Source organism: Anderseniella sp. Alg231-50 (assembly GCF_900149695.1).
Lineage (GTDB): Bacteria > Pseudomonadota > Alphaproteobacteria > Rhizobiales > Aestuariivirgaceae > Anderseniella.
Map to the genome: position 1 here is coordinate 344362 of NZ_LT703006.1, position 54819 is coordinate 399180.

The window sequence follows — 54819 nt, forward strand, 5'->3', positions numbered from 1 at the left end:
CTGGACCGGGCCGAAGTCGCGCTGCAGTTTCCAGCCCTTGGGTTTGATGCATCAGCGGTTGAAACGTTGCAGCGCCTGACTGCGCAGCCACACGGGATTTTCCTGGTAACCGGACCCACCGGCAGCGGCAAGACCACGACGCTTTATGCCGCCCTGACCGGCTTGAACTCGGAGGAACGCAAGATATTCACCGTGGAAGACCCGGTGGAATACAACCTGCCGGGGATCAGCCAGATCCAGGTCAAACCGCAAATCGGTCTAACCTTTGCCTCGGCATTGCGGTCCATTCTCAGGCAGGACCCGGACATCGTCATGCTCGGTGAAATCCGTGATGGCGAGACCGCGCAGATATCCATTCAGGCCTCGCTGACCGGGCATCTGGTGCTGGCCACTGTGCACACCAATGACGCGGTCAGTTCGATCTCCCGACTGCTCGACATGGGCGTTGAGCGTTTTCTGCTGGCCTCGACGCTGCGCGGTGTCCTCGCCCAACGCTTGGTGCGTAAGCTGTGCGCCAAATGCAGCGAGCCGGCAGACCTTTCCGCCGGCATTTTGGCGCAAGCCGGTATGGCTGCGGGCAAAGGCCGTCATGCAGCGCGGCGCCCGGTCGGATGTGCCATGTGCAACAAGACCGGCTATGCCGGGCGCACCACCATTTATGAAATCGTCGAGTTTGATGGCGAACTGCAACGCCTTGTTGCCGAGGACGCGCCCGTCTCAGAAATACTGGCGGCGGCAAGACAGCGCGGCGCGACAACCTTGCGGCGCTGCGGTTTGCAAAAAGTTCTGGCTGGCGACACCAGCCTTGAAGAAGTGTTGCGTGTGACGGGCGATCAACAGGCAATTGAACCAACTTGATACCAAAGGTGAAACCATGACTCGATTGAAGCAAACGTCCCTTTTGCTGGCAGCCCTTGTCCTGTCAGGCACCGCGCTGACTTTACCCGCAACCGCACAAGGTGCAAAACCGGCCGGAACCATCAAGTGCACTTTGACCGTCAGCGTGGAACTGGCAGTGGGTGCCCGTCGCCCGGTGCCGTGTGTGTTTCAGCCGACCGCCGCCAACAAGCCGGCAGTGCCGCTGGAAGTCACCATTGATAATTATGGTGCGCCGGTTAAATTGATGACCCAGGTCGATTTGTCATGGACAGTCAGCGGCTCGGGGAAAGCACCGGCGAAACAACTGGCCGGCACCTATACCGGTAATCCCGTCATGGCGAAGAAGACTGATCCGGCCAATGCACTCAGCGCCGGGGGAGAATTTGAACTGCTGCCAATGACGAGTGACAATCCAGACATGTTCAACCTGGCCAGCGGCATTGCAGCTGCAACAGTGAGGCTAAAGTAAGCGGGTATGTCCGCACTCACCAGTATGTCCCATTGCGAGGCCGGATGGAGGCGTCCATCCCATTACCGTAATTCGATCGGTCGGTTCCGAGGACTGGATCAAGATACTGGAAGCACTGACCGGGCACACCCTACTCCCGCAAAAACGCGAACCCAAGATTAAGGATGATACAATCTAACTAGCGCATTTAGTAAACTGTCGCCGTAGTTAACCGCAATTACACATTATAATATCTCTTCAAACGACCCGTTAACAGATTAATTGATGAATTTGATTTTCCTGAACGAAAAACCTGGTCACCTAGTATTGCAATCAATTGCCAGAACTTTTTTGAATCTTCATTTTCACCATATATAAATATCTGATCTACTACTGATCCTGATCCGCCCCATATTTCTGGTGCCAGCAATCGTTTCCAAAACAAATCTGGATCAAAACTGGACTCAGCGACTCTTCTGAATATCCCTGCATATCTTCTTTCTTTGGACTGGCTTAAGAGTACATCTATCTCTTTCACCGTCTCAACAATTTCGCTAATCATATGCTCATTCATAGAGGCGGATCCAGTTTAATTCCTTGGTGAAGGATTCGAATTCTTTGCGTTACAGACGACGGCGGCAACACAACAAATTCCGGCAACCCCCCATGATTCCCATGTAAAGGTTGAGCTGGGCGAACCATGATATCTTTAAACGATACTACTTGTCCAACGCTAAGGAACCTACCAGTATTCAACGCGGGCAAACCAGCCGCTTCTCGATAGTTTGGAATTGACCTTGGGTCGATTGGTGACCATGAGCGCCCTAGAGGCCCAGAAATACCGCCGTAGACTCGATAAACCGTGATGAGATCGTCTTGCCACAAACCTGATAGCGCCGTGTATCCCAAATAGAGTCCGGCCAGAAAGTCACCGAACGGAGCTGGACCATCGATACCTACCAATACTCCAGCAGTAGCCGCTGCGGCAGCCATACGACCTCCGGCCACTGCAGCAGCACGTGCACCACTACTAGCAGCAGTGAGTTCCTGATTGTACAAATGTGCAAATGCCGCTGTAAGAGCGCCGCTGGCAAATTTACCACCTGCGACTATTGCAGCTGCGCCGCCAGCAACTGCTGCCGATGCTGTGCGAGCAATTTTGCCAGCCAACCCACCTGTACCTGCTTTTCCAAATACTCCCTGGGAAAATACACCGACAGCCGCACCTATAGCATTGGCGGCAAACCCTTCCTGAAAGTTGCCCCCTTGTGCGACTGATATGGCTCCACCCACAACACCATGGATGGCCCCCTTGACGGCGGCGAACCCAACAGTTCCCAATTCTTTGAACTGCTCGACATATGTGCCGACATGAGACCAGATACCCCAGTCGCCGACCTGAGCGAATGAGAACGCCATTGCAGTGACTGCTTCCAGTATCGACCCTCCAGACAGCAGTGTTAGCGCTCCTGCAGCCAGGGTACAGGTTATCGGCCCTACCCCGCACGCCACGATCTGTATCGCACTTCGTATCAACGGTATCTTCAGCAGCGCTTTGAACACCGAGCCTATGGCCTTGAACACCGACTTGAAGAAGTTGCCGATGGCCTTGAATATCTTCGAGAAGAAGAAGCCCGACGGGTCGGTGTAACTCAACGGGTTGTTGAGCACATAGGTGTAGCGGTTCCAGTTCTGGAAGTTTTCTACATCCTGGATGTTCGGATCAGCCGACAGGAAACGCCCGATCTCGGCGTCATAGACACGCCCGTTCATGTGCACCAGGCCGACCGGGTCCAGCATCTCATGGCCGGTATAGCCGCGCGTGGTGATCGAGGTGTCGAACGCCAGCAGGGCTGTGCCTGACAAAGCCGTCCAGTCAACCTCGCGGCGTTTGCCCCAGGCATCGAAGCTCATCTTCTGGACAATGGCGCCGACCTCATCGGTGATGGTGTCGAGTGAACCGAGATTGTCTTTCAGCAGATAGCGCGTGGCGGCGATCTGTGAGTTGGAATAGGTCGAGACCACGGCAACGCCGGCGATATAGTGTTTTTCCTCCACAACCAGCGACGGCTGTTGAATGGATTCATAAGACCCGCCCATCGCATATACGGTTGTGGTGGTGCCCGATGTGGTCTGGTCTTCGCGTTTGAAGCGTGATCGGTCCGGGCCATACCAGACATTGACGATATTGGCGCCTTTCAGAATCTGGGTCGGCTTGTCGAAGGCTGAATAGGTAATGGTGCGGCCATCGCCTGCCGTCTGGTTGCCGTTGGCATCATAGCAATAGGTCGCGTTCTTGGTGCCTGCCACCTGGGTGACGGCGTTTGGGCCTGCATACTGCTGGCTGGCGGCACACGAGCCATGCACCTGGCCATAAGTATAGGTGCCGACACCGGTCTTCGATGTGATATTGCCGATGGCATCATAGGTCATGGTCACGGTTGCATTGGTGGCCTGGCCGTTGCCGTAGGTGGTGGCAATGCTGGTGACGCGGTTGAGATTGTCGTACAGAAAATCTTCGGTGAGATTCTGTACCGTGTCGCGGCGCTGGGTCAGGTTGCCCAGATCATCCAGCGTGTAGGACAAATCCTGAACCGTGGTCAGGTCCTTGACCGAGAATATGGCATTGAGTTGGCCGGTTTCGGACTCATAGGTGCGGGTGGTTTCAACACCATTGCCAAGGCGTTCCTTGGAGACATTGCCACGCGCGTCCATTTCCAGAAGCTGCCAGTAGGACGCTTGCGAGGTATAGTTCTTCACCTCAGTCAGCAGGCCATTGGCGTCGTAGACATTCTGCGTGCGCAGGCCCGACGGGTAGATGACGCTGTCGGCGCGGGAGAAACTGTCATAGGTGGTGGTGGTGGTATAGGCCGTGCCGTCTATGGTTTCCGTCGCCTGTGACGGGCGGCCGAAGCTGTCATAATCAGCAGTGCTGGCATAGCCGTTCCCACTCGTTGACGCGACCAACTTGCCGATGGCTTTGTTGCCGGTGTCGTAGGTCCACGTGGCAGTGCGTGCGGCAGCACCTGCCGAATCTGCATCGTCGATGCGCGTCAGCATGCGGCCCAGCACATCATAGGTCATGCGGGTTACCTGGCCCTTGGCATCGGTCTGCTCCACCAGCATGCCCAGCGCATTGTAGCGATAGGTCCAGGTGCCCTTGTCCGGGTCGGTATCGGAGACCTTGTTGCCCCGGTCGTCGTAGACGTAAGTGGAGGTATTGCCGAGCGGCCCCGACATGGAGGTCATCTGGCCAATAGCGTCATAGACGTGGGTAGTGACATTACTGGCGTTGTCGGTCACGGACACAGTCTGTCCGATGGCATCCTTGGTCACCGTCTTGGTCTGGCCGATCTCGTTGGTGGCGACCTGGGTGAGCCCGTTATAGGTGACCAGCTGCGTGGAATTGTCCGGCCTTGTGGTGATTATGGGGCGGCCCAGCAAATCGTACTGGATCGTGGTCCAGTGGACCGTGTTGCCGGAAAAGTAAGGTTCCGACTTCTGGATCATGCGGCCTTGCGCATCATACTCTTCATTGATGTAAGACAGCTGCCCGTTGACTAGCGCGTAGCTGAGCCTTGTGCGCAGCAGGCGGTCGGCGACCACCGTGCTTTCCGCACCACCCTGGGGCCGTGTGATGGTTCTCAAAGCCAGATCGGTGCCGCAGGCAAAGGTTGTGGGGCCGCAGGCCTCACGGATGGTGTCGGTATAAGTGCCGTCAGCCCGGGTCTCCCGGGTCACGCGGCCGAACGCATCATGGATCCAGCTTGTGGTCAGATTGTTGGGGCCGGTCAAACTGGCAATCAGCCCGGTGTCGGGATCAAAAGTACGGGTCTCGGAATGCCCAAGCGGATTGGTTTCGGTCAGTTGGTGGCGCACCTTGGCGTCATAGGTGTAGCTGGTCGTGCGGCTGGTAGCGACAATACCGTCACCGACCGGCTCGCCCCAGGTCTCGGTGACCGACGTCACTGCCCCGAATGCGTTATAGGCATTGGTTTTGGTCACCGTCAGGCCACTGGTCGACGCAACCGTCTCGGTGGCAATCTCACCGGTTGCTTCATAGGTGAAGCTGGAGGTGCGGGTAATATTCGTCTGCCCGGTAGCGGCATGGATTACACTGGCCGAGCTCAGCCGGCCCAGTATCCAGGTGGCCGCATTGTGGGTGTAGACATTGTTCGTGGTCTTGGTGAACGTCTTGCCGCTACCGGCGGTCGAAGCCACAAGCGTTGTCGGATACCCGTAATCATCATAGGTTGTGGTTTCCGTCACGGTGGACATCAGAACACCGTTCAGGTCACGGCTGGTGGTGGTAGACGTATCGGCATAACGGAAGCACTGGGCTACACCGTCGGTGCCGCCGCCGGGCCGGAAACTCACGGCCCATGTGACCTGCTGGTCTTTCAGCACAATGTCACCCGGCGCAATGGTGCGGCTGCGCTCCAGCATGCCCTGATGATGGGTCTGCCAAGCCTGCAGATAGGTGCTCTCCGTAACTATGCCTGTACTGTCATCGGTGACCTCCATGGCCCTGAAACCAAGGCCGCCGACACCAGCGATGTGAACCTTGAAGCCCTCATACTTGTAGGTCTGGGTATTTGACCCGCCAATGCCGTTGTCGGCCACAACCTTGTGTACCAACTGGCCAGCGGTCAGAATGTCGTTTACTGGATAGGTCGCATCCGTGGCAGCGGTATACACAGCCGTATCGGTCATCGTCTTGTACTGGAACTCGCTCCATAGGCCGAGGCCATTGGTGACCTTGGTCAAGTAGTCAGTCGGATTCCAGGCCGAAAACACGACATGATCGTAGTATGAACCCGATTTAGACCTCTGGTTATCATCGCCTTTCCAATAATATAAATCAGCTAGGCCATCACCGTTAAAATCTCCGGTTGCAGCGACAACATAATCATCCCAGCCAGAAGTAACCGCACCGCCGGCACCGGCAGGCAGTAATTCCTTGGTAAACCCGCCCTTGCCGTCACTGAGGAATATGCTGTCATTGTTATGGCTGTTGCTGTTTAGCCGACCTTTGCCATCCGTCTCTGTGACGTAAAAATCCGTCAACCCATCTCCGTTGAAATCACCACCTGACACAACTTTGTAGTTGTCCGGGATTCTGTTGGCGCCCGGTACATTAATATTCTCGAATGTGCCGTCACCCCGGCCGATAAGTACCTTGTCCGCCCCGCCCGACACACCTCGACCGTAATTGTCCGTCTTGGTCAGATACAGATCTGTCAGGCTGTCGCCATTAAAGTCGCCCGTGGACATGACTGAAAAGTCATCCGGCACACGTTCAACATCAGATACAGCCTGCCTTACAAATCCGCCGGCACCATCTGACAGGTGCACACTGTCAGCACCCGTTTGCTTGCCGCGCTTATGATCATCAGTCAGAACCGTATAGAGGTCGATCAGGCCATCGCCATTGAAATCTCCGGTTGCAACAACAGAATGCCCGTCCTGCACGCTGTTCGCAGAATCGACTTCCTGTTTGGTGAAGGTGATGTTGTTATTGCCAATTCTATTGGCCAGCCACACCTGATTTGGCGCTACAACTTCAATTTCTTCTCCAAATTCATCCTCTATTTCAACTTTGTATGCGCGGCCTTTATTGTCTTGCTGGTACAGATACAGGTCTGTCAAACCGTCGCCATTGAAGTCTCCAACTGCGCCAATACCCCAATAATCCACAGTTGAATCAATGACTCCGATCAGGACCTTGTTGAAGTTGCCGGCACCATCTCCGAACAGCATGCTGTCGTTCTGCGTATTGTCCAATCGGCCACCACCGTGTATATCGGAGATGTACAGATCGACATTTCCGTCACCGTCAAAGTCACCTGTGGCAATTATGCCGTCATCGTTGCGCAAGCCATCTGCATATTCACGCCATATCTTGGTGAACGTACCATCCCCATCTGACAGCCAGATCTGGTCCTTGTTTGAGCCATGTTTCTTGCGTTGAGCGTTTGAATTGACTCTCGTTATGTAGAAATCCGTCAATCCGTCATTGTTGAAATCACCAGATCCAATGACGCGTTTTTCATCGTAAGACGAACTGGTCAGCCCTTCATTGGCGCCTAGAGAAAACAAACTGAATTTGCCCGCACCATCGGGAGACCATTCAAACACAGTCGGTGCAAAGCAGTCCGTGCTGCCGACGCCGCACTCGGTGACACTTATCGGCCTGGACCGTCCGGTGCCTGAAATCTCGTAGGCCACGGTATAGTCACGCACCTGCGTTGTGCCAGCCAGCACGCGGACCTTTTGCAGACGCTCATGCTGTTCAATAACAGAGCCGGCCAGATAGGCCTTGGATGTATCCGGCCTAGCCTCATAGTCAAAGACAACAGAGTTGTACGGAGCAAGTCCTTGCGCGGTGTTTCCGGTGTAATTGACCTGCGCCAGAGACAACCGGCCAAGCACAATGTCTTCCGTATAGACAAACTCAATATAATTGCCACGCTGATCCGTTATCTTGTGCAGCATCCAGGCCCGGGCTTCACTGCGCCCAGATGCTTCTACTGTTGTTCCCCCACCGGCGCCATACTGATATACTTGTCCATTCTTCTTCCATACCTTGAACCACAATGGTCCGGTTCCAGCATTGCCGTAGGAGACGATCTTGGAAAACTCTTCCTGCTGGGTGCGATATTCGGTACCGTCAGCTCCGTTGGTTCCGACGATTGGTACGAGACGTTCTCCGTTCATGCAGAACTTGTCATCAGTCTCGAAATCAACTGGATCGATAGTCTGGTCATTGTGGATATCGGTTCCACAACGGGTAATGGAAGACAGCCCGCCTATGGACCAGCCAACCCCCATGATGCCATTGCCGGCCTGACTGGAATATTGCAGCGTCAAAGATGGTTGCATGCCCGTCGTACCGGGCGGCACTGAAATAGGGATTGAATAACTGGCGGCACCCGCAGGTGACACACCAAGCTCACCCGACGTGGCTCCAGTCAACTCCGCTGCTCGTGCTGCGCCACTCAAGCCCACGATGAAAGCCAGCAGAATGGCGATGTATGAACTGAATTGGAGGTGTCGCAAATTCAAGAAAGTTGAAAAATTACTAGTATGCACAGAATACGAACGATTAAGCATCGAACAACTCCCCAAATTAGCAAACAGACAATACTTGTCCGGATCGAGAATCATCTTCTCGATACACATGTTTTGTCGCCAATATTGAGAGGTACTTGTTCCTCTCCCCAGTTCACGGAAAGTTGACGTAACTGCAGCAAAGAAGTCAATCATATTTTTTCTTTATGCAGAGAAAAACTGCTTGCGTGCGGATGTCTCACCAATAGGTTGCAATATCCGTTGTTATCACTACCATTATCCGTGCAAGTTAAAGAGCGCATCAATACCTCAATTGGAGATTGCAACTGATTCGCTTCGATGAGTGTTAGGGAATTTGCCTGCAGCCAACTGATACTAGCTAAAGGACAATGCCATCTGGGTTCCGTAGGAACGGCAACACGGAAATCTCGAACAATCGCCTTGCTGTGGAGCACCTTCGAACTGAAGCCGAATGGTGACCAGGTAACAGAACGAATTAGATGGTGAGTAGATTACCCTTTACAGGTTGACGGCAAGCATCGGGATAACTGTGCTCAGTCCAGCTCGTACTTGGACTTGTAGTCCTGTGACAGGGAAGGGTCCTGATCTTCCTTGCGCAACAGCACATTGCCGACAACCAGCCATTCAATGTCGGTTCCCATGAAGCAGTGAAAGGCATCTTGTGGCGTGCACACGATCGGTTCGCCGCGCACATTGAAAGACGTATTGACCAGCATGGGGCACCCGGTCAGGTCCCGGAATGCGCTGATCAGCGCGTGATAGCGCGGGTTGGTTTGCGCATGCACGGTCTGCAGCCTGGCTGAGTAATCAACATGCGTTATGGCGGGAACGACGGAACGAGGCACATTGAGTTTGTCGATACCGAACAGTTCGTCCTGTTCCGCGGTCATCTGTTTTCGGTGTTTTTCCAGCACGTCTGCAACCATCAGCATGTAGGGGCTCACACCGTCGAATTCGAACCACTGCGAGACGTGTTCGGCAAGAACCGATGGTGCAAACGGACGAAAACTCTCACGGTACTTGACCTTCAGGTTGAGCATCTTCTGCATGGTTTCAGAGCGCGGGTCTCCAAGAATGGACCGGCCGCCCAGCGCACGCGGGCCAAATTCCATCCGGCCCTGAAACCAGCCGGCGGCCTTTCCGTCTGCCAGTGCCCGGGCGGTTTGCGAGATCATCTCCTTGTCCGTCAGCACTTCATATCTGGCACCGGCAGCGTCCAGCGCGGTTTCCGTTTCGCTGGCAGAATAGCTGGGACCGAGATAAGATCCGCGCATGCTGTCCGTGACGTCGGCAACCGTCCTGTCATGCTGCAGTTCTCCGTGCCATGCGGCCAGCGCTGCGCCGACGGCACCGCCGGCATCGCCTGCCGCAGGCTGTACCCAGATATTCTGAAACGCACCGTCGCGCTTGAGCTTGCCGTTGGCTACGCAATTGAGGGCTACGCCGCCTGCCAGACACAGATTGGGAATGTCATGTTCTTCAGCCAGTGCACGCACCATGCGAAGCACGATTTCTTCTGTGACAGCCTGCACCGAAGCCGCGATATCCATGTGAAACTGGGTCAGGCGATCGGTTTCGGCATTGCGCACCGGTTTGCCGAACAGTTCGGCAAACCGGTCTTTGGTCATGGTCAGGCCGGTGCAGTAATTGAAATAGCTCTGATCCAGTTGAAACGATCCGTCTTCCTTGAGATCGACAATGTGCTCCAGTATGAGATCCTTGAAGCGCGGCACTCCATAAGGAGCAAGTCCCATGACCTTGTATTCTCCGCTGTTCACCTTGAAACCGGTGTAATAGGTGAATGCCGAGTACAGCAATCCGAGCGAATGGGGAAAGCGCATCTCCTTGACCATCTGCAGGTCTCGCCCACGCCCGATTGCAACTGACCCGGTTGCCCATTCGCCAACCCCGTCAAGTGTCAGCACCACCGCTTCTTCAAACGGCGACGGGTAGAAGGCACTGGCAGCGTGGCTGATGTGATGTTCGCAAAACAATAGTTTTTCGGCGTTGGCAAAGCCGCCGTCATGTTGTTTCAAATTCTTCAGCAGCATCGTCTTCTGGAACAGTTTTTCCTTGAGCCATACCGGCATTGCCAGACGAAAGGATGAAAACCCGCGCGGTGCAAAGGCCACATAGGTTTCCAGCAACCGTTCGAACTTGAGGAACGGCTTGTCGTAAAAAACCACATGATCGATATCGGCGATCTTGAGGCCTGCTTCGGACAGGACATAGTCGATTGCGTTACGGGGATAGGACGCATCATGCTTTTTTCGGGTAAAGCGTTCCTCTTGCGCGGCGGCCAAAATTTCTCCGTCCCGCACCAGTGCTGCAGCACTGTCGTGGTAAAAGGCAGAGATACCGAGTATCGCTGTCATCAGAAGATTGTATAGATAAACGGCGCGATGGCGGATCCCTGGGTGAGAACCAGCAGGCCGCCGAGCAGCACCATCATCGTCAGGATGGGCAACAGCCAGAATTTTTTGCGTACACGCAAAAATTTCCACAGTTCAGCGACAAATGACATTTCACGAAAACCTTTCTAGAACTGGTCGCGCATCGAACCGGAGGTCGTTTCGTCCCGGGCAATCCAGTAGGAACTGGCACCAGGATCCCGGTTCAGATGCAGCAGGTCTTTCCTGCGCAGCTTGAAGATCAGGGCGGTTGGTGTCACTGCAATGAAGAAAATCAGGCCCATGACAACAGGTCCGATGATCCGGCCGAGCAACATGCCGAACTTGAACCACAAAATGTTCAGCGGTTTCAGAACCGCGGGAAACAGAAAACCTGCTGTTATAAATGCGGCTGCCACAGTGAGCGCCCACCAGCGGGGGGACCCGCTGTAAACCAGCGGCCAAAGGCCGATCAGGACAAATACGACGGAAAAAACAATGCCGAAACTGCGTTCTGACCCGACAGTCACAGCATCATGCTCATCGATGTCTATCACTGCAATGTACCCGCTTTGGATCCAATAACAACTCTCTACGGGACCAATAGGTCACCAAAACTGTTTTAACCAGCCCAAAAATGGTTTTGCTGTTGCGACCTTTTCACCTTTCTAGTTTCCATTAGAAAACAATCTGATCGATTGAGTTGATTCAATTGAAGGCACCACAACCTTAGGTATGTATTTTATTGACGGCATTTCGAATAATTCTGATGCGGGTTTAAAGTGGGAGTGTTGGTAATAGCATGTCGAGCTGGGTCAAAAATGTTTTTCTATTGCTCTGTAGTTTCGCTGTATCTGTCGTGTTTTTCGAATTAGCACTGATATTCTATAAAAATTTGCAGGAAGCAAACGTTCCGCGAAGCTTGCACACATCTCGTTCATTGACGAATTTGGAGCTACATGACTATCAGAATCATTATTGCAGCCCTCCGTTTTCGCGAAACAGACTACACTCGACGGTCAAATCCAGAGAACGCCCGCTTTCGGCGTTCTTCCAATTTGAAAATGACCAGGTCAATTTCTACGTTCACAATGAGTTGGGGTTTCGGGGCACAGCCAGACCTATCGCGGGCAAGTCCGGTGTGTTTGTAGTAGGAGACTCCTTCACCCGAGGTGTACTTGCCGATGAAACAGAAACCATTCCCGCATTTCTGAATCGGTGGATCAGTGACTACCAATTTCTGAACTTTGGAACCGGCGGTCACGGCACATTGCAGCACCTTGAGACCTACAAGGAGTTTGCAAATAAGATCCCGCATGAAGCCATTATGGTTCTGATCTATACTCCCAATGACCTGCAGGACAACATCGGTTTCAAGCGTTTCTTGCTTAAAGAGAATTCAGCGCAAAAAGCGTATTGGAAGTCGTTGAAATCTAAAATAAGGCCCCAAATCGAAAGTCTTGGTGAAACACAAACCGGGCAGTTGATCGCAAAATCATACTGGACGTTGAGGAGGCAGTTTTCGCCTAGCCCATCCTCACCGACAGAGAAAGAACTCGTACTTCTGCGCCAATCTCTCACCGACTTGAAATTGGAAGCTGGGGCAAGGCCATTTCACTTAGTTACCATTCCTGGACGAGAGGAATTTGATCATCAAGATAGATGGCAACGTAACAATCCGGTCGTTTATGCTAACCTGGTTCGAAGGGAAGTCGATAAACTAGGAATGGCACTTGACATCAATGTGCTTCACCTGAAGGAGAGTATTTCAAAGCGTATCCATGAATATGGGGTAGACGCCGTTTATGGTTGGCCGAACTATCATTTCACGGAGCAAGGGTATTATTTTGCAGCTCGGGAAATTGCAACCTGGTTGAGCGCAAAAACCCCAGGCTTCAAAGCTGAGATCGAAGACAAGTTCGTAAACAGAACGCAGTTCAATCCAGCGCGGCTGGCTTGCCCTTGAGGCAACCTAGTTTAGAAAAAGACATTACTGCCTCACAAGCTCGCCACACACCTCATAGGAATATTCGGACGACAATCTACAGACAATTTGCGGGAGTTTGCCCCTCCATCACCATGTTCTTGAGTGTTGCAGGCAATCTTCTGACGGATGTTGAAAGGTTCAGCTTCGGATGTAAACATGGTCAGACAGGACTTTAGAGCTGAAGTTGGCTCTGCCGATCTATATCCCGTCTCAGCTTTACAACACTATCCGATCGTCCATTGTCTAACGCAATCTGAGTGCCATAGAAACGGCAACACGGAAGGCTTGGTCAGCAGCGCAGCTTCAATCCAAAAACAATTTGTTAGAATTCTCAAAATGCCAATGTTGTTTCAACTGTTCAAACTCAAAAACATGTCAACAGAATTGGATTTCACCTTACAATTTACGGGATCGACGTTTGTAGCGAGGGTCAGCAAGATTGTTTGCTAGTTCGTCTACCGTTCTAGTTACTGTATCGCGGGAAAGTTTCTTACGCCCAAGCTGGCCTTCCAGGAGACGTAACAATTTTGCAACCGACTTTGCACCACTCCACTGACCCGTTTCAACCAAACCAACAATTGGCTCATACAGTTCGCCACGTCTGCTTGGACGGCCCCTTTTAGGTGCAGGTGAAGCGATTGTTCGCCATTGTCCCTGTTGGCTTGGCCATTCTCCTTTCAACCTGTCGTTTTCGACCCATCTGCTTGCTTGTTTCAAATCCATCACAACGAAGGCATCTGGTGCTAGTAACCTCTCTTGCCCCCCTGCCAGCCTGGAAATCGAAGCCGGTTTCAACCCAAGATGGACGTTTGGCAATCTCCGATGCAAGGGCCAGACAATGTTAAGAATTTCACCTGTAATCCGCACCGGTTTTTGCGGAGGATCCTCTATTACATAAATGCCGGCATCGTCGAAACCTGCAGGCCAGCCAAACAATTGCAGCTCGCCCTTCTTCACTGCATCTGCCAACATTTTGTCCACTCGTCCAAACCACTTTTCAGGAGACAGACGAAACTCTCTCAAATACTCCGAACTCTGCTTCTTGAGTAACTTCAGATCTGGTGAATGGCGTTGGGTTGACCAGAGCTTGCAGTGCAGCGCTTCCCTCAACGCTCCCAATGAACAATAGCCATACTTCAATACTGCCTCAGCCGTAGCAGTCGCAATTGGATCCCTCAATGCATAGTCAGGTTTTCTGATGGTCAGTTGGGGATGGGACATAAAGCGTCTCCAACAAAGAAACATCGAAGCCATCCATACCACATTGTGGAAAATTACGGGCTCAAAACTGGAGACTAAAACGAACAATATGGCAACAAAGTTGCTTCCAAATTGCTTCCAGTTGATCTTTCAGGAGAATGTGTTCAGCGCTAAGCCATTGAAATGATTGGTGGGCGCACAGGGATTCGAACCCGGGACCGTCTGATTAAGAGTCAGATGCTCTACCAACTGAGCTATACGCCCTCACCAATTCATACAGCTGTCAGATGTTGTTAAACGCACCCGCGGCTGGCGTGCAAGGGGCGCGCATGTCCGAGCGCGCCCCTGCATCAAGTTCGGATGCCATATCAAAGGAGTAAATGAAAGTCTACCGGCAAATGTTGCAATGTGCCAGTTCTCTTCACATTGATAGTTAAGACCGGAGCCCGGAATTCGTTAAGGGCCGCGGCGTTCTGCGCCTGCCAGCGCCTTAACAGGCGCCGTGGCATCACCGCGCATGCGCTTGACCTCCAGCTTCGACAGAGCCGCAATATAGGCCTTGGCAGATGCAACCAGCGTATCGGGATCAGCCGACCTGCCCGTCACCTGGCGCCCGGTTTCGACATCTTCCAGCCGCACCGATACCTCCGCCTGCGCATCGGTGCCTTCGGTCACCGCATGAACATCATACAACGCCAGCTTGGCTTCGTGCGGATGCAATGCGTTGATTGCGTTGAACGTGGCATCCACCGGGCCATTGCCCACCGACTGCACCGTTGACTGCTGGCCGTCGATATCCAGCGTCAGCGTCGCGGTCTGCGGGCCCATGGTACCGGCGATCACCGTCAACGCCACGACCTTCATTCGGTCTGCCGCCGACGCAATCCCCTCATCCACCAGAGCCTCGATATCCTCGTCGTAAATGTGTTTCTTGCGGTCAGCCAGGGCCTTGAAGCGCACAAACGCATCCTGGAACGCATTGTCGGACAACTCATAGCCCAGATCTTCCAGCTTCGACTTGAAGGCGTTGCGGCCCGAGTGCTTGCCCATCACCAATGAAGTCTTGGTCACGCCAACCGATTCAGGCGTCATGATCTCGTAGGTTTCCTGGTTCTTCAGCATGCCGTCCTGGTGGATACCGCTTTCATGGGCAAACGCATTGCGCCCGACAATGGCCTTGTTGTACTGCACCGGGAACGAAGATACCGCAGCCACCAGCTTCGACGCGCGGGTCAGCAGTTCCGGTTTCACATTGCAGGCATAGGGCAATACGTCATTGCGGGTTTTCAGCGCCATGACGATTTCTTCCAGCGCCGCATTGCCGGCCCTCTCCCCCAGCCCGTTGATGGTGCACTCGATCTGGCGCACCCCGCCGTCGATGGCAGCCAGCGAGTTGGCCACCGCCATGCCCAGGTCATTGTGGCAATGGGCGGAGAAAATCGCCTTGTCGGAGTTGGCCACGTTTTCCCGCATGGTCACAAACAGGTGCCGCATTTCGTCCGGAACCGTATAGCCCACCGTATCCGGCAGGTTGATGGTGGTGGCGCCTGCCTTGATGGCGGCATCGACGCATCGTGCCAGATAATCCAGCGGCGTACGCGTGGCATCCATGGCCGACCATTCAACGTCGTCGCACAAGGACCGCGCCAGCGTCACCGTCTCGTGGATGATGTCGAGCACTTCTTCCTGCGTCTTGCGCATCTGGAATTCCAGATGGATCGGCGACGTGGAGACAAAGGTGTGAATGCGTGGCCGTTTTGCATGCTTCACGGCTTCGCCGCAGCGCTTGATATCGCCGGGAATGGCCCGTGCCAGGCCTGCGATAACCGAATGCTCTGTCCGCCGTGCAATCTCTGATACGGCTTCGAAATCTCCTTCCGATGCAATCGGGAAGCCTGCCTCGATCACGTCCACACGCATTTCGTCCAGCAGTGCCGCCACCTGCAGCTTTTCGTCGAACGTCATGGTGGCGCCGGGCGACTGCTCGCCATCGCGCAAAGTAGTGTCGAAAATAATTACCTGGTCTTTTGACTTGCTCATGGGCCTGATGCTCCATCCTCTTTTGCCTGGTTGTGCGGGCGGGCCTGAAACTGTTCAGGTGAAATCGCACTCATCACGTGCCGGCATATTACGGTTGTTTGCTTGAAATTCCGAGTTCCCCTGAGCATCCGTCTCTTTGGTGATTGAACACCGGACAGCCAATGGTCAGGGGCAAATAAGGAGGAGGCCGGCGCGTAGCAGAGCGCGGCCCTTGCGGTCGATTGCATTGTCTATGACAGACTTCATGTGCTCTTCGCCGGTTCCTTCGGATTTCCCCAACCGCACTCACAATGCCGTGGGAAAGTTAAGGGAGTTTTACGGCAAGCCGCCGACCCGCGCAAGCGGTAACACCCTTCATTTTTGCGCTGGCCGGCATTTCCTCCATTAAACCCCGCTTGCCGGAGGTCATCTACACGCTCGCCTGCCTGGCGAGGTAGCGCCCGAGAAACAGCGGCAAGGTGAACAGAACCGCACTTTCGTCGGCAATTTCGCCGCGCGCGGCGCAGCGATTGACTTCGTGAACCCGCTTTTCCGGATCCGGAAGATCGTCAATGGCCTGTTCGATGCGGTCCAGGTCAAATGGCAGGTCATCCACCTTGCGCAGCCGGTTCAGCGTCTCGCGAAATGCCGGTTTGGCTTCCGCGGCTTCCAGCACCTTGCACGGGCTGAGCGGAAGCCGCTGGGTGTTGGTGCGCACCGATTCCGGCAGAACGCCAACCATCGCCTGCCTGAATATCCAGCGCCCTACCCCGTCGACGCGAAACACCTCGGTCGGCAGGCGCAGCGCATAGTCCATCAGGTTCCGGTCAAGGAACGGGAACGCGTAGCTGGTGCCGTGGCGCGCGGCCTGGCGTGCCAGCAGTTCCAGCCCCACCGGAATACTGCCATTGTTGAGCAGGGCAAGGCGGTTTTGCCGGGTTGTCGGACCGGCACTGTTCGTGCTGACGGTCGCGTCATTCATGAAGTCGGCCAGCGAATGGACAGGCGGTTCAACGGAACCGAATTTGTTCCGCAGGCCGTCGGACAGGGTTTGCGGCAGCACGTGGGTGCCGATATCCGCGGCCAGGGTTTTCCAGGCCGGCCTGCCGGTCTTCTCCCTGTGGGCGTCAAGTTCGCGGGCCAGCCGTCGCCATTTGAGTTTCAGGAGGTACTCGGACAGGTCCCCGCGTCCGTTGAAGCTTACCAGGTGATCACCACCAAAGCCGGACAGGATCGGTCCGTGGCCTGCCGCACCGGCCAGGCCGGCAATGCGTTCGTAGGGATCGTCTTCATGGCTCAGCACCGGCTCACCCAGTGCGACATTGCCGGTTGCAAGTGCGCCAAACGGTAAAGCATCGACTGCGACGGCACGCAGATTTTCTTCCGCCTGCGCGGTTACACTGGCATAGGGCGCACCATCGACGATGTCGACGTCACACCGCCGCCGCGCCTGGATGGAATAACCGTGTACGGTGTCGCCACGTGCACGCAGTGCCCGGGCCGCAAGGACGGAAATCGCGCTGCTGTCCAGCCCGCCGCTCAAATGGGTTGCGGCCGGGCCCTCCTCCGGCAGCCTGCGGCGCACCGCGTCTTGCAGCCGGACCCGAAGCTCGTCAGCCATCCACGTTGCCGGAATCGAGGCCGAAATGGCTTTGCCGGGTTTGAGTTTCCAGAAGGTTTGCGACCGCACCTGATCATTCTCGAACACCAGCATTGTTCCGGGCATCACGCGCCGCACATCACGCAGGAAGGTTTGTTCACCGGTATTATGATCTCCGACCGCCAGCCGCACGACGGCATCCCGGTCAGGAGCATCGCTGGCGAAACCGGCTGCACAGAGCACTGACTGCAATGAGGCAAACGCCAGGTACTCGCCGGGCCGATAGCTGTAAAACAAGGGTCGCACGCCAACACCGTCCCGGCCCAGCAGCAGACTGCGTGTGTCCGGGTTCCACAAAGCCAGGGCGAAATCCCCGTCAATCAGCGCAAGTCCGGCGGCATGGTCGCCGTGCGTGGCCAGTGTGCCGGCCAGAACCCCGGACATTCCGACATCCCGCCCGAGGCCCATGTCATCGGCAAGCTCAAGATGATTGTACAATCTGTGGTCGCAGGCCAGGACCCCTATTTTCGGGTCCGCTGTTATGGGCCGACCGGCGCGCGAAGCTTCGCCCGGCGCACGCAGGTCGCATTGCAGCAATACGGCATGATCGTCGCAATATGCTTCAGGCTCGGTGCACGAGGCACTATCCTTCAGCGCAGCCGCCAGCTTTTCCGCGACGTTGCTGGAATTGCGACCGGTGAGTGAAATCAGTCCGGCAATTAATCCTGTCATATCTTACGACGGTCCGAGTTCTTGCGGGAATATCGGATTGTCGTTGGTGTTGTGCGGCAGCGATCCCCGCGTAATCGCGAGGATGGGTACCAACCTCAATTGCGGTTTCGTCCAGGTTTTCCGGGATTTTATTTGATGTTCAGGCACATCAAGAGCCATTGGCGACGGTCCGCCGTCCTTCGGATTACGCACGTTGATACTCCACGCTACTCAATTACAAACTTTCAGATCAACGATTAATAAACATACAGTGTTTAATAAAAATTTACCCCGCGATAGATATCGTACCAGCGAAAATCAGATAACGCGGTGTAGATGAATTATATAATTTTTAACGATTTAAATTAAATTGGATAAAAATCGTTAAAAATCAAAACATTCGAAATATTGATTTGTGTCAAAACGACAATACTGGGCACAGGTGAGTGATTTCTGCGTACAAGAGGTGCGAAATAATGGTGACGATTAACGGGACGGCAGGTGCGGACACTATTGAGCCGGGCAATAACTCAGCCGGCAACAACAACCTCAACGGCAATGACACCATTAACGGCCTCGACGGGGAAGACTTCATTTCCGGCGGTCGTGGCAGTGACAGCCTGTTCGGCGGTCTGGGCAACGACATCCTGAATGGCGTCGACGGCGGACAGGCAGATATCCTCGACGGCGGAGTTGGTGACGATATAGTCGATTACAGCAACGCAGCCAGCCGACAACGGATTTTCTTCGACCCTGCGGGAAATTCCAGGGGCGAGCGAGCAAGCGATACATGGATATCCATTGAAGGCGTCATGGGCGCCACCAACCACAGGAACACCATAATCGGTGCAGGCACCGACGACCGCATTATCGGCGGCAATATGAATGACCGGCTTTTCGGGCGTGACGGTATGGATGCACTGGAAGGACGCCAGGGCAATGACAGGCTGGACGGTGGTGCCGGATTTGACATTTTGAACGGCGGTCGCGGTTCGGACCGGCTGACCGGAGGTGCGGACACCGATATTTTCTATTTTGAAGCCGGCGAAATCGACGGCAATGACAGAATCCAGGATTTCGAACTCGGAACCGACCTTGTGTTCCTTGAAAAAACCGGCGTTACCCTGGCGCAGGTCAGCCAGATCATAGCCAGCAATGCCATAAGCGATCCAAATGGTGACATTGTTTATACGGACCCGACCGAAGGCGGCACAATTACGTTCAGCGGCGTGTCCTACAATGCGCTTACCGCTTTTCTCGGAACTGGGGGTGATCTGTCTTCAGTATTCTATGTTGGCACACCTTCACCGGCACCGCAGTCAGGGCCTCCCGGTATTCCAGCCCTGCCTGAAATTACCCGCGGCACCCGGCGCGCCGACACGCTCGAGGGCGGCGATGACAGTGACTTCCAGTATGGTCGTGGTGGCCGTGACACGCTTGACGGCGGTGCCGGATCCGACTTTCTCAATGGCGGTCGCGGACGCGATACCATGACCGGTGGTGATGGCGCCGACTGGTTCGTCTTCGGACGCCGGGATACCATTATCGATTTCAATATTGCAGAGGGTGACACCATCCTGTTCAGGGCATCCAGGGGTTTGACCTTTGATGACCTCAACATCCGCCAGGTCGGTTCCGACACCCTGGTCTCGATCGGTCGCGCGAGAATGCGGCTCGAGGATTTCACCGACACGCTGACCGAAGACAGCTTCAATTTCGCCTATGTACCCGGCGAAACTGAATTTGACCTGTTGTAAGCAAGTATCTTTCTAGTCTGCGCTCAGGAGGTCGAGAACCTCCGGCATGAACTCGTGTCCCCATGGCCGGGTCAGGCGCAGCACCCGTGTGCCGGCCACCAGAGTGCTGATCTGGCTGAACTGGCCTTCCCACAGACCGAGCGCGCCGACAAACTGCGGCCGGTAGACATGCTCGGTGACCGCCTGCATGGCGTCCAGCATATCAAGCCGTTCAAGCACAGGCCGGCCGTTTTCCGCGCGGTTCTTTTCCAACACGATAATACGCCTGACAGCGTGTGGCCGGTCATCACCCGCGTGGGCATTGGCGACAAAGTACTTGTCCAGCCGCTGACCGACCGGTTGATGGCCGTCGGGGTCAATCCCGCTCGCATCAAGCGCATTGCGCCATAGCTTGAAGGCCGTGCCGGAGGGATAGACTACGGGCACTGAACTGTCCGTCGCGCTCCACAGCGCACACGTGTCATCCCCGAGCGCGCTGTACCCGTTCATGGACAGTTGCTGGGCCAAGGTTGATTTACCGGCCCCGGACTCGCCCAGCAGCAGCGTCGCACTGCTCCCGAAAGCCAGCGACGCACAATGCAGCACGAGGCTTTCGCGCAACAGCAGGGCAAGCCCAAGAGCGCTTCCCATCGTGTAGAGGGCCACGGTCGGAACATCGGCAGCGCTGTGGGGCGTTATGTAGATTGTGTGCCCGTCCGGTATCCAGAAATCACAAACATCGGACGCACAAAAACACAGGCCGCCGTCGGGACTTCTCCACACTGCCCAATGACCGGTATCTGATTTCGCGCGCGCCTGCGTGACCACGCGTGCAGCGTCGGGACCGGTTTCTATGCGGATATCAGGTGCGCCGGGGCGCGCTGCGCCAAGCATTTGCGGAATGGCGAATGCCGACCAGATCAGCAGGCCGTGGCATCGATACCAGTGTCCGTTCTCGCTGTCAGGCAATGGTTCTTCGCCAGTTCCTTCAGGGTTCCCACCGACAACCGAAGATGACCGGGGAAAGTTAAAAGAGCTTTACGGGCAGGTCTCGCATCACAGGCTCTCTATGCCAGGTCAAGCTTACCGGAACTGACGTTGACCGCATATCCGCCAACCCGGACACCCGTCAGGCCGCCCTTGGCCGCATCTGCTTCCAGTTCGATACGGCTGGCGCGTCCCATGTCTTCACCCTGCATGATGACCCATTCCCGCGTGCCTTCCCAAGGGCCCTCATAGCTGAGCAACGGGCCGGGAAACCCAGCTGCTGCCGAACCGGTTGCCGGATCTTCCGCTATGCCGGACAACGGCGCAAAGGCGCGGGCGTGGTAATCGACGCCTGTGCCGGATTCGCCTTCACAGTAAAGATAAGCCAGAAACGCCCCCGCAGCGCCGAGAGCGGGCCAGTCAGCCATGGAGGTCTTCGCTTCAGCCAGCGTGGTGCGATCTTTCAGGGGCACATACAGGACCGGGTGATTGCCCGGGTCAAACACGCTGGAACGATGCGTGCCGCAGCCGATCTGGTGCTCTTTCAGCGACAGGGCGGCGGCTATTTTCTTATCCGACGGCACATTGGTCCACGGCTCCGGCATGACGGCTGCGGAGAACCGGGCGAACATGCCCGCTTCCCGGGCATCGAGCGCAACCGTCACCAGGCCGACGCCCTCTTCCAGCCTGACCTCGTCCTTGATGCCGAACAGATCCGCCAGCAGAACGGCAGTGCCCACGGTTGGATGCCCGGCGAACGCGAGTTCGCGACCGGGTGTGAAAATGCGCAGTTTGGCGGTGTTCGCCTCATCTTCCGGCGGCAGCACGAACACCGTCTCGGACAGGTTGAACTCAGCCGCGATTTTCTGCATCTGCTCGTCGTCCAGCGACTGGGCCTCGAGCACGACGGCCAGCGGGTTTCCCGTAAAAGCTTCGTTGGTGAATACATCAAGCGTGTGAAACGAATACTGCATTGGCCAATGTCTCCCGTGACGATGAGGATAGGTCAGCATTGCTGACATATAATGCGGTTCCAATCAATGCGAGTTTTGTCAGGGTGACAAATCGCGGTTTTACCTGTCACACACTGATGAACAGCGCTGTGACGAGTTCCCGGCAGATCATCACCTGACCCGGAAGTATGGTCTTGTAATGCATGATGCGTGACAAAATGATGCCGCCATCGGCAGTTGCACCAGGCAGGTCAGCCACGTCTGCAAGATCAACCTCAATGCGCAGCGGACAGATCCCGGTAAACTTTTCCAGCCACCGTTGCCTCGCGCAAACAACGGTCCAGCCGGAATCATTTCACAGGAAATCCGCGTAAGCATCTGATTTGCGGATGTTTAGCAAATTCGAATAGTCCGTATCAAGAGTTATTTGGCACCAATGTGAGTTTACTCACATCTTCGTGAACACCCGCCTGACATGTTCCGGCGCAGTTAAAACCGACCACTATATGGAGACTACACCATGGCAAAATACCGCCACGACCTGCCGATCGGGAAAGGCAAGCAATTCCTTCTCGACGGCGGACTGGAAACCACTTTGGTGTTTCTGGATGGCATTGATCTGCCCTGCTTTGCATCTTACCCGCTGATCGCGGAAACATCAGGACGCACCCGTCTGCGCGACTACTATAGGCAGTATGCCAACATCGCCATCAAGGCCGATGCCGGCTTCATCCTGGAAAGCGTCGGCTGGCGCGCCAATGCGGACTGGGGTGCGGAACTCGGCCACAATGCCGAGGACCTGGCTGCGGTAAACCGCGAATCCATCCGGCTGATGGAGGAAGTGCGGGCGCAAATCGAAACCGACAACACTCCGATGGTTCTGTCGGGATGCATCGGCCCGCGTGGTGACGGCTATCAGGCAGACACCGCCATGACGATCGAGGAAGCCCGCGACTATCATGCCACGCAGATCAACACCTACGCGGAAACCGCAGCGGACATTGTCACGGCCATGACCATGACCAACATGGAAGAAGGTGCAGGTATTGCCATCGCGGCAAAGCAGGCCGGCATCCCGTCCGTGATTTCCTTCACGGTGGAAACCGACGGCAAGCTGCCGACCGGCCAAAGCCTGAAGGAGGCCATCATGGCCGTGGACGAGGCATCCGGTTCAGCACCTGCATATTTCATGATCAACTGTGCCCATCCCGAGCATTTTGCCGATATCCTTGAGCCGGGCGCACCATGGATGGATCGCCTGAAGGGAATTCGGGCCAATGCATCGCGCATGTCGCATGAAGAACTGGATGCCTGCACCGAGTTGGACGACGGTGATCCGGAAGAGTTCGGCACCCTGCATGCATCGCTGACCAGCCAGTATCCCAACTTCACGGTACTGGGCGGTTGCTGCGGCACCGACCACCGCCATGTCGGCGAGGTGTTCGCCAAGTGCGCCCACACCGCCAGCAAGGCTGCATAAGACAAAGCACTCTGACTTGCCCGGCCAGCCGCGAAGGCTGGCCGGGTATTTCCGGCTTGAGTCCGGCTCAACCCGGCGTCCGTATCGCGGTATAGCGGTAGACAGATCGAGCCCAGTCTTTCATTCTGGTTTGCCAAGGCACCAAGGCGTGGAGGACTAAAGATGAAGCTGACCGACGAGCAACTCGCGGAATTTGACGAGCTTGGATACCTGTTCACACCATCGTGCTTCTCGGAAGCTGAAATCCAGGTGCTGCGCGACGAGGCCGAGGAGATTTACAAGTCCGACCGCAAGGAGGTCTGGCGCGAAGATACCGGCGCGCCGCGCACCGCCTTTGCCGCCCACACCTACAATGAAGCCTTTCGCCTTTTAGGCTCGCATCCGCGCCTGATCGATCCGGTCAGCCAGCTGTTTGGCGAACAGGTCTACATGCATCAGTACAAGATCAACGCCAAGGCGCCTTTCGACGGCGCGGTGTGGCAGTGGCACCAGGACTACGGCACCTGGGCGCGTGATGACGGCATGCCGGAACCCCGGGCCATGAACATCGCCGTGTTCCTGGACGAGGTCATGCCGATCAACGGACCGTTGATGTTCATCCCGAAAAGCCACAAGGGCGGTACGCTGGATGCCTCGCATGACACCACCACCACGTCCTACCCCCTGTGGACGCTCGACAATGAAACGGTGACCGAACTTGCAGACGCCGGCGGCATTATCGCACCCACCGGTCCTGCCGGCTCGGTCATGATGTTCCACGGCAACCTGGTGCACGCCAGTCCGCCGAACATCACGCCCTACCCGCGCAAGATCGTCTACCTGACCCTGAACGCGGTCTCAAATCACATCACGCAGTTCAAGCGCGAAGACTGGATCGCCCATCGCGACTTCACCCCGATAGACCCGGTCAGCGACGACGCCCTGCTGGAATACGCCCGCTCGCACAGCAAGGCTGCGTGAAGCAACACCCTCACTGCGGGGTCGATGGCGAAGCCCACCGGTGCTATTGATGCATGGCTTGCGCTGCCGCCGGCGCCTTGTAGCGGTCTTTGGGAATTTCCGCGACTGCGGTAATTTCAATGACCAGGTCAGAGTTGTAGAGCGCAGCGACTTCAACAGTGGTGGTCACCGGATAAGGATCGGCAAAGAACTCCTGCCTTATGTCACCTGTCTGCATGAAAGCCGCAATGTCGGTGGTGTAGTGGACCAGTGAAATTACATCACCCATCTTGCCGCCGACAGCCGCCAGCACGGTCTTGATGTTGGTCAGCACCTGGCGCACCTGTGCCCGCATGTCACCGGGACCGATGATTGTACCCGATCTATCGAGAGACACCTGACCCTTGAGGTGAACGACCTGTCCGGACCCTTGCAGGACCATCATGGAAAAGGCACCGAACGGTTGCCAGACATTATCGGGATTACAGCTCTCGGCCATTTGCATCACCTTTCACATTGGTTATTTTCATCCGGCCTGTGGTCACGCAATACGAGTTGCACCCGCCTGGCTGGCCGACGCCGGCAACCTTCAATCCAGCAGGTGCTGCACCAGTGTGCGGGCAAAGCCCGGCATGCGGTGGTGTACGTGGAAACCGGCGCGCCGGAAGATGACGATTTCATCGAGTTCCGGTTGGTCCTGCAGGTCGATGTAACTCATCATGCGGGCTTTCAGCTCGCGCGACGGGACATCGAAATCAAACACCGCGCACACAGCACTCATGCCGGCGTCTTCGATCAGCATGTAACCCGGTTGCCTTGTGGCATCCGATGTGGACAATCCTGCCTCCTCGAGCAGTTCGCGCTGCATGGAACCTTCGATGTCGAGCTTGCCGTCCTTGATGTCTTCCGGGTCCGGCGTGCCGGCCATCGGATAGACCCGGCCGCTGGTCGCGGTATAGGGCGCCATGCGCCCGAACAACAGGTGGCCTTCACTTGAGCGGACCACGGCACATCCGAACACGTTGCGTATGCCGGCCTCTGCCGGCAGGCCCTTGTCCTTGCAGTACAGGAACGACGCATAGTCTGTTTTATGGATTTCGCCGCTCAGACAACCGCCGTTCAGGCTGTGCTTACCCATAACCATCACCTGGCCATTGAACAGTGCCGGTTTGTCGACGAGAGCCTTGTTCCAGAACCGCTTGACCGCAGCCGCATTGTCTTCAGCCCACGCCCACGGGGTGTCGGTGACAGCGAGGTCACACGATTGCAGAGGTACAATCTCGGTCTGCGCCTCCGCGGCTTTGCGCGCTACAGCCATTTGCGCATGCGCGGCAACATCCGCCCCGGTATGGAACCCGACGGCGCCTGCCCGATAACGCTGCATCCCATCGCGGTGTAAAACTTCACAGCGGCAGGATCAGCGTCCAGTTTTATCGCCTTGGCCGCCATGGCAACCGCCCTTTCCTCCAGCGCCGCCCACAGTATCCGCCCGACACCGGACCGTTTGACATCAGGGTCGACGTACAAGGAATAAACCTCAAGCACGTCATTTTCCAGTCGGATGTCAAAGAAACCAACAGGCTTGCTGTTCGCTTCCGATATCCAGATCCCACCTTCAGCAATGATTGCAGGCGTAACCGCCAGCTCATCCCGGCACGCCTCCATGAAGTCTGCCTCATAACCATTGGATGCCTTGGAGCGAAACGCCAGGTCGCTGAGTGCGCCAGCATCGATTGCGACCGCTCTTCGTAAAACGGCACTCATGTGACTTTGGGCATGGCGGCGCGCAATAGGCGGCCGAGACGCATCATGCCTTCCTCGATCTGGTCACTGGACATGCAGGAGTAACTCAGGCGAAGCGTGTTCTCATTGCTGCCGTCAGCAAAGAACGGCCTGCCCGGCACGAAGGCCACCTTCTCGGTTTCCAACGAACGGGCCAGCAGATCGGCAGCATCGATACCTTCTGGCAGTCTGACCCAGATGAACATGCCGCCTTCCGGCCTGGTCCATGACACGCCGTCGGGCATGTGTTTCGCAAGCGCTGCCAGCATGCTGTCACGGCGTTCACGGTAGACCGCATTGGCCTTGGCCACCTGGGCATCGAAACACGCCCGGGCAACCTGGTTGGTCGCCATCTGGTTGATGGTTGCCGAGTGCAGGTCTGCTGCCTGTTTCATCATCACCAGCCGGTCGATGATATCGCGCCGCGCACATACCCATCCAACCCGCAATCCGGGCGACAGCGTCTTGGAAAATGTGCCGCAATAGATGGTGCGAGCTTCGTTGATACTGCCGCAGCGCTCAATGTCCAGCGCCTGGATGGGCGGGATCGCCTCTCCGTCATAGCGCAGTTCCTGATAGGCCCCGTCCTCGATGATGGCGATATCCAGCTCGTCGGCGAGATCCAGTGCCCGGTTGCGCTGCGCCAGGGTCAGAGTCTCCCCGGTCGGATTGAGAAAATCAGACGACATGTAGGCAAACTTGACTTCACCTCCCGCAGCTTCTGCGTTTGCCGCAAAATCGCTGGCCGACCGGTTGCCCATCATGGCAAGGCGATCATAGTTCGGTTCATACGGGTTGAAGGCCAGCAGCGCGCCCATATAGGCCGGCCATGTCACCAGGGCGGTGTCGCCCGGATTCAGGAACAGCTTGCCGAGATAGTCCAACGCCTGCTGCGAGCCTGACATCATGACGATGTTTTCAAGCTCGCACTTGACACCGATCCGGCCCATGTACTGAACCAGCCACTCCCGCAACGGCGCATAGCCTTCACTGGGAGCGTATTGCAGCGCGGCCTGGTGTTCGGGACCGGACATGATGGTGTCAAAGGCGGCCCTGAACTGTTCCGCCGGAAACAGCTTCGGATCAGGAATACCGCCGGCAAAGGAAATGATATCCGGACGACCGAGCAGTTTCAGCAGTTCACGGATTTCCGACGCGTGCATGCGTGAAGTACGTGACGCCAGTTTCAGCGTGTCGGTCATGGCTGCCTCCGGTTGGACATTGGGTGGAGGATGCTGCGCTTAACGGAAATTTATGTCAATATTGCTGACCTATTAATTGAACATGACAGCGATGCAGAAACTGAAAAGGGCTGCGGAACATCCGCAGCCCATAAGGAATGTAGTTAGCTCATTCGAGACAGGTCTAGTTCTTGTCCTTGTCGACCAGCTTATTGGATGCAATCCACGGCATCATGCCGCGCAGCTTCTCACCGATTTCCTCGATCTGGTGGGCATCGTGCATGCGCCGTGTTGCCTTGAAGCGCGCCTGGCCGCCTTTGCATTCCTGCATCCATTCTGAGGTGAACCGGCCTGACTGGATGTCATGCAGCACGCGCTTCATCTCTGCCTTGCTCTCTTCATTGATGATGCGCGGACCGGACACATACTCTCCCCACTCAGCCGTGTTGGAGATCGAGTAGTTCATGTTGGCAATGCCGCCCTCATAGATCAGGTCAACGATCAGCTTCACTTCGTGCAGGCACTCGAAATAGGCCATTTCAGGTGCATAGCCTGCTTCAACCAGTGTTTCGAACCCGGCGCGGATAAGCTCAACCAGGCCACCGCACAGAACAACCTGCTCGCCGAACAGATCGGTTTCGCACTCTTCCTTGAAGGTGGTTTCGATAACGCCGGAGCGGCCGCCGCCAACGCCGCAGGCATAGGACAGCGCCAGGTCATGGGCATTGGCGGATGCATCATGATCGATGGCGATCAGGCACGGCACACCACCGCCCTTAAGGAACTCGCCACGTACGGTGTGACCCGGGCCCTTGGGCGCGATCATCACTACGTCGATGGTGTCCTTGGGTTCGATCAGCTTGAAGTGAACGTTCAGGCCGTGGGCAAATGCGATTGCCGCGCCATCCTTGATGTTGGCTTCGATATCGTCTTTCCAGATGTCGGCCTGAAGTTCATCAGGAGCCGCCATCATGATCAGGTCGGCCCAGGCCGAACCTTCAGCAACGGTCATCACCTTAACGCCGTCGGCTTCTGCCTTCTTGGCCGTGGCCGAGCCTGCGCGCAGGCCGGTTGCGATGTCGGTGACACCGGAGTCCTTCAGGTTGAGCGCATGCGCCCGGCCCTGGCTGCCATAGCCGACGATCAGGACCTTCTTGCCCTTGATCAGGTTTACGTCTGCATCACGATCGTAATAAACGCGCATCGGAATTTTCCTTTCAAAGATTGCGGTTCAATGCGGGCTGTCTGCCCTTGTTTTCCGGCACGCCGTAAAGCGTGAGAAACTGTTGCGCGGCACGGCTCGTGCCTTGTCTGATTGCGGCGCGGTCAGGTAGTGGCCTGTCGCCGAGCAGCGCGCGGATCTGGACATCGCGCACCACTAGCCCAAAGAAGGTACAGAACGCCTCCTCGGTATCGTCGAAGGCCAGCAACCCGGCATCACGGGCCATTTCCAGCACCGGCTTCACCCGCTGCCCGATGGCAAACCGGCCATTGTCCAGCACGATGCCGCCGAGCCCGCTCTTGGCAGAGCCGGAATGGGCGATTGCCGTTGCGTTCAGCGCAATCGATATCTGGCCGGTCAGCACCGACAGCCAACTGTCGGCAAAATCAGCCAGCCCCTGCTTCAAGGACCGGTAATCAAGGTTCTCACGGTCAAGCGATGGCAACCGCACCTTGGACGCCTGCCACTGGACCGTTGCGGTCAGCAGCCCGTCACGATCGCCAAACCATTTGTAGAGGGTTTCCTTGGAGCAGCTTGCCCGGCGCGCCACCGACGCCATGGTCAGGCCGTCGCCTGCCTGCATGATCAGTTCAAGCGCAGCATCAAGCACTTCGCGCTGCCGCGACGAAAATGCCTCGTCATCGCCGTGCTGTTCCGCCTGTGCTGCTGCAATCGCCACTGAACTGACCCTTCATTACCGTACCGTACGGTACAGTACGGCGTATTTAGAGGTATACTCGCCGACTTGCAACAGGTTTTTTCAAATGACTTATCCCCCCATGGGCCAGGTCAGCATGATCGCCGGCACTGCCAGCAGCACAACCAGTATTTCCATGATCAGCCCCATGCGGGCGTAGTCGGTGAAGTGGTATCCGCCGGGGCCCATCACCAGCGTATTGGACTGATGCCCGATCGGCGTCAGGAACGGCGCAGCAGCACCCACCGCCACGGCCATCAGGAATGCATCAGGGTTGGCATCAAGGCCAATGGCGACACGAACACCGATGGGAGCCATCAGGATCGCCGTGGTTGCGTTCGGCACCATGTCCGACATCCACATCGACACCGTCATCAGCAGCGCCAGCACCGCCCATACCGGCATGGAACCGGCATTCTCCACAATGGAGCTGGCGATCAGATCGGTACCGCCGGTGGCGTCCAGCGCCTGGCCGATCGGGATCATCGCCCCGAGCAACACCAGCACCGGCCATTCCACCCCGTCATATATTTCGTTGATGGAAATACAGGCAAACAGGATCATCGCCACACACGCTGTCACAAAGGCCACCGGCACCGACACCATCCCGCTTGACGCCGCCAGGATGGCAACGGCGAAAATGCCTGCCGGCAGTACTGCCCGCGTGCCGCCGTGCAAGGGCTGCAGGCCGCGTTTTTCAAGCACCATGCAGCCCAGTGACTCCAGGGCCACTTCCATCTGTTCGGCTTCTCCCTGCAGCAACAGCACATCGCCGGTGCGGAACTTGATGTTGCGCAGTCTTGCAATGGGACGGTCGCCGGCCCGCGACAGGGCCAGCAGGTTGATGCCATACCGCGCGTGCAGCCTGACACCGCGCATGGACTTGCCCTCAAGCATGGAATTGGGCATCACCACGGCCTCGACGACCTGCACAGCTTCGGTCCTGAAACCGGCTGGTGCGGCTTCCGGTGTACCCAGCTTGGACAGCTTTTTGCCGTCAGCCAGCGGGTTGATGACAACCGGATCGCCTTCCAGGATCAGCGTGTCCCGCGCCCTGAATTTTTCGCGGGCGGCCGGTGCCTGGCGGCGTACGCCATTGCGCACGATCGCCATCACCGTCACTTCATTCTCGCATTCGGCTTCCAGCTGGCTGATCCGTTTCCCGACCAGAGGCGAGCCTTCCGGCAGCGAAGTCTCGAACGTGTAACTTTCCACCTGGGTCAGGGCGCTGGTCAACTTGGGTGCGATGCGGGTCGGCAGGAACCGCCATCCGATCAGCGATACATAGATCACACCGCCAATGCACACGACCAGTCCGACAGGCGCAAAGTCGAACATGGCGAACGGCTGCCCGGTCAGATCCTGCCGGAAGCTCGAAATAACAATATTGGGTGGTGTGCCGATCAGCGTCACCATGCCACCCAGCAACGTGGCAAACGACAGCGGCATCAGCACCAGCGATGGCGACCGGCGGGCTTTCAGGGCATTGCGCAACGTTACCGGCAGCATAAGCGCAAGCGCACCGACATTGTTCATGAAACACGACAGGAATGCGCCAAGCGCACTGCCGGCAGCCACCTGTAAAGTTGTTGTCCGGCGGGTCGGCGACAAAAACCGCACCAGATAGTCCACCAGGCCGGAATTCTGCAGGGTGCGGGAAATGATCAGCACAGCAGCAACTGTAATGACAGCCGGATGGGCAAACCCCTGAAACGCCCTGTCCGGCGGCACGACACCGCCATAAACACCGGCCAGCAGCGCCATGACAGCAATAATGTCATAGCGCACCTTCCCCCACAGGAAACACGCCATCGCTATCGCGATAATCCCGAAAACCGTCAGTTGTTCCAACGTCATAAAAGCCAAACCGCATCCAGCGCGCCGCCCGCACTGAGCAAAGGCTAGCAGTCATGCAAGCTCATTGCCAGTAGCGTAACGGCACCCGATGGGCACAAGAATAGCCGCTCGTTTGACTGCAGAATCGGGGTGCGTTCGCCGCATGTATGGCGTTGGTCATGCCTTGGCGGGCGCGCAAACCTGACAGGTTTTGTCACATTGCGAGCACCTGTATTCTCCCAGAAAATTCCGCAGCAGGAGCTCTACACTGGGGGTTTCAGCCTGCTCGGCCAGGCTGATCAGCCTGGCTATGACCGGCTTTGTTTGCTCATCGAGGTCATCATATGGCTTCACCATGCCATCAGCGCGCTTTGCCTCGCCTTCCTGCCAGTCGAGCATGGCGCGGTCAGCTTCCCGGGTGTGGGCCGGTCCACCCTCACTGTTGTCGAAATACAGCGCCATCAGATCACCGAACAGGATATAGTCGATGCTGGTGCCACATGCAGCGCACCTGAACGAGCCATCCTCTCCACTGTTGAGCAGTTGCGCAAGCTCGGGCAGTTTCCCGACTGCCGCGATGCCACTTAACAGATAACGCGGAATGTACTCATCGTCTGAATGTTCGTGAAAGGTCCGTTCGCACAACGATCCGATGTCCGGCAGTAACGCCATGAAGCTGTCACGAATGTCTTCGAACTTTCGAAGTTCATCGTCGCCGGGCGGTTCCAGATCCATGATGTCACGGTGATCTGTGGACATCTGCTGTCCCACCCCCTTCCCCGGTTTTGCTCGGTAAGGATCGCGCGTTTGCTCCCAGCATTCCAGGTTGAGGGCAAGACCGTTCAGACTGTCGTTTGCACGGGCATCTTTTCCCGGTCTGCTGAACGCACATAAGGCGAGGTGACCAAGAAAGACTGCGATGTCCATGCGCTGCACCACATTGTCGTCGGGCTGTGCCAGCTTGAGCAGGTAAGGTGCCGCGGCGTATGTTGCGCCATAGCATGTTTCCTGATGGATCAGTTCACCATGCATGAGGTCGCCTGCGGCCTCTTCGTCCCAATGCTCTGCGAGTGCCACAAGTCCAAGCGGGATGTCCCCGGCGAAACCGTATGCGGTGTTGAGTTTGCACCACAGTGGGTCTGACAACGCAAGCATCAGGAAGACGTCTCTTCACCACACGCGGCCCGGAACCGCTCTACGGCAACCGCCATGCCGTACTCGAGCGCCTCAGCCGTGAGCCCGTGCCCAATGGAGACTTCGTCAATCCACGGCGCGCGCGCCAATAGCGGCGGCAGGTTGGCGACCGTCAGGTCATGACCGGCATTCAGGCCAAGGCCTGCATCGCGGGCGATCTCAGCCGCGGCCTGCAGCTTGTCCAGTTCCTTACTCGCTGCATCGTCGTCATCGAAGGTCGCACCATAAGGCCCGGTATACAGCTCAGCCCGGTCGGCGCCGGTTTCCGCTGCGATTGCGATGGTTTCGGCATCAGCATCGGCGAACAATGAAACCCGCATCCCCTCGCCCTTGAGCCGGGCAACAACAGGTTTGAGGAAATTGTGCTGCGACCTGAAATCCCAGCCGTGATCGGACGTGGCCTGTGCCGGATCATCGGGTACCAGGGTGACCTGGTGAGGGTGTACTTCAAGCGCTATTTCCATAAGCCGGTCATCAGGGTAGCCCTCGATGTTAAACTCCGCATCCGGGTATTGGGCCACAAGGTCAGCCAGCGGCTGCACGTCGGAGCGCCGGACATGGCGCTCGTCGGGTCGCGGATGCACGGTAATCCCCCAGGCGCCCGCCTCCAGCGCGGTCCGTGACAGGCCCACAACCGACGGCCACGGCAGATCGCGCCGGTTGCGCAACTGGGCAATGGCATTGACGTTTACAGACAGCTTAGTCGTCATTGTACTCATCCATGTTCACCGCTTCAGCGCAGCATCGGCCACAAGCTGACAACAAGCAAGATCGCCATAGAGATATTGAATATTTTCAACCTTGTGGGATGGCTCAGCCATTCCCTCAGCATGGACCCAAACATTGTCCAGATTGACGCAGACGGCAAATTAACAAGGAAAAACGCCACAGCAACCACGATAATCGAGACGGTTGCGTTGGCTGCATTGGTATACGTTGCCATGGCCACGACAGCTATTGCCCACGCCTTCGGGTTGACCCACTGAAACGCTGCCGCTTCCAGGAAACTCAACGGTCTGGCGCTTTCGCTGCTGCCTTCGGATATTGACCGTGACATGGCAATACGCCAGGCGAGATAAATCAGGTAGGCGCCCCCGGCCACTTTCAACGCCAGATACAGGGCTGGCACGCGCTGCAGCATTTCACCCAGCCCGAAACCGACACTGAGTAACAAGGCAAGGAAACCAAACCCGATGCCCAGCATATGCGGGATAGTTTTGCGGAACCCGTAGTTCACGCCGGACGCAAGCAGCATCAGGGTGTTTGGACCCGGTGTCGCGGAAGTCGCGAAGGCAAACCCAACCAGGGACACCAATATTCCCAGTTCCACTGCGACCTCAGACTTTCAGGGCTTCAGGCCCGCGCGAGATTGCCGTTACGCCCGTGCGCACGACTTCCGTCAGGCCGATCGGCTGCATCAGCGAGATGAACTGCTCAACCTTGCGGGACTTGCCGGTTATCTCGAACACGAAGGAATTCTGGGTAACATCGACAACCCGTGCCCGGAAAGCATCCGCCAGACGCAGGGCTTCCATGCGGTGCTCACCTTCGCCGGCCACCTTGATCAGCGCCAGCTCGCGCTCGATGGCCTCTCCGGTCACCGTAAGGTCGGCAACCGAATGGACAGGCACCATGCGCTCAAGCTGAGCCTTGATCTGTACCAGCACTTCGGCGGTGCCCGACGTGACAATGGTAATGCGCGAGACATGCGCCTCATGTTCGGTTTCAGAAACGGTGAGGCTTTCGATGTTATAGCCGCGGCCAGAGAACAGCCCGATGACCCTTGCCAGGACACCCGGTTCATTATCCACCACGATGGACAATGTGTGCTTTTCGATCGGATCCTTGTTGTCTTCCAGGAAGTACGCCGAAGCGGGTTGTTGCGTGCTCATGGTTTTAAAACTCCCTTTTCAGCTAGCGGGGCAGGACTGCCAAGCACCAGCCCGCCTCTCGCTATCAATATACCCAATGTGATGAGGCCAAGCGCGACCAGCGCGTTCGGTCCCGGAATTTCTGAAAACAGCAGCGCAGCCCACAAGACACCGGCAATCGGCACCAGCAGATTGAGTTGGCTGAAAAAGCTTGCCCCGGCGCGACCAATGATCGCGAACATGATCAAAGTTGCAATCGCTGCGTGCAACACCCCCAGGGTTACGACGGCGGACCAGGCCGTCGCGCCTGCCTGGACCGTCAGCGGGTCTTCCAGCAGGAAGGCGAACGGCACCACCATGACAGCAGACAACGCAATGATCATGGTCACGGCCGCGATCTTGTCCGGTGCCTGCATGCGCCGGATCAAAACCGCATTGAAACCGTAACTCGCCGCAGCAGTCAGCAATGCAAGCATGGCGACAAGATCAGCGGTCAGGCCGTGCAATGCGGCCTGTCCGACCAGCACACACAACCCCACGAGGCCAACGATCATGCCGGTTACCTTTCGCGAGTTCAGCTTGTCATCTACAGTAAAGACATGTGCCAAAACCATAGTGAGCAGCGGCATCACGCCCATCAATATCGCGGCAGTGCCGGGCGAGATCGTCTGTTGCCCCCACGCTATCAGACAAAACGGCAATGCATTTCCGGTCACGGCACTGGCCAGTAGCATCCACCACACACTCTTGCCTTTCGGAAATGACCGCTTTGTCACGGCCATGACCAGCAACAGGAACACCGCTGCCAAAAACAGCCTGATCGCCGTCATGGTAATTGGCGGCACTTCGTCGACACCGACCTTGATGAAGACAAACGACGACCCCCAGATGGCTGACAACAAGAGCAGCAATCCGTAATCACCCGCATTTGGAAGTCGATGCGCCATAAGGTGTGTCCGTGCCGGCCGCTAGACCAGCATCTTGCCTTCCTTGTCGATGGCCGAGCCAACTTCTTCATCCGACACATCTTCGCCCAGCAGCATTTCATTATGCGCCTTGCCGGACGGGATCATCGGGAAGCAATTGGCCAAGTTTGCCACCACGCAATCAAAAATCACCGGACCGGGCGTGTCGATCATTTTCTGGATCGCGTCATCCAGCTGATCCGGCTTGGTGCAGCGAATACCGGTGGCCCCGTAAGCTTCAGCCAGCTTGACAAAGTCCGGCATGGCCTCGGTGTAGGAATGTGACAGCCGGTTGCCGTGCAGCAATTGCTGCCACTGGCGCACCATGCCCATATGCGAATTGTTCAGGATGAATATCTTGAACGGCAGCTCATACTGAACCGCGCTCGACATTTCCTGGATCACCATCTGAACCGACGCGTCACCGGCAATGTCGATCACCAGCGCATCGCGATGCGCAACCTGCACACCCAGTGCGGACGGCAAGCCGTAGCCCATGGTGCCCAGCCCACCCGACGTCATCCAGCGGTTCGGCTCCTCAAACCTGTAGAACTGCGCCGCCCACATCTGGTGCTGTCCGACCTCGGTGGTGATGTACGTGTCACGGTCCTTGGTCAGCTCATACAACCGCTCGATGGCGTATTGCGGCATGATCACGTGTTTGTTCGGCTTGTATTTCAGGCATTCGACATTGCGCCAGGTGTTGATCGAATTCCACCAGCTTTGCATGGCATGTTCGTCAGGCTGGCCATTGCGTGCTTTCCACGCCCGGATCATCTGCGCCATGACGGTACCGACATCCCCGACAATGGGAATGTTCACCTTGATCGTCTTGTTGATGGATGACGGATCGATATCAACGTGGATTTTTATCGAGTCCGGCGAGAAGGCATCCGTCCTGCCGGTTATGCGGTCGTCGAACCGCGCACCCAGGCAGATCATCACGTCGCAGTCGTGCATCGCCATGTTGGCTTCGTAGGTGCCGTGCATGCCCAGCATACCCAGCCACTGCCGGTCAGACGCTGGATAGGCGCCCAGCCCCATCAGGGTCGAGGTAATCGGATACCCGGTCATACGCACCAGCTGGCGCAGCAGGTTGGATGCATCCGGGCCGGAGTTGATGACCCCGCCGCCGGTGTAAAACACCGGTCGCTTGGCATTCATCATGACTTCAACAGCAGCCTCCACGGCCGACGCATCACCTTCCATTCGCGGCTTGTAGGTCTTGTGCTCGATATTGTCCGGCTTGATATAGGCGCCGGTGGCAAACTGCACATCCTTCGGAATGTCGACAACGACCGGACCGGGCCGGCCGTGCGTCGCAACGTAAAACGCCTCATGCAGGATGCGCGCCAGGTCGTTGACGTCCTTGACCAGGTAATTGTGCTTGGTACAGGGCCGGGTGATACCGACCGTATCACATTCCTGGAACGCGTCATTGCCGATCAGGTGTGTTGGCACCTGGCCGGTGATGCATACCATCGGAATGGAATCCATCAGGGCATCAGTCAGTCCGGTGACCGCGTTGGTCGCACCGGGGCCGGACGTCACCAGAACCACGCCGCATTTACCGGTCGAGCGCGCATAGCCTTCAGCTGCATGGGTCGCACCCTGCTCATGACGCACCAGAATATGCTCGACATCTTCCTGCTGGAAAATCTCGTCATAGATCGGCAACACCGCCCCGCCGGGATATCCGAACATGTGTTCCACGCCCTGGTCCTTTAGCGCCCGCAGCACGATCTCGGCACCTGTCATCATCTCGGCTTCTTGGGCGTTTGCTGTCATGGTCTCGGACTCTGCTTTTATGTTCATCGTTCCAGGTTCTCTTTTAGGCTCGCTTCAGACAATAAAAAAGGCCCCCGAGGGAGCCATTTACGCGCACCACCTTATTCAGGTCAGTTCAGACTGACCCGGCGGAGCGCGTTCGTACCACTACTAGAATATTTTTCATGGGCGCGACCATAAGCGCAATATTTTGCCGGCGTCAACCGGCTAAATGCCGGTTGAGTTAAACAAAAGCCAATGCAGGCAGGTTTGTGAGACGCGTTTCAGAAAGTGAAATCGTCTTCCGTGAGCTGGCCGGCAGTGACACCGTTCACGTAAATGTAGCTGCCATTGTACGATACCAGCGCCTGGTTGCCGATCTGAGTAATCGTCAGATCATCAAACGTGATCGGCGGCCCGAGTTCGGGGCTTTGCTCGAAGCTGATCGTGTCAATACCATCTTCAAAATCGGTAATGGTATCCTTGCCCCAGCCATTCAGATGGTCAAACCAGAAAGTATCCGCCTTGGATCCGCCAGTCAGGTTGTCGTTGCCCTGACCGCCATTGATTTTGTCCTCGCCGGCTCCGCCATTGATTGTATCATTTCCGTCGCCGCCGGAAATCAGGTCATCACCGTCGCCGCCATCCAGATCGTCGTCGCCGCTTTCGCCAAAAATGGTGTCATCACCATCTCCGCCCTCAACGCGGTCATTTCCGCTGCCGGCAAAGGCCGTGTCATCGCCCTCACCGCCGATAATCGTATCGTTACCTCCCCGGGAATGTATTTCATCATCACCCGAAAGGCCCCAGAACACTTCGTCGGTGAAGTCACCGCTCATATAGTCATCGAATTTGCTTCCGATCTTGAGATTGAACAGGTTGAAAGGATCAAATTCCTTGAAGTCAAACGTGTCGGAAATCAGATAGTCGTCGAGTTGATATTTGGGGCCTGAAGGCATGGCACTTCTCCTTTTCCAATAATCACAAAGGTGTTGCTCTTGGATGAAGCCTGCCGTTAAATTTACGCAGCGTAAGTGATGATCCTCACATTGCCGGGACCAGGATGAGTCATGTGGGGGCTATTGTCAGACGCTTCGCCAACCACAAAGTCGCCGGCCAGCCGGACAAAACCTGACCTGCCTAATCAATGTCTCCGGCGAACACCACGCCGTCGCACTGTGACGTCAGGCGGCTGTCGCGTGACTTCACCAGCACCGGCTTTCCCGCCAGGATTTCCTTGCACCGCTGCAGGGTTTCCAGCTCCAGGCGCGCCATCGCCTCGCGGGTATAGAACGTCAGGTGCGGACTGAGCAGCACATTGTCCATCTCAAACAATTCGCTCAGGGGATGGCCGGCGAGGCTGAGAGGTTCCTGGCTGAACACATCGAGCCCGGCACCGGCAATGCGGTTCTGCTTCAGGGCAGCCAGCAGAGCTTGCTCATCAACAAGCGCACCACGTGCTGAATTGATCAGAAACGCGGTTTGCTTCATGCAGCGTAATTCCGCTTCGCCGATCAGGTGACGGGTTTCCGGTTTCAGGACTGAGTGGACGGACACGAAATCACACTGCGCCAGCATCTCGTGGAGGTTCTCGACTTTTTCGACACCCGCCGCCGCCATCTCATCCGTGCTCGCGGACGGGTCGTAGCCGATCACCCGGGCGCGGAAACCTGCACCCGCCATCCGTGCCATGCTCCTGCCGATCCGGCCCACCCCGACCAGGCCAATGGTCTTGCCGGCAACATCACTGCCCAGCCAGGCATTCTCCGGCCACACCCATCCGTCACGGCGCATGGTTCGCTGCAGCGGAACAAGCTTCCTGGCCAGCGCGATCATCAACGCGAAAGCACCTTCGGCCACTGTTTCCTCGGCATATTCGGGAATGTTGACCACAGGAACTTTGGCTGCATTGGCAGCCGCAAAGTCAATCGCATCGACCCCTACCCCGTACTTGACGACACCCTTGAGCCGCGCGGCACTGCGAAACACCCGTTCGGTGATCGGCGTATAGCACATCAACAACAGGTCAGCGTCTTGCGTCGCGATCACCAGTTCGTCTTCGCTCACATCATCCGGCAGCAGCACCAGTTCAGCACCACCGTCTCGGAAATGGCCATCGATCAGCGGACATTCCAGCTCCCGGTCCGTACGCACTATTTTCAACTTGTCGCCCACGCAAGGCCTCCCCTGATGCTCCATCACATACATTCAAATTGAACTTGGACACACCTGCAACGCGTGGCAATGTCTCACAATCAAAAACACCCTCATCCGAACATATCGGACAGCGTGTAACAATCGTTGCACAAGGAGATCGTCATGCTGAAATCACCCGCTCTTGACCCTGCCCTTATCGAGGCAAAAGTCGGATCCGGATATCCCTCACCCTTCAACGTATCCACGGCAGGCCGGGCCAAGCGCATGCTGACCAGCGCGCTGGGCCTGAGCCAGTTCGGGGTCAACATCACTGAACTGGAGCCGGACTGCGCCACGTCGCTCAGGCACTGGCATTCGCATGAAGATGAATTCATCTATGTGCTGGACGGAGAAGTGACCCTTGTGACCAGTGCCGGCGAACAGGTATTGACCAGGGGCATGTGCGCCGGTTTCCCTGCCGGCGTGGAGGACGGTCACTGCGTCGAAAACAGGTCCGGCAAACCGGCAACTATTCTGGAGGTTGGCAGCCGCGATGACCGCGACGAGGGCAACTACCCCGATGTCGATCTGCACTGCAAGCCCAATCGTTACAAGGATCCGCAGTTTACCCGCAAGGACGGCACACCGTACTGACCATTGCGGCAATCGGCAGACCTGGAGCAATCAGCCTGCCGCGGTTTGGACATCTCTCTCGGCGATCCACAACAGAAAAGCCACGCTTGTATCGCCGAAGTCGACTATACGGCGATCGTGCATGAGAAAACCCAGACCGTGCTCCTGGTCCCATGTGCAATCGAATGCGAAGCCTGTGTAAGGTATGCCATTCTTGGAAACCTGGTGCACTGATGCAGATTGCAGGCTTATCAGCGGCTTGAAATCTTCCAGATGACGCACCGCAGGCATCCATTGGTCGCACTCTTCCTTGCTGTAGCCATACTGTTCTTTGAGCGCCGGATATTCGTCTTGTAGTCTTTTCAGCATCGGCTCGGCGAGCAAAGCATGATTGTCCCTGAGCCACTCAACAGACCGAATTTCGTCATCGGACAACGGTGACATGTCGCGACCCTCTGGCGCAAAAGTGACTTCTACAAGTCGATCAGTCCGGCCTGCAGAGGCCTGTTGTGAAGCATACGCTTCGCCAACGAACTCATCCCAAATCGGCATTGACATCTTGGTTTTCCAGAAAAGTTTTTCGTATGCTTCGAACTCAAGATCATTCGGCATCATGCATGGCACCCATTTTTTTACGCGATAACTCAAAACGGCACTGTCGTGCCTTGTTGTCCAGTTTGACAAAAAAGCGGCGGTCAGGTTTCCCCGACCGCCGCAAAGCTCAATACTGACTGCCGATACGGCTTACTGAGCCTGACAGAAATACTTGATGCCGTCATAGCCGGTAAAGGTACCGGTGCGGGAATTGAACGACCGGTACCTGGCGCGGCAGTAGTCGAACCACTCGTCGGTCCAGGGTTCGATGGCGTCATCACGATAGAGACGGACGGGCTCCTCACGCACCGGCGCACGAACCGGCTCGTAATTGTCGAGGCAATCGTCATAGGCGCGGTCATAATGGCGCTGCCATGGCCCGGCGGTACCGACCGCGCTGCCTACAGCCCCTGTGGAACCGCCGATAATGGCACCCTTGCCCGCGCCTTTGCCACCGCCCAGCACGCCACCGATGATGGCGCCGATAGCGGCTCCGCCAACCGCGGTACCCAATGCATCCTGGCCACGGTCAATGCGGCTGTCCGCGTAGCGCTTGGCCTCGCGATGGCAACGGCCGTCCCTGGCTGATGCGGTATCTATGGTTGTCATGAAAACAGTGGCACCAAGTGCCGCAACGACTAAAGATTTCAATGCTGTAGAATACACGATCTCCGCTCCTCTGGTGGAAACGCCCCTATGTTTTCGGGAATATCGGGATTCTATGGCTTCATTGTGAGCAAATCCTTAACAAGGTCTAAATTTTCCAGTGGCCAGATCGGTCTTGGTACGTTCCTGAAGGTCAACTCCTGCAACCGCATGGACGCAATACCGCCGGCATCGACCAACAGGGTTTCACGCGCGATCAGCCCATAGGCAGCCTTGAAATGATTGCGGCTTTTCAGGCCGATTGTGGTCAGTTCTTCTGGGTTTATTCCAACCGACCTGAACACATTCAGGTCCATGACCGCCGTCGGCACCGAGGAGACAATCACGTCAATCCCGGCAATCCGCACCACCGCCGTCGCACCCATGGAAAACGCCACACCCTGCCACATGGGCCCGGCGCAGACGAACTCGCCATCCGTCAGGTTGACCACCTTTGCCTCAACCTCCAGGGGTGGTGTGAGGTCCGGCGCGCCCATGCCGCCCAGTGACAGCTGGACAATTGCGCCTACACCGGCAGTTACAGCCCGCTCGACGCTGGCCGGATCACTTATGGTGGCGAACGCCGCGTTCTCCAGCCCCTCAGCAATCATGGCGCGCAGCAGGTTGGGACTGTCGCCGTAAGCACCGCCTGCCGGGTTGTCGGCAAAATCAGCCAGTACCAGAGGCTTGTCTCCGGCTTCACCTCGTTTTGCCAGCGCCATGGCCTCCTCCGGCGTGGCAAACTCAAGCTGCGTATCATGCCGGCTTTGCCAGACCGCCTGCATGAGGTCACCGGCCGCTGTCCGTCCCGCCCGGTCATCGCTCGCTGTCACAACGACATTTGGACCGATGTCCGGCACGTCTGACCAGGGAAACCCGATCTGGATGGAGGCACACATGATACCGTCGCGTCCCTCAACTGTTTCTGCCAGTTTCAGAAGATCCGGCATCGGCTGGCCATCCGCCGTCTGGCCGTGATTAGCCGCGTCCATCATCGGCATGCGTGCCATCACCAGGTGAGGTCGCGCCGCGCCGCGCAGCACGTCTTCCATCAGCCGTGCCATGTGCAGCGCACGTTCGCGCTGATCCACATGCGGATAGGTGCGATAGGCCGTCATCATGTCGGCCGCCGCAATCATGGCCGGTGACACATTGGCATGCATGTCAAGCGTCACGGCAATCAGCATATCCGAGCCTGCCAGCGCCCGCACCTCACCCAGCAGGTCGCCTTCGGCATCAAGCGTGCTTTCGGTGACCATCGAGCCGTGCAGAACCAGTGCAACCGCGTCAAACTTTTGCCCCGCCTTTAACGGCTCCAGGATCAGATGCTTCACGCGATTCCAGTCGTCTGCCGCCATCGGTCCCGACGGACTGGCGGATGCCGCCAGCGGTATCTGCAGTGACCAGCCATAATCTTGTGCGGCCTCGATAAAACCGGCAATTTCGGTATTGGTACCGGCAAGCGCAGATGCCGCCTGCATGCCCTCATGCCAGTAGCGGGTTTCGAAATCGGCTTTCACGGTGGCAATACGGTTAAACGTATTGGTCTCGTGCATGATTTCCGCCACCAGCACATTGCTTGTCATGTCAACTGCCCCCGCACCGGGCAATCAACCCGTCCAGGTCCTGCCAGCCAATGCGCCTGTCCGGAGCATCGCCACCGGCAAACTTGTCGGTGCCATGTGCATCAGTCACACCGCCAAGCCGCTCGTAAAACCCGATTGCCGCTGCATTGTCCTCAAACACCCACAGGCAGATGTTCGTAGCACCACTGGCGCGTGCGGCCATCGCAGCCTCATGCATCAATATCCGGCCCAGACCGCGACCCTTGCTCTCAGGCAGGAGATGCAGGTGCTCGATTGTGAGATCATAGCCTTCGTCTTCCGGGTCGTCATGCAGGGCAATCAGCCCCACGATCGCGCCAGCCTGACACGCCAGTTTTACAATCGGATAGCGGTTTGTGGCCAGTGCTGCGCGCCAGTAGCGCACCCGCTCGCCGTCAACTTCACCGTCCAGATACCTGTCCGGCAGGATGCCCCGGTAGGTTGCCTTCCAGCTTTCCGCGTGCACCCGTGCCACGGCATCGGCATGATCCGGGCCAGCATCGACAATTTTGTTCATGTGAGTAAAACCTCAAGTGCCTGTTCCGGAGTATCCACCTTTGGCCAGTCCGTCATCTGGTTTCGAATCCAGGTCATCTGGCGCTTGGCATAATTGCGGGTCTGCTTTTGCGCCAGACCGACAGCATCCTTCAGCGGCACCTCATCAGCCAGGTGTGCCGCCAGCGCCGGGACACCGATGGCTTTCATGGCCGGCAGGTCCGGAGCAAGGCGTTGCGTCAACAACCGTTCAACTTCGCCCATTGCACCGCACTCAAGCATCACCTCAAACCGCGCGTCGCATGAACGGTACAGGTCTTCCCTCGGTGGCATCAGCGCCACCCGCCGCACCTCGGCGTTCGCCAGCACTGAGGTCTGTCTTGCCGCCGCGAAATGATCAAACAGCTGTTTGCCGGTAGCCTGCAGCACCTCCAGCGCCCGCACGACACGCTGTCCGTCTGCAGCTTCGATGCGGGCTGCGTCATCGGGGGCGGTCCGGGCCAGTTCCGCGTGCAGCGTGCAGGCACCCTCTCGTTGTAGTCGCTCGCGCCAGTGATCGCGGATATCGTCAGGCACGGCAGGCACCGGCGACAGGCCCTCCTCCAGCACCTTGAAGTACAATCCCGTGCCACCGGCAATGACCGGAACCTTGCCCGCTTGCCAGGTTGCTGAGATTTCCGCACTCGCCGCCTCAAGCCATCGCCCCGCCGACCAGGCCTCTGCCGCCGGAGCACATCCGAACAGCCTGTGCGGAACCCGGGCTTCGTCGGCGCGCGACGGCCGCGACGTCAGCACGTTCAGGTCTGCGTACAACTGCATGGCGTCGGCATTGATCACGACACCATTCAGACGCTCGGCAACGTCCATGGCCACAGCCGACTTGCCGCTGGCAGTCGGGCCTGCAATAAGGATGGCGGTTTCCAATCGAGTATTCCCCATGTCCCATGTCCTATCGCTGATTGCCGGTTCGCAAAAGTCCCCATTGCAGACAAAGCACATCAATGCTGCCTGCAAGCTGATGGAAAAACTCGGTGTGGAACTGGATACAGGCCATTGGCTGGCAGAAAAGATCGCCTGGCAGGTGGAGTTTGACAGAAAACCTGCCGAAGTCCTCGGCGCGGTCCGCAAGGCGGCCGCCAGATGGCCGGTTGACGTCAACATCGTGCCGGCTGCAAACCAGCGCAAGAAACTGCTCATCGCAGACATGGACTCGACCATGATCGAACAGGAATGCATTGATGAACTGGCCGATGCCGCGGGTGCAGGAGATGCAGTGAAGGCGATAACCGCACGTGCCATGAACGGAGAACTGGATTTTGAAGACGCGTTGCGGGAACGCGTTGCAGCGCTCAAGGACCTGCCGTCCGGTGTTATCGGCGAGGTCATTTCAACCCGCATCAGCTTCATGGCCGGCGGCCGCGACCTGATCGCGACCATGCGCCAGAACAGTGCCTATTGCGCCTTGATCTCGGGCGGCTTCACCCATTTTACCGCCTATGTCGGTGCTGAGCTGGGGTTTCACGAGCACCAGGCCAACGAGCTGATCATCCAGGATAACCTGCTGACCGGCGAAGTGGCCTCCCCCATTCTTGGCCGTGACGCCAAGGTTGCAGCCTTGCAGCGCATTACCGGCACATTCGGTTTTTCAATGGATGAGGCCATGGCAGTTGGCGACGGGGCCAATGACATTCCAATGCTGCAGGCCGCGGGCATTGGCGTGGCCCTTCATGCCAAGCCAGCGGTAAAACAGGAAGTCGACATTCAGATTGACCATGGCGACCTGACAGCCCTGCTCTACCTGCAGGGTTTCACGCGCGACGAATTCGCCCGACACCATTGAGTACAAATGCAAACGGCCAGGCAATCTGCCTGGCCGCTGCATGTCATGAACCTGTGATCCGGTTACTTTTTCTTCAGCCGCAAGGCGATGAAGTGCGGATCAAAGTTGCGCTGGGCTCGCAGCACCAGCATCAGGATTGAATTGTCACCGGCCTTGACCGCGGCCTCAACGGCCTTGGACAGTTCAGCCGGCGAGGATGCCTTGACATCACCGACCTCCGCAATCACGTCACCCGGGCGCAACTGCTTGTCGGCAGCAGCACCATCTGCGGCAACTTCGGCAACAATCACACCTTGCACCTTTTCCGGCACCTTGAACTTTGTACGCAGTTCGTCACTGATTTCCTCGACCTTGAGACCCAAAATCTCGATTTCCGCCGCGCCTGACGCTTCGGCAGCCTTCTTGCTGTCGGCCGCCTTAACAAGCTTCTCGCCTGTTTCAAGCCGGCCCAGCGTTACTTCGATGTCCAGCGGCTTGCCCTTGCGCAGCACGCCCACCTTGACCGTGGTGTCCGGTGCGAGCTGTCCGACGACACGCGACAACTGACGGCTGTCCTTCATTTCCCGACCGTCCAGCGACACCACCACATCACCGGCCTTGATACCGGCTTTCTCAGCCGGGCTGGTTGCAGTCACGTCTGCCACCAGGGCGCCGTGGGCTTTTTCCAGGCCGAGGCTTTCAGCCAAATCATCAGTGACGTTCTGAATGCGTACACCAAGCCAGCCGCGGCGAGTCTCACCAAACTTGATCAGCTGGTCGATGACATTGCGCGCCGTAGCGCTGGGCACTGAAAAACCGATGCCGATCGACCCGCCTGACGGCGAGATGATGGCGGTGTTCACACCGACAACCTTGCCGTCCATCGAAAACAGCGGCCCGCCTGAATTGCCGCGGTTGATCGATGCATCGGTCTGGATGAAATCGTCATAGGGCCCGGCATTGATATTGCGGTTCATCGCCGAAACGATGCCCAGCGTCACTGTACCGCCAAGGCCGAACGGGTTGCCGATCGCCATGACCCAGTCACCGACCCGAAGTGTTGAGGAGTCGCCAAATTCAACAAACGGCAAAGGTGTGTCGGACTTGACTTTCAACACCGCAATATCGGTCTTGGCGTCCTTGCCGACCAGTTCCGCCTTCAGCCGGCGGCCATCGTTGAAGATCACCTCGATTTCGTCGGCACCGTCAATCACGTGATTGTTGGTGATGACCGTACCACCGGCATCAATCACAAAACCCGATCCCAGCGAGTTTGCATTGCGCGGCCGGTTGGGGCGATTGCGGGGTGTTTGGCCCTGTTCCTGCTGCTTTTTGAAAAATTCTTCAAAAAACTCCCTGAACGGGGTTCCCTCCGGCACGTTCGGAACCGGTACGCCGTCGGAACCTGATACTTTCTGGCTGGTCGAGATGTTTACTACGGCAGGAGAAAGCTGCTCGGCCAGATCAGCAACGGGAGCCGGACCCTGCGCGCGCGCCGCCTGCATGCCAAGCGCCCATATGGCCAGCACCACAAAGGCGAACAACGTCACCCGCGTCATCATCTGAACCGCCAGGTTGGCGTTCCGTGTTGCTACTTTTGTTCTCGCTCTGCCGGTCATTGAGTACATACTCTCCTGAAGTGAATGCTTGTCGTCATGGTCGCCTTGAACTTGTAGCGGACCTGCACGACAGTTTGGAACCCGATTGTGGACATCATAAGCTGTTTTACGCAAGTACCGCCCAGCACGGATCGTAACGATTGCGTGACCCTGTTTCCCAACGAACAAATTCCACAAAAACAGACACGGGTTCTGCCGAAATCTCAGCCACATCCCGGCTCTATGCCAGAAAGCTCCTGGCCACCCAGACAATCAGAACTCCGACGCCGATCGAGGCCAGGCCAAAATTGCGCAACGTGTCGTCTGAGAACCGGGCTGCCATCTGGGCAAGATCCTTGAGACGACCAGGTGCAACAGCATAGAGCAGGCCTTCGATAACGAAGACCAGCCCTATTGCCATCACAAGTTCATTCACTACTTGCCCGGTGCCGACTGCTGAGTTCCGAAATACTTGAAGAACTCGGAGTCAGGCTTCAGTACCAGGGTCGTGTCGCTGTTCGACAGGCTCTTTGTGTAGGCCTGCATGGAACGGTAAAATGCGAAAAACTCAGGGTCCTGCTGAAAGGCTTCCGCGAACACCTTGTTCCGGGTTGCATCGCCTTCACCGCGCAGGATTTCAGACTCACGCTGTGCCTTAGACATCAACTCAACCGATTGCCTGTCAGCCTCCGCCTTGATGCGCGTCGCCTGCGCCTCACCAATGGCGCGAAGTTCCGCAGCTTCCGCAAACCGTTCCGCGTTCATGCGAGCATAGGTGTCTTTCAAAACCTGCTCCAGCAAATCGGTACGGCGGATTTTCACGTCAACCACCTCGATACCAAGCGCTTCTGCTTCGAGGCGCACCTGGTCGCGAATTTCGCGCATCATGGCTGCCCGGTCTTTTGAAAGAGCTGCATCAAATGACCGCCGGCCATAAGTCTGACGAAGAGCAGCATCGAGACGGGTTTCAATACGGTCCTTGGCGCGGTTGAGCGATGCGCCAACGGTTTCACGGAACCGGCGTGGATTGTTTACGCGGATCATGGTGACCGTATCAACGACATACCGCCGGCTATCAACCACCTGGACTTCCTTGTCCGGGCTTTCGAAGAACACGATACGGTCCTCGATGGGAATCACTTCCTGAAGGACCGGCAGTTTGAAATACAAACCCGGCTCGTCGATTTCCCGCTGGATTTCACCGAGCTGGGTGACCAGGGCCTTTTCCCGCTCGTCAACCACGAACACCGATGACCAGACGAGAAACGCAAGCGCTGCAAGAACAACCAATCCGAATGACTTGAACATGCCCATTACTGGTTACTCCCCGAAGACTGCTGACGCTTCTGTATTTCCGGCAATGGCAGATACGGCACGACGCCGGTTCCGCCCTGACCGCCGGAATTGCCTTCCACGATCACCTTGTTGGTATTCGACATGACGCCTTCCATCATTTCCAGGAACAGACGCTTGCGGGTCACGTCCTTGGCCTTGGAGTACTCGGCGAAAATGGAGTTGAAACGTTGCGCTTCACCTTCCGCCTCATTGACAACGCGGGCTGTGTAGCCTTTTGCGTCTTCGACGATCTTGGATGATTCACCACGAGCCTTACCCAGCACCTGGTTACGATACTGCTCGGCTTCACGGATGAACTGGTTCTGGTTCTGCTCGGCACGCTGCACTTCTTCAAACGCATCGGCCACCTGTGGTGGCGGATCGGCCCGTTCCAGCAGGACACCCAGAATGGAAATACCGGCCTTATAGGAATCAAGAGCCGCTTGAATCAGCTCACGAACCTGGGCCTGCGCGTCCAGGCGGCCCTGGGTACGGAAATCTTCCGCCCGTGTCCGGCCAACAATTTCACGCATCGCACTTTCCGATACGGTGCGAACCAGCATCTCCTGGTCGCGAACATTGAACAGGTATTGCTCCGGATCGCCGATCTTCCACTGCACCTTGAACTCAACATTGATCAGGTTCTGATCGCCCGCCAGCATCAAGTTGCTGGAGTTTCGGTCGCTGCCACCAAAATCGATCTGGCTGACGCTTTCCACAGGAAGCTTTTCCATGGTCTCTATCGGCCATGCGGCGAACCTCAGACCCGGCGTAACCGTGCGATTGTACTCGCCCAGCCGCAGCACCAGTCCCTGCTCTTCTGCTTCGACCGTGTGAAAACTGTTGAAAAACCACAATACGCCAACGGCAATCAGGCCAATAATCCACGGGCTCTTGCCACCGCTACCTTGTGGCAGAACGGTCTTGAGCCTGTCCTGGCCTTTGCGGATGAGATCCTCCAGATCAGGAGGATTTCCCGGACCGCCGCCGCCGCGTGGTCCACCACCGCCGGATGGTTTTTGTCCCCACGGTCCGTCGCCGCCGCCGTTTCCGCCGCCGCCTTGCCAGCCGCCGCCACCCTTTTTATTCCATGGCATGTTGTGCTCGTATCCTTGTCATTGGGCTTTTGCCGACCCTTGCAAACAGTCGACCCTCAGTCTGTCTTAGTTGGTATAGGCAAACGCGGACGTCAAGTCCATGGATCAACCCGCCTGCCAGATTACAAGTTGCTAATCAGCCACCGCAAACCTGATCATAAGCCTGATTCAGGCACCAGCACCTAGCGCGTCAGCGCCTGCGCATGCCAGGCCACATGATCGCCTATGAAGCTGGCAATGAAGTAATAGGAATGATCATAGCCCGGCTGCATGCGCAAAGTCAGCGGATGATCAGCCTGGGCACAGGCAACTTCTATGAGCCCGGGCTTCAACTGACCCTCGAGAAAATCGTCCGCATCGCCCTGGTCTATCAGGATCGGCAATTTTTCACCGGCCTGTGCAATCAGGGCGCAGGCGTCATGTTGAGCCCATGCATCCTTGTCGTCGCCCAGATAGCCACCCAGCGCCTTGTGGCCCCAGGGGCAGTTCATGGGCGATACTATTGGTGAAAACGCCGATACGGACCGGAATTTCCCGGGGTTTCTCAGGGCGATGGTGAGCGCACCGTGACCGCCCATCGAATGTCCGGATATGGCCTGCCTGTTAATGTCGGCATTAAAATCCACCGCCACCACTTCCGGCAGTTCCTGTGTGACATAGTCGTACATATGGTAGTGTTTCGCCCAGGGCTCCTGGGTGGCATTGACATAGAACCCCGCGCCAAGTCCGAAATCATAGGCAGAGTCAGGATCATCGGGAACACCGTCGCCGCGCGGCGATGTATCAGGTGTCACGATCGCCACACCGTGTTCAGCCGCATAGCGCTGGGCGCCTGCCTTGGTCACGAAGTTCTGATCCGTACAGGTCAGGCCGGACAACCACCACAGCACAGGCACTTTTGCATGCGCCGCCTGCGGCGGAAGAAAAATGGAAGCCGTCATTTCACAATTGCAGGCAGTGCTGGCGTGTGAAAACTGTATTTGCTCGCCGCCAAAGCAGACGTTCCGGCTCTCGATCTCGATACTTGTCATATAGCTGCACCCCGTTTCAGTAAAGCATGCCCATTTGTGCATACCCCGCATGATTTTGGCGCCACCGTCAATGCTTGCGTCCCGCGCCGTTTTCGCACACCTTGCGGCGGGGCCTGCTCCCCAGCAACGATCGGGTCTTCCATGTCTGTGCAATCCACATCTCTCACCCCCGACCAGGCGACCGTTTCGCGCGGCCTGGCGCTGATGGCGATTGCCATGCTCGTCGTTCCGTCCATGGACATACTCGGCAAGCTGGTTTCGAAGGAAATCAACGGTATCCAGGTCGCGCAGTGGCGCTTCGGCATTCAGGCGCTACTCATCCTGCCGTTCCTGTTGTGGCTGAAGGGTGGACGCAGTTTTCTGCCGAACCGCATTGGGCTGAACGTCATCCGCGCCGTTTTGATGGCCGCCGCCGTCACCAGTTTCTTCACCGCCCTGCGCTGGATGCCGGTGCCCGACGCCATTGCGGTTTTCTTTGTTGAACCGTTGATCCTCACCATCATGTCGGCCGTGTTCCTGAAAGAGCACATCGGCTGGCGCCGCCGCTGCGCCGTCGTGGTCGGTTTCATCGGCGCATTGATCGTCATCCAGCCGAGCTATGAAGTGTTCGGTGCGGTATCCCTGCTGCCCATCCTGACCGCGTTCCTGTTTGCAACCTACCTGCTTCTGACCAAGAAACTGGCGGCAACCGAGGACGCCCTCACCATGCAGTTTTTCTCCGGCGTGATCGGTTTCATCTTCCTGGCGCTGGTCGCCGGTACCGGCACGGCAGCCGGCATCTCCATTCTCGCCATCGTCTGGCCCAGCCCGATGCAGTGGATCATGCTGGCCGGCGTCGGCGTCATTGCAACCGTGTGCCACCTGATGATTGTCCACGCCTTCAAACGCGCTCCGGCCTCCGTGCTGGCACCGTTTCAGTACCTTGAGATCGTTTCCGCCACGATTCTGAGTTATCTGGTGTTTCAGGATGTGCCCGACGCCTGGAAATGGCTTGGCATTTCCATCATCATCGCGTCAGGCCTGTATGTCTGGTGGCGCGAGCGGCAAGTGAGCTAAGGCTGTTTTGACCAGCAGCGATTGCGGGTCGCACAATCCATCAATCACGTCGAAATGATGCCGGTCCGGCGCAATAATGCATTGCGTCCACGCCCCCAGGCCGCGCCAGACATTGGCGATCAGCTGAGACTGGCGCAGAAACTCCGGACGTTCCGCCTGACCTACGCACGCAGTAAGCCTGCACCGGGGATCGGGCGTCTTTAATGCAGGGCTGAGTTGCGTTGCTTCCCGGTCAGTCAGTTTCAGCCGGTCATTCATTTGGGTTTTCAGCAGTGGCCGCAGGTCGTGCAGGCCGGAAATGGAAACCGTGTGAACAATCCGCTGCCGGACTTCGAGCGGCAACGGCGACCCATCACACACCATGCTGGCTGCCAGGTGTCCGCCGGCCGAGTGTCCGGTCAGGACAAGGGGTCCTGTTATATTGTCCGCGGCGTGCCGGATGGCGGCGCCAACCATGCTGGCAATGTCGCCGATACCGGCCTCAGGGCAAAGAACGTAAGACGGCACGGCCACGGCACAGCCGCTGTCAACAGCACCCTTTGCAAGATGAGACCAATAGCTCTTGTCGAAATCCAGCCAGTAGCCGCCATGGATGAACACCAGCAGGCCTGCCGGTTCGTCTTCAGGCAGGAACAAATCGTAGACCTGGCGCGCGTGATCGCCATAGGCAATATCCAGTTCGCACCTGGCGTCTGCGCGATAACGGGCCGCAAGCTCAATCCATTCGCCGGGCCAGCGATCGCTGTCTGGAATATGAGCCGCGTTCGAATAGGCATCGTCCCAGTCGGTGATTTGAAACTGGTTCATCCGGGGGTCCTGACCCTACAACTCGGTTCTGACACGCCACAGTTCGGGAAACAGTTCCACTTCCAGCATGCGCTTGAGATAGGACACGCCTTCAGTGCCGCCGGTGCCCCGTTTAAATCCGATCACCCGTTCGACCGTCGTGACATGGTTGAACCGCCAGCGCCGGAAATAATCTTCAAAATCGACCAACTTTTCGGCGAGTTCATAGTGCGTCCAGTGGTCATGCGGGTTTTCATAAACCTGCTTCCACGCGGCCTGCACACTCACGTCGTGCTGGTATGCCTGCCGGACATCCCGGTTCAGGACATCCGCAGAAATGTCGAAACCCGCCCGGCTGAGGGCCGCAATTACTTCGTCATACAGGCTCGGGCGGGCAAGTTCTGTTTCAAGGATTTCGATCAGGTCCGGCCGGTGCGAATGCGGTTTCAACTGGGCATGGTTGCGGTTACCGACCACAAACTCGATGAGCCTGTATTGCCAGGACTGAAACCCTGATGATTGCGCCAGGTCTTCGCGAAAGGACGTATATTCGCTAGGTGTCATTGTGCGCAGGACGTCCCAGGCATTGTTGAGCTGCTCGAATATCTTGGATACCCGCGCCAGCATTTTGAATGCCGGTGGAAAGCGGTCGTCATGAATGGCCGCACGCGCCGCATTCATTTCATGAAGCGCCAGCCGCATCCACAGTTCCGACGTCTGGTGCTGAATAATAAACAGCATTTCGTCGTGTGTCTGTCCCAGCGGCGTTTGCGCGGCCAGTATCTGATCCAGGTTCAGATAATCGACATAGCTCATCTTGGCGCTGAAGTTCATCTCGGCGCCCTCGTCAGCAGGACTGTAAGGTTGATCGCTCATCAGGTCACCGCCGCGCGTTGTTTGAACTCCTGCCGGTCCCAGGTCCTGTTGGTCATGATATCCTCCAGGACAGCCACGGCCTTCAGCACATCCTCGGCGTCGATGTAGAGCGGTGTGAATCCGAAGCGCATGACATCCGGTGCGCGGAAGTCGCCGATCACTCCGGCTGCAATCAGAGCCTGCATGGCGGCATAGCCTTCCTCGAAAGCGAACGAGACCTGAGAGCCCCGGTTTTCACTGGCGCGCGGGCTGACCAGTGTCAGTTGCGGGCAACGGCTTTCGACTTCCCGGATAAACAGCTCCGACAATTCGATGGACCTGGCGCGCACCTCGTGCATCGAGACCCCCTCCCAGACATCAAGTGCCGCATCGAGTGCTGCCATCTGCAGCACCGGCGGCGTGCCCACCCGCATGCGTTCAATGCCCGGCGAAGGCTGATAACCCATATCAAAAGCAAACGGCGATGCGTGGCCCATCCAGCCCGACAGGGCCGGTTCGGCTTCGTCGGCAAGATCGGGACGGGTATAGATGAAGGCAGGTGAACCCGGTCCTGCATTGAGGTATTTGTAGGTACATCCAACCGCAAATTCCGCCCTGCTGCCTTCAAGGTCCACCGGTAGCGCACCTGCAGAATGCGCCAGGTCCCACAACGCCACGGCACCTGCGTCATGGGCTTTGCGGGTCAGTGACGCCATATCGTGCAGGCGTCCTGTCCTGTAATCAACCTGGGTCAGCATCATGACTGCAACACTCTCGTCCAGGTGGTCTTCCACCTGTTCCGGCGGCACGACCTTGAGCTCGATATCGCCGTCGATCAGCTTGATGAGTCCTTCAGCCATGTACAGGTCGGTGGGAAAATTACCGGTATCAGACAGGATGACCGTCCGGTCCGGGCGCATTTTCAACCCCGCCGCCAGTGCTTGATAGACCTTGATGGACAGCGTGTCGCCGAGCACGACACTGTTGTCAGGCGCACCGATAAGTGGTGCCAGCCGGTTTCCCAGCACCGCCGGCTGATAAAACCATCCGGCCTCGTTCCAGCCCTTGATCAGCAGATCGCCCCACTCGCCCGTCACGGTCTGCGCAATTCTCTCCGCAGCCTTCTTCGGCAACGGACCAAGCGAATTTCCATCCAGATAGATGATACCTTCAGGCAGGTGAAAATGCTGCTTTCTCATGTCGACCTCGCTCACAGCGGCGTTCCCGCGCTCTTGGGGAATCATACCGGATATTTGTGCCTGAGCGAAAAAGTGCCTCTCCAACGCTCAGCTTTTATAGCCTGCGCCGCGAACAAGCGAGCGAGCTCGCTTTCGGTTGCACTTCGGGTCGGGCTGATAGTCAGCCCGAGGATGCACATACCACGTCTGGAAAAATACTTCAAACTTAAAGTAATTTGACCCGCCGCAGTTCCCGTTCCAGCACGTCCAGGAACCTGGACCTGTCCTGTTTGGAAAACGGCTTGCCGCCACCGCCCTGATTGAGCGGGTTGGCGGCGCGCAGGTCGGTCATCAGGTCGCGCATCGACAATATCTGGCCGATGTTCTTCTCATCCAGCACTTCACCATTGTGTTTCACCACGCAGGCACCGCCTTCGATGCATTTCGCCGCCAGCGGAATATCGCCAGTAATGCAGATGTCGCCCTTGCCTGCCCTGTCTGCAATCCACATGTCCGCCACGTCCGGCCCGTCCGGCACGATCACCGTTTCAACCAGCGGATCGGGATCAGGCCGGATACCGCCGTTCGACACAATGAACACCTTGACCGCGTGGCGGGTTGCCACGCGGGTTACTTCGGCCTTCACCGGGCAGGCATCGGCATCAACATAGATGGCGGTCAATAGACAACGACGGCACGGATCGAGTCGCCGGCATGCATCAGGTCAAAGCCCTTGTTGATGTCCTCCAGCGCCAGCGTGTGGGTGATCATCGGATCAATGTCGATCTTGCCGTCCATGTACCAGTCGACGATCTTCGGCACATCGGTGCGGCCCCTGGCGCCGCCAAACGCCGTGCCGCGCCATGACCTGCCGGTGACAAGCTGGAACGGACGCGTGGATATCTCCTGGCCCGCACCTGCAACACCGATGATGATGCTTTCACCCCAGCCCTTGTGGGCACACTCTAAAGCCATGCGCATCAGGTTGACATTGCCGACACACTCAAACGAGTAATCAGCC

Annotated in this window: 50 protein-coding genes and 1 tRNA gene (1 of these 51 only partly in view); 9 read left to right on the forward strand and 42 right to left on the reverse strand. The window is 57.1% G+C overall.

Going from position 1 to position 54819, the window contains the following annotated elements:
• Together DHN55_RS19750 and DHN55_RS19755 are read left to right on the forward strand one after the other, a co-directional pair.
• Positions 1-858, forward strand: the final stretch of a protein-coding gene (locus DHN55_RS19750) for an ATPase, T2SS/T4P/T4SS family (RefSeq protein ID WP_108883261.1). Its footprint begins 891 nt before the window's first position; only the last 858 of its 1749 coding nucleotides appear in the window; its start codon lies off the left edge, out of view; its stop codon occupies positions 856-858.
• A 16-nt stretch (positions 859-874) separates the two neighbouring features.
• Entirely contained in the window at positions 875-1348 is a 474-nt protein-coding gene (locus DHN55_RS19755) for a DUF992 domain-containing protein (RefSeq protein ID WP_337660576.1), read from the forward strand.
• Between the two features lie 217 nt (positions 1349-1565).
• Here DHN55_RS19755 and DHN55_RS22515 read toward each other — a convergent pair whose 3' ends face one another.
• From DHN55_RS22515 to DHN55_RS19770, 5 genes are all read right to left on the reverse strand, one after another.
• Positions 1566-1901 (reverse strand): hypothetical protein, encoded by a 336-nt coding sequence (locus DHN55_RS22515; RefSeq protein WP_337660577.1) that lies wholly within the window; start codon positions 1899-1901, stop codon positions 1566-1568.
• Complete coding sequence (locus DHN55_RS19760) at positions 1898-8593, reverse strand: FG-GAP-like repeat-containing protein (protein ID WP_337660578.1); 6696 nt, start codon at positions 8591-8593, stop codon at positions 1898-1900. The genes DHN55_RS22515 and DHN55_RS19760 overlap by 4 nt, the downstream gene beginning before the upstream one ends.
• 359 nt (positions 8594-8952) lie before the next feature.
• Positions 8953-10794: a carbamoyltransferase N-terminal domain-containing protein gene (locus DHN55_RS19765; protein WP_108883264.1), complete on the reverse strand. Its 1842-nt coding sequence runs from the start codon at positions 10792-10794 to the stop codon at positions 8953-8955.
• Positions 10794-10943 carry a DUF5989 family protein gene (locus DHN55_RS22520; protein ID WP_337660579.1) on the reverse strand — a complete coding sequence of 50 codons (150 nt, stop codon included), beginning with the start codon at positions 10941-10943 and terminating at the stop codon, positions 10794-10796. Before DHN55_RS22520 ends, DHN55_RS19765 begins: the two co-directional genes overlap by 1 nt.
• A gap of 15 nt (positions 10944-10958) precedes the next feature.
• Entirely contained in the window at positions 10959-11366 is a 408-nt protein-coding gene (locus DHN55_RS19770; RefSeq protein ID WP_337660580.1) for an SxtJ family membrane protein, read from the reverse strand.
• Between the two features lie 245 nt (positions 11367-11611).
• Between DHN55_RS19770 and DHN55_RS19775 the strand changes: the two genes are divergently transcribed.
• Positions 11612-12775, forward strand: a complete 1164-nt coding sequence (locus DHN55_RS19775) for a hypothetical protein (RefSeq protein WP_337660581.1) — start codon at positions 11612-11614, stop codon at positions 12773-12775.
• A gap of 417 nt (positions 12776-13192) precedes the next feature.
• On the opposite strand, the gene DHN55_RS22525 is transcribed toward DHN55_RS19775, so the two are convergent.
• From DHN55_RS22525 to DHN55_RS19800, 4 genes are all read right to left on the reverse strand, one after another.
• Positions 13193-14017: a hypothetical protein gene (locus DHN55_RS22525; RefSeq protein ID WP_337660582.1), complete on the reverse strand. Its 825-nt coding sequence runs from the start codon at positions 14015-14017 to the stop codon at positions 13193-13195.
• 167 nt (positions 14018-14184) lie between these two features.
• A tRNA-Lys gene (locus tag DHN55_RS19790) sits at positions 14185-14260 on the reverse strand.
• 192 nt (positions 14261-14452) lie between these two features.
• On the reverse strand, positions 14453-16036 hold the full coding sequence (locus DHN55_RS19795; protein ID WP_108883269.1) for a 2-isopropylmalate synthase: 1584 nt from the start codon (positions 16034-16036) through the stop codon (positions 14453-14455).
• Positions 16037-16445: 409 nt separating this feature from the next.
• Positions 16446-18347 (reverse strand): asparagine synthase-related protein, encoded by a 1902-nt coding sequence (locus DHN55_RS19800; protein WP_108883270.1) that lies wholly within the window; start codon positions 18345-18347, stop codon positions 16446-16448.
• A 455-nt stretch (positions 18348-18802) separates the two neighbouring features.
• Between DHN55_RS19800 and DHN55_RS19805 the strand changes: the two genes are divergently transcribed.
• A complete protein-coding gene (locus DHN55_RS19805) occupies positions 18803-20083 on the forward strand; it encodes a calcium-binding protein (protein ID WP_108883271.1) in 1281 nt (426 codons plus the stop codon).
• Between the two features lie 12 nt (positions 20084-20095).
• On the opposite strand, the gene DHN55_RS19810 is transcribed toward DHN55_RS19805, so the two are convergent.
• The 3 genes from DHN55_RS19810 to DHN55_RS22530 all read right to left on the reverse strand — a co-directional run bounded on the left by DHN55_RS19810 (position 20096) and on the right by DHN55_RS22530 (position 22261).
• Entirely contained in the window at positions 20096-21031 is a 936-nt protein-coding gene (locus DHN55_RS19810; protein ID WP_108883272.1) for a hypothetical protein, read from the reverse strand.
• A 98-nt stretch (positions 21032-21129) separates the two neighbouring features.
• Complete coding sequence (locus DHN55_RS19815) at positions 21130-22023, reverse strand: PhzF family phenazine biosynthesis isomerase (RefSeq protein ID WP_108883273.1); 894 nt, start codon at positions 22021-22023, stop codon at positions 21130-21132.
• A 106-nt stretch (positions 22024-22129) separates the two neighbouring features.
• Positions 22130-22261 carry a hypothetical protein gene (locus tag DHN55_RS22530; protein ID WP_337660583.1) on the reverse strand — a complete coding sequence of 44 codons (132 nt, stop codon included), beginning with the start codon at positions 22259-22261 and terminating at the stop codon, positions 22130-22132.
• A gap of 261 nt (positions 22262-22522) precedes the next feature.
• Between DHN55_RS22530 and DHN55_RS19820 the strand changes: the two genes are divergently transcribed.
• Both DHN55_RS19820 and DHN55_RS19825 read left to right on the forward strand, forming a co-directional pair.
• Complete coding sequence (locus tag DHN55_RS19820; protein ID WP_108883274.1) at positions 22523-23482, forward strand: homocysteine S-methyltransferase family protein; 960 nt, start codon at positions 22523-22525, stop codon at positions 23480-23482.
• A 162-nt stretch (positions 23483-23644) separates the two neighbouring features.
• Complete coding sequence (locus DHN55_RS19825; protein ID WP_108883275.1) at positions 23645-24442, forward strand: phytanoyl-CoA dioxygenase family protein; 798 nt, start codon at positions 23645-23647, stop codon at positions 24440-24442.
• A gap of 43 nt (positions 24443-24485) precedes the next feature.
• Here DHN55_RS19825 and DHN55_RS19830 read toward each other — a convergent pair whose 3' ends face one another.
• The 15 genes from DHN55_RS19830 to DHN55_RS19900 all read right to left on the reverse strand — a co-directional run bounded on the left by DHN55_RS19830 (position 24486) and on the right by DHN55_RS19900 (position 39111).
• On the reverse strand, positions 24486-24920 hold the full coding sequence (locus DHN55_RS19830; RefSeq protein ID WP_108883324.1) for a Rid family hydrolase: 435 nt from the start codon (positions 24918-24920) through the stop codon (positions 24486-24488).
• 90 nt (positions 24921-25010) lie between these two features.
• Complete coding sequence (locus DHN55_RS19835; protein WP_108883276.1) at positions 25011-25739, reverse strand: hypothetical protein; 729 nt, start codon at positions 25737-25739, stop codon at positions 25011-25013.
• Positions 25730-26185, reverse strand: a complete 456-nt coding sequence (locus DHN55_RS19840) for a GNAT family N-acetyltransferase (protein ID WP_108883277.1) — start codon at positions 26183-26185, stop codon at positions 25730-25732. Before DHN55_RS19840 ends, DHN55_RS19835 begins: the two co-directional genes overlap by 10 nt.
• Entirely contained in the window at positions 26182-27405 is a 1224-nt protein-coding gene (locus DHN55_RS19845) for an aminotransferase class I/II-fold pyridoxal phosphate-dependent enzyme (RefSeq protein ID WP_108883278.1), read from the reverse strand. Before DHN55_RS19845 ends, DHN55_RS19840 begins: the two co-directional genes overlap by 4 nt.
• A gap of 163 nt (positions 27406-27568) precedes the next feature.
• Positions 27569-28588, reverse strand: a complete 1020-nt coding sequence (gene ilvC, locus DHN55_RS19850; protein ID WP_108883279.1) for a ketol-acid reductoisomerase — start codon at positions 28586-28588, stop codon at positions 27569-27571.
• Positions 28589-28601: 13 nt separating this feature from the next.
• The gene (locus DHN55_RS19855; RefSeq protein ID WP_337660584.1) at positions 28602-29285 is read right to left on the reverse strand and encodes a TetR/AcrR family transcriptional regulator; all 684 of its coding nucleotides are present in this window, start codon (positions 29283-29285) and stop codon (positions 28602-28604) included.
• A 90-nt stretch (positions 29286-29375) separates the two neighbouring features.
• Positions 29376-31160, reverse strand: a complete 1785-nt coding sequence (locus DHN55_RS19860; protein WP_108883280.1) for an SLC13 family permease — start codon at positions 31158-31160, stop codon at positions 29376-29378.
• Positions 31161-31316: 156 nt separating this feature from the next.
• Positions 31317-32294, reverse strand: coding sequence for a hypothetical protein (locus DHN55_RS19865; RefSeq protein WP_108883281.1), 978 nt, complete (start codon positions 32292-32294; stop codon positions 31317-31319).
• Positions 32294-33043, reverse strand: coding sequence for a pyridoxine 5'-phosphate synthase (locus tag DHN55_RS19870; protein ID WP_108883282.1), 750 nt, complete (start codon positions 33041-33043; stop codon positions 32294-32296). The genes DHN55_RS19865 and DHN55_RS19870 overlap by 1 nt, the downstream gene beginning before the upstream one ends.
• Positions 33044-33066: 23 nt before the next feature.
• Positions 33067-33663 carry a LysE family transporter gene (locus tag DHN55_RS19875; protein WP_108883283.1) on the reverse strand — a complete coding sequence of 199 codons (597 nt, stop codon included), beginning with the start codon at positions 33661-33663 and terminating at the stop codon, positions 33067-33069.
• A 7-nt stretch (positions 33664-33670) separates the two neighbouring features.
• Positions 33671-34225: an acetolactate synthase small subunit gene (ilvN, locus tag DHN55_RS19880; RefSeq protein ID WP_108883284.1), complete on the reverse strand. Its 555-nt coding sequence runs from the start codon at positions 34223-34225 to the stop codon at positions 33671-33673.
• Positions 34222-35151, reverse strand: a complete 930-nt coding sequence (locus DHN55_RS19885; RefSeq protein WP_108883285.1) for an EamA family transporter — start codon at positions 35149-35151, stop codon at positions 34222-34224. Before DHN55_RS19885 ends, ilvN begins: the two co-directional genes overlap by 4 nt.
• A 21-nt stretch (positions 35152-35172) precedes the next feature.
• A complete protein-coding gene (locus tag DHN55_RS19890; protein ID WP_108883326.1) occupies positions 35173-36957 on the reverse strand; it encodes an acetolactate synthase 3 large subunit in 1785 nt (594 codons plus the stop codon).
• Between the two features lie 263 nt (positions 36958-37220).
• The gene (locus DHN55_RS19895) at positions 37221-37895 is read right to left on the reverse strand and encodes an alkaline phosphatase (protein ID WP_108883286.1); all 675 of its coding nucleotides are present in this window, start codon (positions 37893-37895) and stop codon (positions 37221-37223) included.
• Between the two features lie 181 nt (positions 37896-38076).
• The gene (locus DHN55_RS19900) at positions 38077-39111 is read right to left on the reverse strand and encodes a 2-hydroxyacid dehydrogenase (protein ID WP_337660585.1); all 1035 of its coding nucleotides are present in this window, start codon (positions 39109-39111) and stop codon (positions 38077-38079) included.
• A gap of 144 nt (positions 39112-39255) precedes the next feature.
• On the opposite strand from DHN55_RS19900, the gene DHN55_RS19905 reads away from it, so the two are divergent.
• Positions 39256-39726 (forward strand): cupin domain-containing protein, encoded by a 471-nt coding sequence (locus DHN55_RS19905; protein ID WP_108883287.1) that lies wholly within the window; start codon positions 39256-39258, stop codon positions 39724-39726.
• Positions 39727-39756: 30 nt separating this feature from the next.
• On the opposite strand, the gene DHN55_RS19910 is transcribed toward DHN55_RS19905, so the two are convergent.
• From DHN55_RS19910 to miaA, 5 genes are all read right to left on the reverse strand, one after another.
• Positions 39757-40320, reverse strand: a complete 564-nt coding sequence (locus DHN55_RS19910; RefSeq protein ID WP_108883288.1) for a DUF6985 domain-containing protein — start codon at positions 40318-40320, stop codon at positions 39757-39759.
• Between the two features lie 129 nt (positions 40321-40449).
• A complete protein-coding gene (locus DHN55_RS19915) occupies positions 40450-40908 on the reverse strand; it encodes a BA14K family protein (protein WP_337660586.1) in 459 nt (152 codons plus the stop codon).
• A 110-nt stretch (positions 40909-41018) separates the two neighbouring features.
• Entirely contained in the window at positions 41019-42530 is a 1512-nt protein-coding gene (locus DHN55_RS19920) for a M81 family metallopeptidase (RefSeq protein WP_108883289.1), read from the reverse strand.
• A gap of 1 nt (position 42531) precedes the next feature.
• Positions 42532-43065: a GNAT family N-acetyltransferase gene (locus DHN55_RS19925; RefSeq protein WP_108883290.1), complete on the reverse strand. Its 534-nt coding sequence runs from the start codon at positions 43063-43065 to the stop codon at positions 42532-42534.
• Positions 43062-43982 carry a tRNA (adenosine(37)-N6)-dimethylallyltransferase MiaA gene (gene miaA, locus DHN55_RS19930; RefSeq protein WP_337660587.1) on the reverse strand — a complete coding sequence of 307 codons (921 nt, stop codon included), beginning with the start codon at positions 43980-43982 and terminating at the stop codon, positions 43062-43064. Before miaA ends, DHN55_RS19925 begins: the two co-directional genes overlap by 4 nt.
• Between miaA and serB the strand changes: the two genes are divergently transcribed.
• Positions 43981-44883, forward strand: a complete 903-nt coding sequence (serB, locus tag DHN55_RS19935) for a phosphoserine phosphatase SerB (RefSeq protein ID WP_337660588.1) — start codon at positions 43981-43983, stop codon at positions 44881-44883. The genes miaA and serB overlap by 2 nt on opposite strands.
• Before the next feature lie 62 nt (positions 44884-44945).
• Here the strand turns inward: serB and DHN55_RS19940 are convergent, their stop codons facing one another.
• The 5 genes from DHN55_RS19940 to fghA form a co-directional block, all read right to left on the reverse strand.
• Entirely contained in the window at positions 44946-46481 is a 1536-nt protein-coding gene (locus DHN55_RS19940) for a Do family serine endopeptidase (RefSeq protein ID WP_337660589.1), read from the reverse strand.
• Positions 46482-46701: 220 nt separating this feature from the next.
• On the reverse strand, positions 46702-46881 hold the full coding sequence (locus tag DHN55_RS19945; protein ID WP_337660590.1) for a DUF2065 domain-containing protein: 180 nt from the start codon (positions 46879-46881) through the stop codon (positions 46702-46704).
• A 14-nt stretch (positions 46882-46895) separates the two neighbouring features.
• Positions 46896-47774 carry a protease modulator HflC gene (gene hflC / locus DHN55_RS19950; protein WP_108883292.1) on the reverse strand — a complete coding sequence of 293 codons (879 nt, stop codon included), beginning with the start codon at positions 47772-47774 and terminating at the stop codon, positions 46896-46898.
• Complete coding sequence (gene hflK, locus DHN55_RS19955) at positions 47774-48892, reverse strand: FtsH protease activity modulator HflK (RefSeq protein ID WP_108883293.1); 1119 nt, start codon at positions 48890-48892, stop codon at positions 47774-47776. Before hflK ends, hflC begins: the two co-directional genes overlap by 1 nt.
• A 182-nt stretch (positions 48893-49074) precedes the next feature.
• On the reverse strand, positions 49075-49923 hold the full coding sequence (fghA, locus tag DHN55_RS19960) for an S-formylglutathione hydrolase (protein ID WP_108883294.1): 849 nt from the start codon (positions 49921-49923) through the stop codon (positions 49075-49077).
• A 141-nt stretch (positions 49924-50064) separates the two neighbouring features.
• On the opposite strand from fghA, the gene DHN55_RS19965 reads away from it, so the two are divergent.
• Positions 50065-50979, forward strand: coding sequence for an EamA family transporter (locus tag DHN55_RS19965; protein WP_108883295.1), 915 nt, complete (start codon positions 50065-50067; stop codon positions 50977-50979).
• Here DHN55_RS19965 and DHN55_RS19970 read toward each other — a convergent pair.
• The 5 genes from DHN55_RS19970 to DHN55_RS19990 all read right to left on the reverse strand — a co-directional run.
• On the reverse strand, positions 50938-51786 hold the full coding sequence (locus DHN55_RS19970; RefSeq protein WP_108883296.1) for an alpha/beta fold hydrolase: 849 nt from the start codon (positions 51784-51786) through the stop codon (positions 50938-50940). The two genes, DHN55_RS19965 and DHN55_RS19970, sit on opposite strands and share 42 nt — an antisense overlap.
• A 15-nt stretch (positions 51787-51801) precedes the next feature.
• Positions 51802-52641: a tryptophan 2,3-dioxygenase gene (kynA, locus tag DHN55_RS19975; RefSeq protein ID WP_108883297.1), complete on the reverse strand. Its 840-nt coding sequence runs from the start codon at positions 52639-52641 to the stop codon at positions 51802-51804.
• Positions 52641-53834, reverse strand: coding sequence for a kynureninase (gene kynU / locus DHN55_RS19980; RefSeq protein ID WP_443111143.1), 1194 nt, complete (start codon positions 53832-53834; stop codon positions 52641-52643). Before kynU ends, kynA begins: the two co-directional genes overlap by 1 nt.
• A 190-nt stretch (positions 53835-54024) precedes the next feature.
• Complete coding sequence (locus DHN55_RS19985; RefSeq protein WP_108883298.1) at positions 54025-54480, reverse strand: YaiI/YqxD family protein; 456 nt, start codon at positions 54478-54480, stop codon at positions 54025-54027.
• A partial coding sequence (locus tag DHN55_RS19990; protein WP_337660591.1) for a zinc-binding dehydrogenase occupies positions 54477-54819 on the reverse strand: 343 nt, incomplete at its 5' end. The genes DHN55_RS19990 and DHN55_RS19985, both read right to left, overlap by 4 nt.

Bases quoted from the DNA above. Each gene is read 5' to 3' on its own strand.
- DHN55_RS19815 (WP_108883273.1), bottom strand. From the start codon at position 22,023: ATGCAGTATTCGTTTCACACGCTTGATGTATTCACCAACGAAGCTTTT.
- DHN55_RS19800 (WP_108883270.1), bottom strand. From the start codon at position 18,347: ATGACAGGATTAATTGCCGGACTGATTTCACTCACCGGTCGCAATTCC.
- DHN55_RS19865 (WP_108883281.1), bottom strand. From the start codon at position 32,294: ATGCTTGCGTTGTCAGACCCACTGTGGTGCAAACTCAACACCGCATAC.
- hflK (WP_108883293.1), bottom strand. From the start codon at position 48,892: ATGCCATGGAATAAAAAGGGTGGCGGCGGCTGGCAAGGCGGCGGCGGA.
- DHN55_RS19755 (WP_337660576.1), top strand. From the start codon at position 875: ATGACTCGATTGAAGCAAACGTCCCTTTTGCTGGCAGCCCTTGTCCTG.
- DHN55_RS19905 (WP_108883287.1), top strand. From the start codon at position 39,256: ATGCTGAAATCACCCGCTCTTGACCCTGCCCTTATCGAGGCAAAAGTC.
- DHN55_RS19830 (WP_108883324.1), bottom strand. From the start codon at position 24,920: ATGGCCGAGAGCTGTAATCCCGATAATGTCTGGCAACCGTTCGGTGCC.
- DHN55_RS22525 (WP_337660582.1), bottom strand. From the start codon at position 14,017: ATGTCCCATCCCCAACTGACCATCAGAAAACCTGACTATGCATTGAGG.
- DHN55_RS19945 (WP_337660590.1), bottom strand. From the start codon at position 46,881: ATGGCAATAGGGCTGGTCTTCGTTATCGAAGGCCTGCTCTATGCTGTT.
- DHN55_RS19910 (WP_108883288.1), bottom strand. From the start codon at position 40,320: ATGATGCCGAATGATCTTGAGTTCGAAGCATACGAAAAACTTTTCTGG.
- DHN55_RS19825 (WP_108883275.1), top strand. From the start codon at position 23,645: ATGAAGCTGACCGACGAGCAACTCGCGGAATTTGACGAGCTTGGATAC.
- DHN55_RS19895 (WP_108883286.1), bottom strand. From the start codon at position 37,895: ATGCCTTCAGGCCCCAAATATCAACTCGACGACTATCTGATTTCCGAC.
- DHN55_RS19920 (WP_108883289.1), bottom strand. From the start codon at position 42,530: ATGACAAGCAATGTGCTGGTGGCGGAAATCATGCACGAGACCAATACG.
- DHN55_RS19885 (WP_108883285.1), bottom strand. From the start codon at position 35,151: ATGGCGCATCGACTTCCAAATGCGGGTGATTACGGATTGCTGCTCTTG.
- DHN55_RS19840 (WP_108883277.1), bottom strand. From the start codon at position 26,185: ATGAGTGCCGTTTTACGAAGAGCGGTCGCAATCGATGCTGGCGCACTC.
- miaA (WP_337660587.1), bottom strand. From the start codon at position 43,982: ATGGGGAATACTCGATTGGAAACCGCCATCCTTATTGCAGGCCCGACT.
- DHN55_RS19820 (WP_108883274.1), top strand. From the start codon at position 22,523: ATGGCAAAATACCGCCACGACCTGCCGATCGGGAAAGGCAAGCAATTC.
- DHN55_RS19870 (WP_108883282.1), bottom strand. From the start codon at position 33,043: ATGACGACTAAGCTGTCTGTAAACGTCAATGCCATTGCCCAGTTGCGC.
- DHN55_RS19940 (WP_337660589.1), bottom strand. From the start codon at position 46,481: ATGACCGGCAGAGCGAGAACAAAAGTAGCAACACGGAACGCCAACCTG.
- DHN55_RS19845 (WP_108883278.1), bottom strand. From the start codon at position 27,405: ATGACCGACACGCTGAAACTGGCGTCACGTACTTCACGCATGCACGCG.
- ilvN (WP_108883284.1), bottom strand. From the start codon at position 34,225: ATGAGCACGCAACAACCCGCTTCGGCGTACTTCCTGGAAGACAACAAG.
- DHN55_RS19795 (WP_108883269.1), bottom strand. From the start codon at position 16,036: ATGAGCAAGTCAAAAGACCAGGTAATTATTTTCGACACTACTTTGCGC.
- serB (WP_337660588.1), top strand. From the start codon at position 43,981: ATGTCCCATGTCCTATCGCTGATTGCCGGTTCGCAAAAGTCCCCATTG.
- DHN55_RS19835 (WP_108883276.1), bottom strand. From the start codon at position 25,739: ATGGCTGTAGCGCGCAAAGCCGCGGAGGCGCAGACCGAGATTGTACCT.
- ilvC (WP_108883279.1), bottom strand. From the start codon at position 28,588: ATGCGCGTTTATTACGATCGTGATGCAGACGTAAACCTGATCAAGGGC.
- DHN55_RS19890 (WP_108883326.1), bottom strand. From the start codon at position 36,957: ATGACAGCAAACGCCCAAGAAGCCGAGATGATGACAGGTGCCGAGATC.
- DHN55_RS19860 (WP_108883280.1), bottom strand. From the start codon at position 31,160: ATGACGTTGGAACAACTGACGGTTTTCGGGATTATCGCGATAGCGATG.
- fghA (WP_108883294.1), bottom strand. From the start codon at position 49,923: ATGACAAGTATCGAGATCGAGAGCCGGAACGTCTGCTTTGGCGGCGAG.
- DHN55_RS19760 (WP_337660578.1), bottom strand. From the start codon at position 8,593: ATGATTGACTTCTTTGCTGCAGTTACGTCAACTTTCCGTGAACTGGGG.
- DHN55_RS19970 (WP_108883296.1), bottom strand. From the start codon at position 51,786: ATGAACCAGTTTCAAATCACCGACTGGGACGATGCCTATTCGAACGCG.
- kynA (WP_108883297.1), bottom strand. From the start codon at position 52,641: ATGAGCGATCAACCTTACAGTCCTGCTGACGAGGGCGCCGAGATGAAC.
- DHN55_RS19925 (WP_108883290.1), bottom strand. From the start codon at position 43,065: ATGAACAAAATTGTCGATGCTGGCCCGGATCATGCCGATGCCGTGGCA.
- DHN55_RS19965 (WP_108883295.1), top strand. From the start codon at position 50,065: ATGTCTGTGCAATCCACATCTCTCACCCCCGACCAGGCGACCGTTTCG.
- DHN55_RS22515 (WP_337660577.1), bottom strand. From the start codon at position 1,901: ATGAATGAGCATATGATTAGCGAAATTGTTGAGACGGTGAAAGAGATA.
- DHN55_RS19805 (WP_108883271.1), top strand. From the start codon at position 18,803: ATGGTGACGATTAACGGGACGGCAGGTGCGGACACTATTGAGCCGGGC.
- DHN55_RS19915 (WP_337660586.1), bottom strand. From the start codon at position 40,908: ATGACAACCATAGATACCGCATCAGCCAGGGACGGCCGTTGCCATCGC.
- DHN55_RS22520 (WP_337660579.1), bottom strand. From the start codon at position 10,943: ATGTCATTTGTCGCTGAACTGTGGAAATTTTTGCGTGTACGCAAAAAA.
- DHN55_RS19765 (WP_108883264.1), bottom strand. From the start codon at position 10,794: ATGACAGCGATACTCGGTATCTCTGCCTTTTACCACGACAGTGCTGCA.
- hflC (WP_108883292.1), bottom strand. From the start codon at position 47,774: ATGGGCATGTTCAAGTCATTCGGATTGGTTGTTCTTGCAGCGCTTGCG.
- DHN55_RS19775 (WP_337660581.1), top strand. From the start codon at position 11,612: ATGTCGAGCTGGGTCAAAAATGTTTTTCTATTGCTCTGTAGTTTCGCT.